The sequence below is a fragment of the Citrobacter sp. RHBSTW-00859 genome (assembly GCF_013729795.1).
In the GTDB taxonomy this organism is placed as follows: domain Bacteria; phylum Pseudomonadota; class Gammaproteobacteria; order Enterobacterales; family Enterobacteriaceae; genus Citrobacter; species Citrobacter braakii.
The window spans coordinates 1895496-1953166 of the sequence record NZ_CP056284.1 but is presented as its reverse complement, the minus strand read 5'-3'; the positions used below and the strand labels follow the sequence as shown (position 1 = coordinate 1953166).

60 protein-coding genes, 2 pseudogenes and 1 other annotated feature (2 of these 63 cut by a window edge) are annotated in these 57671 nt (G+C 51.9%); of the genes and pseudogenes, 29 read left to right on the top strand and 33 right to left on the bottom strand.

Annotated features, from left to right (window positions below):
* From pduD to HV302_RS09490, 18 genes are all read left to right on the top strand, one after another.
* On the top strand, positions 1–495 hold the 3' portion of the coding sequence (gene pduD / locus HV302_RS09575) for a propanediol dehydratase medium subunit PduD (RefSeq protein WP_003844241.1). Its footprint begins 180 nt before the window's first position; only the last 495 of its 675 coding nucleotides appear in the window; its start codon lies beyond the left edge, outside the window; it ends in the stop codon at positions 493–495.
* Between the two features lie 14 nt (positions 496–509).
* Positions 510–1028, top strand: coding sequence for a propanediol dehydratase small subunit PduE (pduE, locus tag HV302_RS09570; RefSeq protein ID WP_016153529.1), 519 nt, complete (start codon positions 510–512; stop codon positions 1026–1028).
* Positions 1029–1043: 15 nt separating this feature from the next.
* Complete coding sequence (locus HV302_RS09565; RefSeq protein WP_019077098.1) at positions 1044–2876, top strand: diol dehydratase reactivase subunit alpha; 1833 nt, start codon at positions 1044–1046, stop codon at positions 2874–2876.
* The gene (locus HV302_RS09560; protein ID WP_181627255.1) at positions 2866–3216 is read left to right on the top strand and encodes a glycerol dehydratase reactivase beta/small subunit family protein; all 351 of its coding nucleotides are present in this window, start codon (positions 2866–2868) and stop codon (positions 3214–3216) included. The genes HV302_RS09565 and HV302_RS09560 overlap by 11 nt, the downstream gene beginning before the upstream one ends.
* A gap of 19 nt (positions 3217–3235) precedes the next feature.
* Complete coding sequence (gene pduJ / locus HV302_RS09555) at positions 3236–3511, top strand: propanediol utilization microcompartment protein PduJ (protein WP_001057752.1); 276 nt, start codon at positions 3236–3238, stop codon at positions 3509–3511.
* Positions 3512–4006, top strand: coding sequence for a BMC domain-containing protein (locus tag HV302_RS09550; RefSeq protein ID WP_370461224.1), 495 nt, complete (start codon positions 3512–3514; stop codon positions 4004–4006).
* The gene (locus tag HV302_RS09545) at positions 4006–4638 is read left to right on the top strand and encodes a phosphate propanoyltransferase (RefSeq protein ID WP_016153533.1); all 633 of its coding nucleotides are present in this window, start codon (positions 4006–4008) and stop codon (positions 4636–4638) included. Before HV302_RS09550 ends, HV302_RS09545 begins: the two co-directional genes overlap by 1 nt.
* Positions 4635–5126, top strand: a complete 492-nt coding sequence (gene pduM / locus HV302_RS09540; RefSeq protein ID WP_049040282.1) for a microcompartment protein PduM — start codon at positions 4635–4637, stop codon at positions 5124–5126. The genes HV302_RS09545 and pduM overlap by 4 nt, the downstream gene beginning before the upstream one ends.
* A gap of 3 nt (positions 5127–5129) precedes the next feature.
* Entirely contained in the window at positions 5130–5405 is a 276-nt protein-coding gene (locus tag HV302_RS09535) for a EutN/CcmL family microcompartment protein (protein ID WP_003030211.1), read from the top strand.
* An 8-nt stretch (positions 5406–5413) separates the two neighbouring features.
* On the top strand, positions 5414–6421 hold the full coding sequence (gene pduO / locus HV302_RS09530; RefSeq protein WP_016153535.1) for a two-domain cob(I)yrinic acid a,c-diamide adenosyltransferase PduO: 1008 nt from the start codon (positions 5414–5416) through the stop codon (positions 6419–6421).
* On the top strand, positions 6418–7803 hold the full coding sequence (pduP, locus tag HV302_RS09525; protein WP_046275686.1) for a CoA-acylating propionaldehyde dehydrogenase PduP: 1386 nt from the start codon (positions 6418–6420) through the stop codon (positions 7801–7803). Before pduO ends, pduP begins: the two co-directional genes overlap by 4 nt.
* Before the next feature lie 10 nt (positions 7804–7813).
* Positions 7814–8926, top strand: coding sequence for a 1-propanol dehydrogenase PduQ (locus HV302_RS09520; protein ID WP_016156879.1), 1113 nt, complete (start codon positions 7814–7816; stop codon positions 8924–8926).
* Positions 8923–10278: a cobalamin reductase PduS gene (gene pduS / locus HV302_RS09515; protein ID WP_181599145.1), complete on the top strand. Its 1356-nt coding sequence runs from the start codon at positions 8923–8925 to the stop codon at positions 10276–10278. The genes HV302_RS09520 and pduS overlap by 4 nt, the downstream gene beginning before the upstream one ends.
* 2 nt (positions 10279–10280) lie before the next feature.
* Positions 10281–10835, top strand: coding sequence for a propanediol utilization microcompartment protein PduT (gene pduT, locus HV302_RS09510; protein WP_003030201.1), 555 nt, complete (start codon positions 10281–10283; stop codon positions 10833–10835).
* Complete coding sequence (gene pduU / locus HV302_RS09505; RefSeq protein ID WP_016156881.1) at positions 10835–11185, top strand: propanediol utilization microcompartment protein PduU; 351 nt, start codon at positions 10835–10837, stop codon at positions 11183–11185. Before pduT ends, pduU begins: the two co-directional genes overlap by 1 nt.
* Before the next feature lie 4 nt (positions 11186–11189).
* Positions 11190–11642 carry a propanediol utilization protein PduV gene (pduV, locus tag HV302_RS09500; RefSeq protein WP_075848385.1) on the top strand — a complete coding sequence of 151 codons (453 nt, stop codon included), beginning with the start codon at positions 11190–11192 and terminating at the stop codon, positions 11640–11642.
* Entirely contained in the window at positions 11627–12841 is a 1215-nt protein-coding gene (locus HV302_RS09495) for an acetate/propionate family kinase (protein WP_049270741.1), read from the top strand. Before pduV ends, HV302_RS09495 begins: the two co-directional genes overlap by 16 nt.
* A 92-nt stretch (positions 12842–12933) precedes the next feature.
* Positions 12934–13800 (top strand): GHMP family kinase ATP-binding protein, encoded by an 867-nt coding sequence (locus HV302_RS09490; protein WP_104651488.1) that lies wholly within the window; start codon positions 12934–12936, stop codon positions 13798–13800.
* Positions 13801–13840: 40 nt separating this feature from the next.
* Here HV302_RS09490 and HV302_RS09485 read toward each other — a convergent pair whose 3' ends face one another.
* The 7 genes from HV302_RS09485 to phsA form a co-directional block, all read right to left on the bottom strand.
* A complete protein-coding gene (locus tag HV302_RS09485) occupies positions 13841–14176 on the bottom strand; it encodes a DUF496 family protein (protein ID WP_003834176.1) in 336 nt (111 codons plus the stop codon).
* A gap of 238 nt (positions 14177–14414) precedes the next feature.
* Complete coding sequence (locus HV302_RS09480) at positions 14415–15473, bottom strand: FUSC family protein (protein ID WP_104651487.1); 1059 nt, start codon at positions 15471–15473, stop codon at positions 14415–14417.
* Between the two features lie 86 nt (positions 15474–15559).
* Complete coding sequence (sbmC, locus tag HV302_RS09475; RefSeq protein ID WP_016153545.1) at positions 15560–16027, bottom strand: DNA gyrase inhibitor SbmC; 468 nt, start codon at positions 16025–16027, stop codon at positions 15560–15562.
* Between the two features lie 123 nt (positions 16028–16150).
* Positions 16151–17323 carry a serine-type D-Ala-D-Ala carboxypeptidase DacD gene (gene dacD / locus HV302_RS09470; protein WP_047415460.1) on the bottom strand — a complete coding sequence of 391 codons (1173 nt, stop codon included), beginning with the start codon at positions 17321–17323 and terminating at the stop codon, positions 16151–16153.
* Between the two features lie 138 nt (positions 17324–17461).
* Entirely contained in the window at positions 17462–18229 is a 768-nt protein-coding gene (gene phsC / locus HV302_RS09465) for a thiosulfate reductase cytochrome B subunit (protein ID WP_032319018.1), read from the bottom strand.
* A complete protein-coding gene (gene phsB / locus HV302_RS09460) occupies positions 18226–18804 on the bottom strand; it encodes a thiosulfate reductase electron transport protein PhsB (RefSeq protein ID WP_181627254.1) in 579 nt (192 codons plus the stop codon). Before phsB ends, phsC begins: the two co-directional genes overlap by 4 nt.
* A 14-nt stretch (positions 18805–18818) precedes the next feature.
* Positions 18819–21092: a thiosulfate reductase PhsA gene (gene phsA, locus HV302_RS09455; RefSeq protein ID WP_181627253.1), complete on the bottom strand. Its 2274-nt coding sequence runs from the start codon at positions 21090–21092 to the stop codon at positions 18819–18821.
* 397 nt (positions 21093–21489) lie between these two features.
* Here phsA and sbcB point away from each other — a divergent pair, with 397 nt between their 5' ends.
* Complete coding sequence (gene sbcB / locus HV302_RS09450) at positions 21490–22914, top strand: exodeoxyribonuclease I (RefSeq protein WP_181627252.1); 1425 nt, start codon at positions 21490–21492, stop codon at positions 22912–22914.
* A 60-nt stretch (positions 22915–22974) separates the two neighbouring features.
* Here sbcB and plaP read toward each other — a convergent pair whose 3' ends face one another.
* The 4 genes and pseudogenes from plaP to HV302_RS09430 all read right to left on the bottom strand — a co-directional run bounded on the left by plaP (position 22975) and on the right by HV302_RS09430 (position 26400).
* Positions 22975–24336: a putrescine/proton symporter PlaP gene (plaP, locus tag HV302_RS09445; protein ID WP_016153551.1), complete on the bottom strand. Its 1362-nt coding sequence runs from the start codon at positions 24334–24336 to the stop codon at positions 22975–22977.
* A complete protein-coding gene (gene yoeI / locus HV302_RS28550) occupies positions 24326–24388 on the bottom strand; it encodes a membrane protein YoeI (RefSeq protein WP_099045591.1) in 63 nt (20 codons plus the stop codon). Before yoeI ends, plaP begins: the two co-directional genes overlap by 11 nt.
* Positions 24389–24550: 162 nt before the next feature.
* Positions 24551–25535 (bottom strand): annotated as a pseudogene (locus HV302_RS09435) (LysR substrate-binding domain-containing protein).
* A 40-nt stretch (positions 25536–25575) separates the two neighbouring features.
* Positions 25576–26400 carry an SDR family oxidoreductase gene (locus tag HV302_RS09430; RefSeq protein WP_016156891.1) on the bottom strand — a complete coding sequence of 275 codons (825 nt, stop codon included), beginning with the start codon at positions 26398–26400 and terminating at the stop codon, positions 25576–25578.
* A gap of 174 nt (positions 26401–26574) precedes the next feature.
* On the opposite strand from HV302_RS09430, the gene hisL reads away from it, so the two are divergent.
* The 9 genes from hisL to hisIE all read left to right on the top strand — a co-directional run bounded on the left by hisL (position 26575) and on the right by hisIE (position 33805).
* Complete coding sequence (hisL, locus tag HV302_RS09425; RefSeq protein ID WP_100250077.1) at positions 26575–26622, top strand: his operon leader peptide; 48 nt, start codon at positions 26575–26577, stop codon at positions 26620–26622.
* Positions 26598–26720, top strand: a sequence feature (His leader region). (Overlaps the previous gene by 25 nt.)
* Before the next feature lie 45 nt (positions 26721–26765).
* On the top strand, positions 26766–27665 hold the full coding sequence (gene hisG / locus HV302_RS09420) for an ATP phosphoribosyltransferase (RefSeq protein ID WP_003834191.1): 900 nt from the start codon (positions 26766–26768) through the stop codon (positions 27663–27665).
* Positions 27666–27670: 5 nt separating this feature from the next.
* Positions 27671–28975 carry a histidinol dehydrogenase gene (hisD, locus tag HV302_RS09415; protein ID WP_181627251.1) on the top strand — a complete coding sequence of 435 codons (1305 nt, stop codon included), beginning with the start codon at positions 27671–27673 and terminating at the stop codon, positions 28973–28975.
* The gene (gene hisC, locus HV302_RS09410; protein ID WP_181627250.1) at positions 28972–30051 is read left to right on the top strand and encodes a histidinol-phosphate transaminase; all 1080 of its coding nucleotides are present in this window, start codon (positions 28972–28974) and stop codon (positions 30049–30051) included. The genes hisD and hisC overlap by 4 nt, the downstream gene beginning before the upstream one ends.
* Positions 30048–31115 carry a bifunctional histidinol-phosphatase/imidazoleglycerol-phosphate dehydratase HisB gene (hisB, locus tag HV302_RS09405; protein ID WP_137380771.1) on the top strand — a complete coding sequence of 356 codons (1068 nt, stop codon included), beginning with the start codon at positions 30048–30050 and terminating at the stop codon, positions 31113–31115. The genes hisC and hisB overlap by 4 nt, the downstream gene beginning before the upstream one ends.
* A complete protein-coding gene (hisH, locus tag HV302_RS09400) occupies positions 31115–31705 on the top strand; it encodes an imidazole glycerol phosphate synthase subunit HisH (protein ID WP_181627249.1) in 591 nt (196 codons plus the stop codon). The genes hisB and hisH overlap by 1 nt, the downstream gene beginning before the upstream one ends.
* Positions 31705–32442, top strand: coding sequence for a 1-(5-phosphoribosyl)-5-[(5-phosphoribosylamino)methylideneamino]imidazole-4-carboxamide isomerase (gene hisA / locus HV302_RS09395; protein WP_046275331.1), 738 nt, complete (start codon positions 31705–31707; stop codon positions 32440–32442). Before hisH ends, hisA begins: the two co-directional genes overlap by 1 nt.
* Positions 32424–33200, top strand: a complete 777-nt coding sequence (hisF, locus tag HV302_RS09390; protein WP_019077116.1) for an imidazole glycerol phosphate synthase subunit HisF — start codon at positions 32424–32426, stop codon at positions 33198–33200. Before hisA ends, hisF begins: the two co-directional genes overlap by 19 nt.
* Positions 33194–33805, top strand: coding sequence for a bifunctional phosphoribosyl-AMP cyclohydrolase/phosphoribosyl-ATP diphosphatase HisIE (hisIE, locus tag HV302_RS09385; RefSeq protein WP_181627248.1), 612 nt, complete (start codon positions 33194–33196; stop codon positions 33803–33805). The genes hisF and hisIE overlap by 7 nt, the downstream gene beginning before the upstream one ends.
* Before the next feature lie 46 nt (positions 33806–33851).
* Here the strand turns inward: hisIE and ugd are convergent, their stop codons facing one another.
* The 6 genes from ugd to HV302_RS09360 form a co-directional block, all read right to left on the bottom strand.
* Complete coding sequence (gene ugd, locus HV302_RS09380) at positions 33852–35018, bottom strand: UDP-glucose 6-dehydrogenase (RefSeq protein ID WP_181627247.1); 1167 nt, start codon at positions 35016–35018, stop codon at positions 33852–33854.
* 235 nt (positions 35019–35253) lie between these two features.
* Positions 35254–36660, bottom strand: coding sequence for an NADP-dependent phosphogluconate dehydrogenase (gndA, locus tag HV302_RS09375; RefSeq protein ID WP_137379532.1), 1407 nt, complete (start codon positions 36658–36660; stop codon positions 35254–35256).
* Between the two features lie 190 nt (positions 36661–36850).
* Positions 36851–37633 carry a hypothetical protein gene (locus HV302_RS09370; RefSeq protein WP_326928703.1) on the bottom strand — a complete coding sequence of 261 codons (783 nt, stop codon included), beginning with the start codon at positions 37631–37633 and terminating at the stop codon, positions 36851–36853.
* Between the two features lie 4 nt (positions 37634–37637).
* Positions 37638–37817, bottom strand: a complete 180-nt coding sequence (locus HV302_RS28225) for a hypothetical protein (protein ID WP_326928702.1) — start codon at positions 37815–37817, stop codon at positions 37638–37640.
* Entirely contained in the window at positions 37799–38779 is a 981-nt protein-coding gene (locus HV302_RS09365; protein WP_000019450.1) for an IS5-like element ISKpn26 family transposase, read from the bottom strand. The genes HV302_RS28225 and HV302_RS09365 overlap by 19 nt, the downstream gene beginning before the upstream one ends.
* Positions 38780–38824: 45 nt before the next feature.
* Entirely contained in the window at positions 38825–39277 is a 453-nt protein-coding gene (locus tag HV302_RS09360; RefSeq protein WP_191212339.1) for a DUF2079 domain-containing protein, read from the bottom strand.
* A 55-nt stretch (positions 39278–39332) separates the two neighbouring features.
* Here HV302_RS09360 and HV302_RS09355 point away from each other — a divergent pair.
* Positions 39333–40030, top strand: a protein-coding gene (locus tag HV302_RS09355) for an IS1 family transposase (protein ID WP_223429336.1) whose coding sequence is annotated in 2 segments (ribosomal slippage) — positions 39333–39582 and positions 39582–40030 — 699 coding nt in all. Because the reading frame shifts where the segments join, the coding sequence is not laid out codon by codon here.
* Between the two features lie 14 nt (positions 40031–40044).
* Here the strand turns inward: HV302_RS09355 and rfbA are convergent.
* The 16 genes and pseudogenes from rfbA to wcaE form a co-directional block, all read right to left on the bottom strand.
* A pseudogene (gene rfbA, locus HV302_RS09350) lies at positions 40045–40689 on the bottom strand (glucose-1-phosphate thymidylyltransferase RfbA); the annotation flags it as partial.
* A 14-nt stretch (positions 40690–40703) separates the two neighbouring features.
* Positions 40704–41792, bottom strand: coding sequence for a dTDP-glucose 4,6-dehydratase (gene rfbB, locus HV302_RS09345; protein ID WP_200046973.1), 1089 nt, complete (start codon positions 41790–41792; stop codon positions 40704–40706).
* A gap of 403 nt (positions 41793–42195) precedes the next feature.
* The gene (gene galF / locus HV302_RS09340) at positions 42196–43086 is read right to left on the bottom strand and encodes a GalU regulator GalF (RefSeq protein ID WP_181627243.1); all 891 of its coding nucleotides are present in this window, start codon (positions 43084–43086) and stop codon (positions 42196–42198) included.
* A 164-nt stretch (positions 43087–43250) separates the two neighbouring features.
* Positions 43251–44645 carry a colanic acid biosynthesis protein WcaM gene (wcaM, locus tag HV302_RS09335; RefSeq protein ID WP_181627242.1) on the bottom strand — a complete coding sequence of 465 codons (1395 nt, stop codon included), beginning with the start codon at positions 44643–44645 and terminating at the stop codon, positions 43251–43253.
* 11 nt (positions 44646–44656) lie between these two features.
* The gene (gene wcaL, locus HV302_RS09330) at positions 44657–45877 is read right to left on the bottom strand and encodes a colanic acid biosynthesis glycosyltransferase WcaL (RefSeq protein ID WP_181627241.1); all 1221 of its coding nucleotides are present in this window, start codon (positions 45875–45877) and stop codon (positions 44657–44659) included.
* Positions 45874–47154, bottom strand: a complete 1281-nt coding sequence (gene wcaK / locus HV302_RS09325) for a colanic acid biosynthesis pyruvyl transferase WcaK (RefSeq protein WP_181627240.1) — start codon at positions 47152–47154, stop codon at positions 45874–45876. Before wcaK ends, wcaL begins: the two co-directional genes overlap by 4 nt.
* A gap of 23 nt (positions 47155–47177) precedes the next feature.
* A complete protein-coding gene (gene wzxC / locus HV302_RS09320) occupies positions 47178–48656 on the bottom strand; it encodes a colanic acid undecaprenyl disphosphate flippase WzxC (RefSeq protein ID WP_047500570.1) in 1479 nt (492 codons plus the stop codon).
* Position 48657: 1 nt separating this feature from the next.
* Positions 48658–50052 carry an undecaprenyl-phosphate glucose phosphotransferase gene (wcaJ, locus tag HV302_RS09315; RefSeq protein WP_016156914.1) on the bottom strand — a complete coding sequence of 465 codons (1395 nt, stop codon included), beginning with the start codon at positions 50050–50052 and terminating at the stop codon, positions 48658–48660.
* 54 nt (positions 50053–50106) lie between these two features.
* On the bottom strand, positions 50107–51477 hold the full coding sequence (cpsG, locus tag HV302_RS09310) for a colanic acid biosynthesis phosphomannomutase CpsG (RefSeq protein ID WP_181627239.1): 1371 nt from the start codon (positions 51475–51477) through the stop codon (positions 50107–50109).
* A 127-nt stretch (positions 51478–51604) separates the two neighbouring features.
* Entirely contained in the window at positions 51605–53041 is a 1437-nt protein-coding gene (gene cpsB / locus HV302_RS09305; protein WP_131346392.1) for a mannose-1-phosphate guanyltransferase, read from the bottom strand.
* Positions 53041–54267 (bottom strand): colanic acid biosynthesis fucosyltransferase WcaI, encoded by a 1227-nt coding sequence (gene wcaI / locus HV302_RS09300; protein WP_181627238.1) that lies wholly within the window; start codon positions 54265–54267, stop codon positions 53041–53043. Before wcaI ends, cpsB begins: the two co-directional genes overlap by 1 nt.
* A complete protein-coding gene (locus HV302_RS09295; protein WP_153690222.1) occupies positions 54264–54743 on the bottom strand; it encodes a GDP-mannose mannosyl hydrolase in 480 nt (159 codons plus the stop codon). The genes wcaI and HV302_RS09295 overlap by 4 nt, the downstream gene beginning before the upstream one ends.
* A gap of 2 nt (positions 54744–54745) precedes the next feature.
* On the bottom strand, positions 54746–55711 hold the full coding sequence (gene fcl, locus HV302_RS09290; protein ID WP_016156919.1) for a GDP-L-fucose synthase: 966 nt from the start codon (positions 55709–55711) through the stop codon (positions 54746–54748).
* A gap of 2 nt (positions 55712–55713) precedes the next feature.
* Positions 55714–56835: a GDP-mannose 4,6-dehydratase gene (gene gmd / locus HV302_RS09285; protein ID WP_016156920.1), complete on the bottom strand. Its 1122-nt coding sequence runs from the start codon at positions 56833–56835 to the stop codon at positions 55714–55716.
* Positions 56836–56859: 24 nt separating this feature from the next.
* Positions 56860–57414, bottom strand: coding sequence for a colanic acid biosynthesis acetyltransferase WcaF (wcaF, locus tag HV302_RS09280; RefSeq protein ID WP_016153587.1), 555 nt, complete (start codon positions 57412–57414; stop codon positions 56860–56862).
* A gap of 9 nt (positions 57415–57423) precedes the next feature.
* A protein-coding gene (wcaE, locus tag HV302_RS09275; protein WP_019077134.1) for a colanic acid biosynthesis glycosyltransferase WcaE crosses the window boundary here: on the bottom strand, positions 57424–57671 show its final stretch. It continues 499 nt past the right edge of the window; the window shows 248 of its 747 coding nt (coding positions 500–747); the start codon falls outside the window, past its right edge; it ends in the stop codon at positions 57424–57426.

Genomic DNA, 57671 nt, shown 5'->3' with positions numbered 1-57671 from the left:
GACGAAGTGATTATTGCCGTAGGTCCCGCGTTTGGACTGTCGCAAACCGTCAATATCGTAGGGATCCCGCATAAGAACATCTTGCGCGAAGTGATTGCGGGTATTGAAGAAGAAGGCATTAAAGCGCGCGTTATCCGCTGCTTTAAATCCTCCGATGTGGCATTTGTCGCCGTGGAAGGTAACCGTCTGAGCGGTTCCGGGATCTCTATCGGCATCCAGTCAAAAGGCACCACGGTTATCCACCAGCAGGGGTTACCGCCGCTTTCTAACCTGGAGCTGTTCCCTCAGGCACCACTTCTGACGCTGGAAACCTATCGTCAGATCGGTAAAAACGCCGCGCGTTATGCCAAGCGTGAATCTCCGCAACCGGTCCCTACTCTGAATGACCAGATGGCTCGTCCTAAGTACCAGGCGAAATCGGCCATTCTGCACATTAAAGAGACCAAATACGTCGTGACGGGCAAAAACCCGCAGGAACTGCGCGTGGCGCTTTGATAAAGGATAACTCCATGAATACCGACGCAATTGAATCGATGGTTCGGGATGTGCTAAGCCGGATGAACAGCCTGCAAGGCGAGTCCGCGACGCCGGTCGCGGCGAGTTCATCAGCACATACCGCGAAAGTCACGGATTACCCTCTCGCGAATAAACATCCTGAGTGGGTAAAAACCGCAACCAACAAAACTCTGGATGACTTCACGCTCGAAAATGTTCTGAGCAACAAAGTGACGGCGCAGGACATGCGCATCACCCCTGAAACGCTGCGCCTTCAGGCGGAAATCGCCAAAGATGCCGGACGTGACAGACTGGCGATGAACTTCGAGCGTGCAGCTGAGCTAACCGCTGTACCTGACGATCGCATTCTTGAGATCTACAACGCGCTGCGCCCATACCGCTCAACGAAAGACGAGCTGATGGCTATCGCTGACGATCTCGAAAATCGTTATCAGGCAAAGATCTGTGCAGCTTTCGTTCGTGAAGCGGCAGCGCTGTACGTTGAGCGTAAAAAACTCAAAGGCGACGACTAACTCAGGGACAGGATCATGCGATATATAGCTGGCATTGACATAGGCAACTCATCAACGGAAGTCGCTCTGGCTACCCTCGATGAGTCTGGCGCACTGAGCATCACCGGCAGCGCGCTGGCAGAAACCACCGGAATTAAAGGCACATTACGTAATGTGTTTGGTATTCAGGAGGCACTTTCGCTGGCAGCAAAAAATGCCGGTATCAATGTCAGCGATATTTCGCTCATCCGTATTAACGAAGCCACCCCGGTCATTGGTGACGTCGCGATGGAAACGATAACCGAAACCATCATCACTGAATCCACCATGATCGGCCATAACCCTAAAACGCCGGGCGGCGTCGGATTAGGCGTTGGCGTCACTATTACGCCGGAAGACCTGCTCAGCCGTCCGGCGGATACGCCCTATATTCTGGTGGTGTCATCGGCCTTTGATTTCGCCGATGTCGCCACGATGATTAATGCCTCCGTCCGCGCCGGATACCAGTTAACTGGCGTTATTTTGCAGCAGGACGATGGCGTGTTGGTCAGTAATCGTCTGACTCACCCCTTGCCTATCGTCGATGAAGTCCTTCATATCGACCGCATCCCGTTAGGTATGCTGGCAGCCATTGAGGTCGCGATTCCAGGAAAAGTCATTGAAACGCTTTCTAACCCTTACGGGATTGCGACCGTTTTTGGCCTCAACGCCGACGAGACTAAAAACATTGTCCCGATGGCGCGGGCGCTGATTGGCAACCGTTCTGCCGTGGTTGTGAAAACACCGTCAGGTGATGTGAAAGCACGAGCCATTCCTGCCGGAAATCTGGAGCTACAGTCACAGGGTCGTACCGTACGGGTCGACGTTGCAGCGGGCGCTGAAGCGATTATGAAAGCGGTTGGTGAATGCCCGAAACTGGATAACGTCACCGGAGAGGCTGGCACCAATATTGGCGGCATGCTGGAGCATGTGCGCCAGACAATGGCTGAATTAACTAACAAACCCAGCCACGAAATTTTTATTCAGGACCTGCTGGCAGTCGATACCTCGGTTCCCGTCAGCGTGACCGGCGGGCTAGCCGGTGAGTTCTCGCTGGAACAAGCTGTCGGCATTGCTTCCATGGTGAAATCAGACCGCCTGCAAATGGCGATGATTGCTCAGGAAATCACGCAAAAGCTCAACATTGACGTCCAGGTTGGCGGCGCCGAAGCCGAAGCGGCCATTCTGGGGGCCTTAACCACCCCCGGCACGACGCGGCCACTGGCTATTCTGGACCTCGGTGCAGGATCGACCGATGCCTCCATCATCAACCCGAAAGGCGAAATTATTGCCACGCACCTGGCGGGTGCGGGCGATATGGTCACGATGATTATTGCCCGTGAACTGGGGCTGGAAGACCGTTATCTCGCTGAAGAGATCAAAAAGTACCCGCTGGCGAAAGTCGAGAGCTTGTTCCATCTTCGCCACGAAGATGGCAGCGTCCAGTTCTTCCCTACACCTCTCCCGCCAACGGTTTTTGCCCGCGTATGCGTAGTAAAACCCGATGAACTGGTGCCACTGCCAGGCGAACTGGCGCTGGAGAAAGTCCGGGCCATTCGCCGCAGCGCTAAGGAACGCGTTTTCGTCACCAACGCACTCAGAGCGCTACGTCAGGTGAGTCCGACCGGGAACATTCGGGATATTCCCTTTGTGGTGCTGGTTGGCGGCTCATCCCTGGACTTTGAAGTTCCGCAACTGGTCACCGATGCGCTGGCACACTATCGCCTGGTTGCCGGGCGCGGCAACATTCGTGGCACCGAAGGTCCGCGCAACGCGGTCGCGACAGGGCTGATTCTCTCCTGGTACAAGGCATTCGCTCATGGAAAGTAATCTCACCACGCCAGCCATCGTTATCTTCGCCACTGCTGACTGCATTGACGTCTGGAGTGATGTGCTGCTGGGTATTGAAGAAGAAGGGATCCCCTTTGTGATTCAGGAGAGCTCGTCAACTGACGTTATCCACAACGCATGGCTGGCAGCTTGCCAATCGCCACTGCTGGTTGGCATTGGCTGTAGTCGCGAAAAACTGGTCGTGCACTATAAAAACTTACCCACATCAGCGCCACTATTTACGCTGACGTATCAACAAGATAACCATGCCCGACGCAGCATTGGTAATAACGCTGCGCGGCTGGTTAAAGGCATTCCATTTCGGGAATGCCACTCATAACCCACAGGAGAAAAGCAGTATGAATAACGCACTGGGACTGGTTGAAACAAAAGGGCTCGTCGGCGCTATTGAAGCCGCTGATGCCATGGTGAAATCCGCAAACGTGCAGTTGGTTGGTTACGAAAAAATCGGCTCAGGCCTTATCACCGTTATGGTTCGCGGCGATGTCGGCGCAGTGAAAGCTGCCGTAGATGCAGGAAGCGCCGCAGCAAGCGCCGTTGGCGAGGTGAAATCCTGCCACGTTATCCCGCGTCCGCACAGCGACGTTGAAGCCATTTTACCTAAATCCGCATAAATCGTTGCAACCAAGGAGCACAGCGTGAAGCAATCACTGGGATTACTTGAAGTTAGTGGTCTGGCATTAGCCATCAGTTGCGCGGACGTCATGGCGAAAGCCGCCTCCATCACGCTGGTGGGCCTCGAAAAAACCAACGGTTCAGGCTGGATGGTGATCAAGATAATCGGGGATGTGGCCTCCGTCCAGGCGGCCATTTCCACCGGTGTCAGTTTCGCTGATCAGCGAGATGGACTGGTGGCTCATAAAGTCATATCCAGACCAGGGGATGGCATTCTGTCACATAGCGTCACCCCGGAGTCTGAGTCTGAGCCAGCGCCCGCCCCGACACCGGTCGTACCACATGAAGAGATCCCTGAGGACCATGCAGCGCCCGAAGCGCCACAAGATGCAGAGTTGATTAGCTGCAATCTGTGTCTTGACCCTGCCTGCCCCCGTCAAAAGGGCGAGCCGCGCTCTCTTTGTCTGCACTCAGGCAAACGAGGTGAAGCGTGATGGATAAACAGCAACTGGAGACAACGGTCACCAAAGTTCTGGATGAAATGCGTGAGCGCCCTATTCCGCTAGGGATCTCTAATCGTCATATTCATCTATGCGCTGAAGATTACGACCGCTTGTTTCCCAATCACCCTATTAGTGAGAAAAAAGAGCTGCTGCAGCCCGGACAATATGCAGCAGACCAGACCGTCACACTGGTGGGACCAAAAGGTCAGTTAAAAAATGTGCGCTTACTCGGCCCACTGCGTAGCACCAGTCAGGTCGAAATTTCTCGTACCGACGCTCGTACGTTGGGAATTGCTGCTCCACTACGGATGTCAGGCAGTATCGAGGGCACGCCAGGCGTTCGCCTTATCAGTCCATTTGCTGAACTGGACTTAGCATCCGGGGTAATCGTCGCCCAACGCCATATCCATATGTCGCCGCTCGATGCCCTAATCCTGCGCGTTTCCCATGGCGATAAAGTCTCTGTTGCCATTAATGGCGATGAACGTCGACTGATTTTCGATAACGTCGCCGTACGCGTTTCGCCGGATATGCGCCTTGAGATGCATATCGATACCGACGAAGCCAATGCTGCGGGCGCAGATAATCCGCAGGCATTTGCCACACTGGTGAGCCCACGATGAACAACGAACTGCTGCAACGCATTATCGAGGAGGTTGTTTCCCGATTAAAAAAACGCGCGGAAAGCACGCTCTCGCTTAGCGTCGCGCAGTTACGGGAAATCGAACCACGGACATTGTGCTGCCAGTACTCGTCGCTCCACCTCCTGCAGGCGGACCTGCCATTGCTGGAGCAAATTGCCGAGGGCTGCGCGGACAACATGTCGGTGGTAACGATCCACGAAGCGCTGGCATGCGGAGTCCGCGTGAAAATTTCACTACAACACCGATTGTTACCCGCAATCCCCGTTAGAAAACTTGCGCGTCTGCCTCTGGAGTTCAGTGACGAGCTGGGACGAATCATCGTTTTGCATCCTGACAAACTTCTCAGCTATGCCGACGTCGCCCAACTGAAGGGGGGCGTTCTGGTGCTACGTCGTCGATGTGTCGTGACGGCTCTGGCTCAGGACGCCGTCGGTACGCGAAATGTCCAATTAATTAAGCAGGAGTGAGCTATGCATCTGGCACGGGTTACAGGCGTTGTGGTTTCCACGCAAAAATCTCCATCACTGGTGGGGAAGAAACTGTTGCTGGTACGTCGGGTGAGTGCGGACGGAGAACTTCCCGCGTCCCCTGTGAGTGGAGATGAAGTCGCGGTTGATTCTGTCGGCGCTGGAACTGGAGAACTGGTTTTACTCAGCAGTGGCTCCAGCGCCAGACACGTTTTTTCCGGCCCTAATGAGGCCATCGATCTGGCTATCGTCGGCATTGTCGACACGCTTTCTCGTTAGGAGGAACTATGGCGATTTATACCCGCACTGGCGATGCCGGCACAACGGCCCTCTTTACCGGGCAACGCGTGAGCAAAACGCACCCGCGCGTCGAGGCTTACGGTACGCTGGACGAACTTAATGCGGCGCTTAGCCTGTGTGTTTGCGCAGCGAAAAACCCACAGCACCGCCAGTTACTCGAAAACATTCAACTGCAGCTTTTTTGGTTCAGCGCCGAGCTGGCAAGCGAAAGCGAACAGCCAGCGCCAGAGCAGCGCTACATCAGCTCAGAAGAAATTGCCGCGCTGGAGGCCGCCATTGATACCGCGATGGGGAGAGTGCCCCCCCTACGCAGCTTTATTTTACCTGGCCGCAGCGAAGCCGCCAGCCGTCTGCACTTTGCCCGCACGCTGGCCCGCCGCGCAGAGAGGCGACTGGTCGAACTCTCCACCGAGATTTCCGTCAGACACGTGCTGATGCGTTATATCAATCGCCTCTCCGACTGCTTATATGCGCTTGCACGAGCAGAAGATCATGACGCCCATCAAAACAACATTATTCAGAAAGTGGCGGAGCGTTATCTCGCAGCCATCCGTACATCAGCCACCAGGGAGCCGGCTATGTCTCTGTCTTTTCAGGAACTCCACCAACTCACTCGCGCTGCGGTAACGAGAGCAGAAGAACTTCAGGTTCCGGTCGTCATCAGCATTGTTGATGCGAATGGGACCCAAACGGTGACCTGGCGCATGCCTGACGCATTACTCGTCAGTAGCGAACTGGCACCGAAAAAAGCCTGGACCGCCGTGGCAATGAAAACCGCCACGCATGAGCTGACATCGGCAGTGCAGCCAGGCGCCGCGCTTTACGGTCTGGAAAGCCATATGCAGGGAAAAGTCGTCACCTTCGGTGGCGGGTACGCATTATGGCGTGAGGGGTTACTCCTTGGGGGTCTTGGCATCAGCGGGGGAAGCGTTGAGCAGGATATGGACATTGCAGAAACGGCCATTGCGGCAATTAACGTGAGAACACATCAATGAACACTTCAGAACTTGAAACCCTTATTCGTAACATTTTGAGTGAGCAACTTGCCCCGGCAAAAGCAGAAGTTAAGGGTAATGGAATTTTTCCGTCCGTTAGCGAAGCGATCGATGCCGCTCATCAGGCTTTTCTGCGTTATCAGCAATGTCCATTGAAAACCCGCAGCGCCATCATTAACGCCCTGCGAGAAGAGCTGACGCCTCACCTTGCTTCACTGGCTGCTGAAAGCGCTGCCGAAACGGGAATGGGCAACAAAGAGGATAAGTTCCTTAAAAATAAAGCTGCGTTGGACAATACCCCGGGCATCGAAGATCTCACCACCACGGCGCTTACCGGCGACGGCGGCATGGTGTTATTCGAGTATTCACCCTTTGGCGTGATTGGTTCCGTCGCCCCCAGTACCAACCCGACTGAAACCATTATTAACAACAGCATCAGTATGCTGGCTGCGGGAAATAGCGTTTATTTTAGCCCACATCCAGGTGCAAAAGCGGTCTCACTGAAGCTGATTACCATGATTGAAGATATTGCTTTTCGCTGCTGCGGGATTCGGAATCTTGTCGTCACGGTCACAGAACCCACTTTTGAGGCTACCCAGCAGATGATGGCGCACCCTAAAATCGCAGTTCTGGCGATTACCGGTGGTCCAGGCATTGTTGCTATGGGCATGAAAAGCGGGAAAAAAGTCATTGGCGCAGGCGCAGGCAATCCTCCCTGCATTGTTGATGAAACAGCCGACCTGGTTAAGGCGGCGGAAGATATCATCAATGGCGCATCCTTTGATTACAACCTCCCCTGCATTGCTGAGAAGAGCCTGATTGTTGTTGATGCCGTTGCCGAACGACTGGTTCAACAAATGCAGTCTTTTGGCGCGATGCGACTCAATAGCGAAGAGACAGACAAACTGCGCGCAGTTTGTCTGCCAGAAGGAATAGCCAATAAACAACTGGTAGGGAAAAGCCCGGCAACCTTACTGGAAGCCGCGGGAATACCGGTTCCGGCAAAAGCACCTCGATTACTGATAGGTATCGTCAAGGCTGACGACCCATGGGTTACCAGCGAGCAACTGATGCCAATGCTCCCCATCGTAACGGTGAGCGATTTTGACAGCGCGTTAACGTTGGCCCTGAAGGTTGAAGAGGGGTTGCATCACACCGCCATTATGCATTCGCAAAATGTGTCACGTCTGAACCTTGCCGCGCGCACGCTTCAGACCTCCATTTTTGTGAAAAATGGCCCCTCTTATGCTGGGATTGGCGTTGGTGGTGAAGGCTTTACCACCTTCACCATCGCAACGCCGACCGGTGAAGGAACGACATCTGCGCGCACTTTCGCACGCTCTCGTCGTTGCGTGCTGACAAACGGTTTTTCTATTCGCTAATGGGGCCGTTATGAAAAGCTTTTCACTGCAAACTCGATTGTACAGCGGCCAGGGAAGCCTGGATGTGCTTAAGCGCTTCACGAATAAGCATATCTGGATTATCTGCGATGGTTTTCTCGCGCGTTCTCCCCTGATTGAAAAGCTGCGCGACGCGCTGCCAGCGGATAACCGCATCAGCATTTTCAGCGATATCACCCCCGATCCCACCATTAGCACGGTAGTACAAGGGATTGCGCAAATGCAGTCCCTACGACCGGACGTCGTCATTGGTTTTGGCGGTGGCTCTGCACTGGACGCCGCAAAAGCCATCGTCTGGTTCAGCCGACAGTTCGGTATTGAGATTGAAACCTGCGTTGCAATTCCCACCACCAGCGGCACGGGATCGGAGGTGACCAGCGCCTGCGTGATTAGCGATCCGGATAAAGGCATTAAGTATCCATTATTTAATAATGCGCTTTATCCGGACATGGCCATCCTTGATCCGACGCTGGTCGTCAGCGTTCCGCCAGCCATAACCGCGAATACCGGCATGGACGTATTAACGCATGCGCTGGAGGCTTACGTGTCCACGAAAGCCAGCGACTTCACCGATGCACTGGCTGAAAAAGCGGCACAAATTGTCTTCCAGTACCTGCCTGTCGCCGTCAGCAAAGGCGACTGCCTGGCAACCAGAGGAAAAATGCACAACGCGTCAACGCTCGCGGGAATGGCATTCAGTCAGGCTGGTCTGGGTATCAATCATGCGATTGCCCATCAGTTGGGCGGCCAGTTTCATCTGCCCCACGGACTTGCCAATGCGCTGCTGCTGACCCATGTCATTCATTTTAATGCCCGTGATCCGCGGGCTGCGAAGCGCTATGCCCGTTTCGCTAAAGCCTGCCACCTATGCCCGGATAACGCGAACGATACGGCGGCACTGAATGCGCTAATTCGTCATATAGAGCTACTCAAAAAACAGTGTGCGTTACCTTCTTTTGCTGACGCGCTTAAAGACGGAAAGCAAGCCTGGTCACAACGTATACCGTCGATGGTTCAGGCCGCGCTGGCTGATGTCACGCTGCAAACCAATCCTCGTGTTGCCGACGCCAGCGCCATGCAGGAACTGCTTGAGGAATTATTATGAAGACAGCCATGACGGCAGAGTCCACGCTTTATGATGCGCAGACAATTCGCGAACGCGTTCGCGCAGCGGGTGTTGTCGGGGCCGGAGGCGCAGGCTTTCCTGCTCACGTAAAATTACAGGCGCAGGTCGATACGTTTCTGGTCAATGCGGCAGAATGTGAACCGATGCTGAAAGTTGACCAGCAATTGATGGCCGTTCAGGCAGAGCGACTTATCCGTGGCGTTCAATATGCCATGACGGCTACCGGGGCCAGGGCCGGTATTATTGCGCTCAAAGAGAAATATCAAAAGGCTATCAATGCGTTAACGCCCCTTCTGCCTGCCGGGATCCGCTTACATATTTTGCCTGATGTCTACCCGGCTGGTGACGAGGTTTTGACCATCTGGATGGCAACGGGCCGGCGAGTTCCGCCTGCCGCGCTGCCGGTCAGCGTCGGCGTGGTGGTCAATAACGTCCAGACGGTGCTCAACATCGCCAGAGCCGTTGAGCAGCAGTATCCGGTTACGCGCCGTACCCTGACCGTTAACGGCGCGGTCGCCAGACCAATCACTCTTACCGTCCCTATCGGAATGTCTTTACGTGAGGTTCTGGCGTTGGCCGGTGGTGTTACCGTTGACGATCCCGGTTTTATTAACGGTGGTCCGATGATGGGCGGCCTGATTACCTCACTGGATACCCCAGTCAGCAAGACCACCGGGGGACTGCTGGTTTTACCAAAGTCTCATGCGTTGATTCAGCGGCGGATGCAGGATGAACGCACCGTGCTTTCCGTCGCAAAAACCGTTTGCGAGCAGTGTCGGTTGTGTACGGATTTGTGCCCAAGGCATTTGATCGGCCATGAATTATCGCCGCACCTGCTGGTTCGCGCGGTTAATTATCAGCAGGCGGCCACACCGCAGTTACTGCTCACGGCCCTGACCTGTTCAGAATGCAATGTATGTGAAAGCGTAGCCTGTCCGGTTGGGATTTCACCGATGCGAATTAACCGCATGCTTAAACGCGAGCTACGGGCGCTCAACCATCGTTATGAAGGGCCGTTAAATCCTGAGGATGAAATGGCGAAGTATCGGCTTATTCCGGTGAAGCGCCTTATTACCAAACTGGGCCTTAGCGACTGGTATCACGATGCGCCACTGACTGAGACTGATTATCCCACGGATAAAACGACGCTGTTGCTACGCCAGCATATTGGTGCCAGCGCCATCCCATGTGTACAGCAGGGCGAACACGTTGTTCGCGGTCAATGCGTTGCCGATGTGCCGTCCGGTGCATTAGGCGCACCTGTCCACGCCAGTATTGACGGTATTGTCAGCGAAATTACTGAGCAATCCATCACGGTAATAAGAGGTTAATCATGTCTCAGGCTATAGGGATTTTAGAACTCACCAGCATTGCCAAAGGAATGGAAGCTGGCGATGCCATGTTAAAAAGCGCGAATGTGAATTTACTGGTCAGCAAGACCATCTGCCCGGGTAAATTTCTGCTCATGCTCGGTGGTGACGTAGGCGCAGTACAACAGGCGATCGCCACCGGAACTTCTCTTGCTGGCGATATGCTCGTTGATAGTCTGGTATTACCCAACATTCACGCCAGCGTACTTCCTGCGATCAGTGGACTTAACAGCGTGGATAAGCGTCAGGCCGTGGGCATTGTTGAAACATGGAGCGTTGCGGCCTGCATCTGCGCCGCCGACCGTGCGGTTAAAGCCTCCAATGTCACGCTGGTACGCGTCCATATGGCATTTGGTATTGGCGGCAAGTGCTACATGGTTGTCGCTGGCGATGTGTCTGATGTGAATAACGCAGTGACAGTTGCCAGTGAAAGTGCGGGTGAAAAAGGTCTGTTGGTTTACCGTTCGGTCATCCCTCGTCCGCATGAAAGCATGTGGCGACAGATGGTGGAGGGATAATGGAAAGACAACCCACCACGGATCGTATGATTCAGGAATATGTTCCTGGCAAGCAGGTTACGCTGGCACATCTTATCGCTAATCCGGGTAAAGATTTGTTCAAGAAACTGGGATTACCAGAGTCGGTTTCTGCAATCGGTATTCTGACGATTACCCCCAGCGAAGCCTCAATCATCGCCTGTGATATCGCCACGAAATCCGGGGCGGTAGAGATTGGTTTTCTCGACCGTTTTACCGGCGCTGTGGTACTGACGGGCGATGTTTCCGCCGTTGAGTACGCGCTGAAACAGGTAACCCGGACGCTGGGCGAAATGATGCGTTTTACCGCCTGTCCTATCACCCGGACATAATCTCATGAAACGCATAATGCTAATTGGCCCCAGCCAGTGCGGTAAAACATCACTCACGCAGTGCATGCGGGGAGAGGCGCTTCACTATCAGAAGACCCAGGCCATTGTCTGGTCTCCCACAACGATAGACACGCCGGGTGAATATCTCGAAAACCGCTGCCTGTACAGCGCGCTGCTGGCCAGCGCCTGTGAAGCAGACATCATCGTGCTGGTTCTCAATGCTGACGCGCCGTGGTCACCTTTTTCTCCAGGTTTTACTGGCCCGATGAACCGACCCGTTATCGGCCTCGTCACCAAAGCCGATTTAGCCAGCCCGCAGCGTATTTCTCTCGTGGAGAGTTGGCTAGTTCAGGCTGGCGCGCAAAAAGTATTTGTCACCAGCGCGCTGGAGAATACCGGGGTCGATGAGATGTTCATTTTTCTGAATGCAAAGGAACCTTCATGTCTCACAAAATAATGGCCATTAATGCAGGTAGTTCCTCGCTTAAGTTTCAGCTCCTGGCGATGCCGCAGGGTGAAATGATTTGCCAGGGACTGATCGAGCGTATCGGTATGTCTGATGCGCAAGTCACCCTAAAAACACCAGCGCAAAAATGGCAGGAGACGTTGCCCGTAGCCGATCACCGTGAAGCAGTAACGCTGCTACTGGAAAAACTGCTCAGTCACAATATTATCAGCAGTCTTGAAGAGATCGACGGCGTAGGCCATCGCGTCGCACACGGTGGAGAATCCTTCAAAGATTCCGCACGGGTAACCGATGAAACACTGGCGGAAATCGAACGCCTTGCGGAACTGGCACCGCTTCATAACCCGGTTAATGCGTTGGGGATTGCGGTATTTCGCCAGCTACTGCCGAAAACGCCGGCTGTTGCGGTTTTTGACACGGCTTTTCATCAGACCCTTGATGAGCCTTCTTTCATCTATCCCCTGCCCTGGCGCTACTACTCAGAGCTGGGTATTCGTCGTTATGGTTTTCATGGTACCAGCCACAAGTATGTCAGCGCTCAGCTTGCTGAAAAGCTGGGCGTGCCGCTCAGCGCCCTGCGGGTTGTTTGTTGTCATCTGGGCAACGGCAGCAGCATCTGCGCTATCAAAGGCGGACACTCGGTAAATACCTCCATGGGTTTTACGCCGCAGTCTGGCGTAATGATGGGCACGCGAAGTGGCGATATTGATCCATCCATTCTGCCGTGGATTGCCCTGCGTGAAGGCAAAACCCCGCAGCAGCTCAACCAATTGCTCAACAATGAGTCCGGATTACTCGGAGTTTCTGGTGTTTCACCCGACTACCGGGACGTTGAACATGCCGCAGATACGGGCAATCACCAGGCAGCACTGGCGTTGACGCTTTTTGCCGAGCGGATTCGCGCCACTATTGGCAGCTATATTATGCAGATGGGCGGTCTGGATGCGCTGGTGTTTACCGGGGGAATTGGTGAAAATTCAGCGCGTGCTCGCGCCGCGATTTGCCACAACCTGAATTTCTTAGGCCTGGCCGTTGATGAAGAAAAAAATCAGCGTAACGCCACCTTTATTCAGACGGAAAATGCGGTGGTTAAAGTGGCGGTGATTAATACCAATGAAGAGCTGATGATAGCCCAGGACGTTATGCGTTTAGCGATATCAGAAACTGTGACATTGGGCATTCCCGCCTGATATTGCCGAACCGCAAATTGCGGCAAATCATGGTAATAGCGCGATCGCCATGACACTATGCCCCGAGGATTGCTGAACACAAAGGTGAAGACGTGGCTGTTGCGCAATGTCCCGCATCGTGCGGAGAACTTATCCAGGGCTGGATTCTGGGGAGTGAGAAACTGGTCTCCTGCCCGGTCGAATGGTATAGCACCGTTGAGGTCACTTCAGGCTCACCGCTGACAGATGAACGTCCACTTTCTCGGGCAATGGTTAACAGGTTATTACAGCACTGGCAGTACCCGGCGCATCTCAGTCAGGATATCCGGATAGATGTTCAGTCAACCATTCCTATCGCGAAAGGAATGGCCAGCAGCACTGCGGATATTGCCGCCACGGCCATCGCCGCAGCGCATTATCTGGGCCATCAACTGGACGAGCCAACACTGGCACAGCTTTGCGTTTCTCTGGAGCCAACCGACAGCACCGTTTTTCGTAAGCTAACCCTTTTCGATCATAACAACGCTTCCACGCAAATAGGTTGTGAAGCTCAGCCTCAACTCGATCTGCTGGTTCTCGAAAGCCCTGAAACATTGCGTACCGCGGATTATCACCGTATTCCACGTCATTCCGGCTTGCAGGCGGGAGCTGCGGCCCTCCAACGGGCATGGGAAAAAGTACAGGAAGCCTGTATTAGCCAAAATCCTTACCGGTTGGGAGAAGCGGCTACGCTTAGCGCAATCGCCAGCCAACTGCTGTTACCAAAACCGGATTTTGATTCACTATTAGCACTGGTGGAAGAATGTGATTTATACGGCGTCAACGTCGCGCACAGCGGCAGCGTAGTCGGACTGATGCTGGACAGAAATCGTCATGATGTGGATTACATTAAATGGATGCTGACGCAGAAAAAACTTACGATTCACTGGCCGGAACAGCATTTGTTACGCATGGTGACGGGCGGGGTCGAACTGCAATAAGGGTCGCCGCACGGCAGCGACCCGGACAAGCATAAAATCGTTACTCGGCTTTCGCTTCGCCGTTTTTCACTTCGCCCATGGCTTTCAGCTTTTTAGAGATATCGCGGCGTTCTTTAGAGATCTCGGCGTTTTTGATGATGTAGTCATCAACACGATCTTCATAATCGCTTTTCATGCTGGCAATGATGCCCTGAATCGCTTCCACGCTCATACCAGGCTTGATGTAATCGCTCAGGTTGTCCAACAGCAGAACGCGTTTCTGGTTGTCACGGATCTTTTTCTCAACGTCCTGGATTTCACGTTGCAGTTTGTTTTTACGACGGAACAGACGAACAAATTCCAGCACGTCCTGGAAAGAAGGCTTGGTAGTTTCCATTTTTACACCCCTGATAATGTGAGATTCGGATTCGTTAAAACAACGGCTAAAGTGGGTCAACATTACTTTCATGCCCGCCATACTTCAAGTTGCATCTGCATCGACAATGCATGGTTGAAACCTGAGTTATCGAGGGTAAAGCCATTGCAGTTACCAATGGTTTTAGCCTTTTTCAGTATCATACCTCTAATCTTTGCTGAATCGAAGCAGCAGTAGAACCAATCCCCTCATCTGCTCTTTATTTGCGCAGTGCGCGACAGATTAAATGTGACAGTAACTCCAGCTGTCGAGCCATCTCCATGTTCAACCAAACGTAGCCGTGAATGGGCGTTTCTGCGACATTATCGCCTTTATGCTCAGCAATAAGCTGACGCAGCTCTGCTACGGTGTCATTGAGCTTTTCCGTATTGGCAAGCACCGGCTGCGGATTACCTTCATACAAGGCGTGGGTTATTGTCAGTAGTGCATGCTGGGTCCTGAGCTGAGTTTCACGCAGAGTATGCGCATTCAACATGACAAAGTGGCTGGTACGGCTGGCCCACAGCGCATTAATTTGCAGCTCGAGCATGCAGACCAGATTGCGATTCACCGTCTGAATAGCCTCAAAGATCGATTTTTGAATGCGGGTTTCCTTGCTGGCAGGAGCGATGAGCCCACGCATTTTGACAACGTCGCTCAACAGTTGTTGTAAATGTTTTTCCAGCCGCGGTTGCTCGAGCAGATTGGGGGATAGCGCGGCCTGATACACCCGATTGTACCCCGTGACACAATGCGCCAGTTGGATACGCCAGTGTATAAATGCCCGCTGCGGCCAGATGCCGGTAAACAGCATCGCCAGTAACGACCCCAGAATAACATCACCACCGCGCCATAACGCGGTGTTCATATCTCCGGCAGGCGCACCCACGACCACGGCAAGCGTTATGCCAATCAGCAGCGCCTGATACGGCCTTTTACCCAGCGCCAACCAGCCGCAGAGAAACATCGCTACCGCGCACCATATCAGCATTAACGGCAGCGAGAAGAGTTCCAGACGCAGGGCAACCAGTCCCAGGACCGAGCCCAGGATCGTGCCACCTATACGTTCAAAGGCCCTGGGAACAACGTTACCCCAAAAAGATATTGGCCCCATAATCACCACCAGCGTGATCAGAGGCCATGTACCTTCGGGAATGTTTAACAGGCGCACCAACAGAAAAGTAAGGAGAAACGCCAGCGCAATGCGAATACCATGCACCACACGATAATGACGATACAAACGAATTTCAAAAGGACTCAGCGATTTGTCTGCACGCACTCATGCACTCCGTCAGGGAATAGCAAAGAAGCGAATTGTACCTGTTTTTAGCGTGAAAAGATCATCCTGATTTACACCCCAAACAGTTACTTCGTCTGCACTGGCACGTACATTTCAATGTCCCAGTAACCGTCCTCCATGCCATTGTTCATATAAACTTCAAAGCAGGGTTTAGCGGCTATCGCATAAGTCGTATCCTGCAACAGGCGCTCAAAGAACTGATACCAAGGCGTCGCAAAATCGTGATTCTCAACGCGCGCAACGGCGACAGCATAGTCGCCACCCGCCAGTTCGGTGAGGATCACCCCTTCGCTATTTTCCGGGATTTCAAAACCTTCAGGCACAGAAACCACGGTATCACAGCGCAGTTTTTCCGCAGGAACAACATCAGGGTTGTCGTAATAAACAGCAATCCATTCCAACGGCACAATCTGTTTACCGTCGACCCACTTCATTAATTGCTCAAACCCCTGCTTCACCGTTTGTTCCCACGGTCCAACCATATGGAAACCGGCAATCATGCGTTTTTCGACCAGCTTTATCTCGTACTCCATACAACCTCCACGGTTACACTGTATTTATATACAGTGTAATTTCTGGCTATGTCGGCCACAAGGAAATAGTGATTATTATGTGAGCAGATTCGCACTCTTGCCAGTCAGACGCATCAGGAAAAACTACGCCTTGTGGTGGAAATAGTCGCTCAGGCGCGAGAAAACGCCGCCTTCGCCGACGGATTCCAGCGTAACCAGAGGCCAATGTGCCACCAGCTTATCCCGATCGTAGAGTTCAATTTCCCCCACACGTTGATGCGCAGCGATGGGAGCAACCAGCTCTTTCTTATCAAGGATATATTTTGCTTTGATGTTAGGGACTTCTGCTTTAGGCAGGGCCATCCAGAAATCCTGCTCGGTTCCGAGGCTGATTTTTTCTTTATCGCCATACCAGATCCGTTCAGTGCCAACCTGCTTACCGCTACGCAAAACCTGTACTGTATCGAAGTTGTGTTGCCCCCATTGCAGCAGTTTACGCGCCTGATCTTCGCGCCCTTTCGCACTCTCCGCGCCCATCACCACCGCAATCAGGCGGCGCTGACCATCGACGGCGGAAGCAATCAGGTTAAATCCGGCACCGGACGTATGCCCTGTCTTCAGGCCATCTACGTTCATGGTTTTATCCCACAACAAACCGTTACGGTTTTGCTGTGTGATGCCGTTCCAGGTAAGGCTTTTCTCACTGTACATATGGTAGAAATCCGGTTCTCCGTGGATGATAGCGCGGGACAGCACGGCCAGGTCGTACGCCGAGCTATGCTGACCCGGCGCATCCAGACCATGTACCGTTTCAAAATGGGTGTCCTGCAGGTTCAGCTTTTGCGCATAGTTGTTCATCATCGCGACAAACTGCGGCTGCCCTCCGGCGATGTAATCCGCCAGTGCCACGCAGGCATCATTACCGGAATCAACAATTAACCCACGGCTGAGGTCGCGTACCGAAACGCGATCCCCTTCTTTCAGGAACATCAAGGATGAACCGACAAATACCGGATTATCTTTTGCCCATGCATCGCGCCCGACGGTCACAATATCTGTCGGACTAATACGCTTGCTGTCAATTGCGCGATCGACAACATAGCCAGTCATCAGTTTCGTCAGGCTGGCAGGATTGCGCTGCTGGTGTTCATTACCGGCTGTCAGGATTTGGCCCGTGGTGTAATCCATTAACACCCATGCCCCGGCAGTAATCGCAGGAGGTTGTGGGGCGAAGCTCACGGCATCGCTCGCCCAGGCGGGCGAAAAACTCATCGTTAATAGTGAAGCGGCAATAAACAAACGGCGTTTCAACAGCATGTCCTCAGGAAAGGGAGAAATAGCCGTTCTTTTTACGGAAGTTCTGTCGAACAAACATGGATAAATTGCAAGAAAATGTGACATAAGGCACATTTTCTTGCTATCAGGAAAGGGTTTCAGAGACAAACCTCGCCGGAGCTACCCTTTACGCGGCGCGGTCTCTGCATGATGACTGCGATGGCGGTGATAACCATCGATCATACTGCGAAAAATTTGCCCCGGTGTGTCACCCAGCGTGCACAGGTAAATATGCGCGCAGATGAACAGTAAGCCCACAATCGCTAACGCCATATGCAGCACCAGCATCACCGGCCCCGCCCCTACCACCTGCGGGTAGAGACATAGCAACCCGGTGATGATCAGTAGTGGAACCAGTGCGTACATGATGGCCAGGTAGGCCAGCTGTTGCAGCGGGTTAAATTTGTCCTCTGCTGTTGCGGCAAACGGGTGCGGCTCACCTTTCATAATGCCATACAGATAAAAGCGTGTTTGCAGCAGGCAGCGTGATATCAACCCGCTAAATTTCACGCGATAATGGCAGCCGTTGCCGCTGGTTGCGTTTATTAACACAAAGCCAATCCAGAAGGCCAGCAATGCGAAGCCACACCAGGTATGTACCTGCACCATTAAGGCCACCGGTCCGACAGAAAAGTGGCCAAACAGGCCGCTCAGCAGAAGCAGGATAAAGAGCAGCGCATTACCCCAGTGCCAGCGGCGGACCGCCAGCGAATAAAGGTAGTCCCGATGCTCTTCGCCGGTTGCCGTTTTGGGCGCCAGCATCCGACGTAACAGCGCGTGCGTGACCAGGCCCGCAATCATCAGCACAATAATAACGCCTGCATAAATGAGCCACAGCGGCCAGTAGTCCGGCGCATAGTTAAGCTCTGCTCCCCAGATAGAATTCATACATTACCCTCCTGATGGATCTCTTTACGCCGATAGACACTTACCGGGCCGCTACGCGTATCCTGCTGGCGATAAACCTCTTTTTGATTAATCCAGTGCTGAATTTCCGGGTCATCGCGACGTCCAAACTTCAGCGCATCCGTCGGACAAACGGAAACGCAGGCTGGCGATTGTCCGACCTCCAGGCGAGTATCGGCGCAGAAGTTACATTTGTCGGCAATCCCCGTTTGTGGGTTGAGGTAGCGGACATGGAACGGGCAAGCGGCAACGCAGTAGTCACAACCAATACAGCGAGACTTATCCACTTGCACAATGCCATTTTCGTCACGAAATGAAGCGCCGGTAGGACAGACGCTGACGCACGGCGCATCTTCACAATGCTGACAGGAAACGCGAACAAACTGGAAGTGGGACAGCACCTCGGGTTCATGTTCGGGTGAACGGTTCTGCACTTGTAGGCGACTAAATCCCTCCGGCACGTCATTCAGTACCTTGCAGGCAACCGTAAACGCCTGACAGCCAATACAGCGTTTCTCGTCATGCAGCATGACATAAGGGTTTGTTGATTGATTCATGATGTTCTCCTTTCTCATGCCCGACGAAGCGTGACGCCAGCGGTGTGCACCACCGTACCGGAAACCGGACTGGTAACATGCGGAAGCAAATTACCGCAGTGAATACCGTGCGTCGTCGCCGCGGTTTTAGCTCCCGCCTTGGCGCCAAATCCCATATAAACGAACAGCGTATCGGGTCGTATTCCGGCAGTAACCAGCGCTTTGCCTTTTTCCTTACCGGTCGCATTTTCCAGCCAAATCTCATCGCCGTTTTTGATGCCTTTTTCACGGGCCGTTTGCGGGTGGATCCACACCGCGTTATCCCACATCAGCTCACTCAGCAGTGGTACATATTGCGTCGCGCCGTTGGTATGCACCGCCACTTTTCCCTGAATAAAATAGAGTTCATTGTCGCCTTTGAGGGCAAAATTGCGGGCGCGCGGAATACCGTAGCCAGGCAAAAGTGCTTCCAGCTCTTCAGAGTAGAGTTCAATTTTTCCAGACGGGGATTTAAAGCGCAGTTGCTCGCCATAGGTACCATCGCCGTCAACCGCCACTGCGCCCGGATAACGCGCCACAAACTGACGCACTACTTCAGGTTCCCGCAGCAGCAGCGGAATCCCCCACTCCAGATATCCTTTCTGACGCAGTTCAGCGGACAGCGCATGATCGCCATTAAGCTGGTACAGCTGCCGTGTCTGCATATCCTGCCAGGGGTAGAACTGCCCAAGGCCTAACTGCACGGCCAGCTCTTTCCAGATTTGCCAGCTCGGACGCGCATCCCCAATCGGCTCTACAACCTGCTGGCGCAGGGCATAGGCCGGATTCAGGCCCGACATGTCAGAGACTTCTTCATCACGTTCAAGGTAGGTGCATTCGGGTAACAGATAATCGGCATATGCCGCGCTTTCGCTTAAATAGACATCGCAACTGACCACCAGATCGAGTTGTTCGACGGTTTTGACCAGATCAGGCCGACAGGTCACTGTTTGGAAAGTATTGTGGCGGGACATAATCCATCCCTTCACCGGATACGGCGTCTGGTTTAACACGGCATCGATGATGCTTTGCACCACGCCGCCGCCCGCCGCGATGTACTTGAATTGTGGGGCAACCAAATCGATGCGCTGCGCCGTTGGCTTGGGCAATTTGGCATCAGGTTTTGCCAGCACCGGAGCGACCTTCTCTCCGGCCAGCTTATTGTAGGTTGCCGCGGCTTTTTTCTGGTACAAGCCCCCTTCACGCTCAATATTTCCCAGCAGCGCATTGAGGGTGAAAATCATACGCCGCATATCAATTTCTTCTTGCGAAAACGTCGCGCGATGGCCAGGGCTGACGATAGCATGAGGCGCACAGGCGGCCATTTCGCGGGTGACCCGAACAATAACATCAGCAGGCACGTCAGCCTGCTTTTGCGCCCATTCCGGCGTGGTCTCTTGTACCGCTTCGGCCAGTTGGTCAAACCCTGTGGTGTAGCGTGCAACGAAGTCCGCGTCATACAGATGTTCATTAATCATGACGTGACACATGGCCATTAACACCGGCAAGTCGCCGCCCGGCTTGAGCGCATGCCATTCATCCGCCTTGCTGGAGAAAACTGACAAACGGGGATCGAAGCTGACCATTTTTGCGCCCTTTTCCTGCGCGGTCATCAGTTCATGCGTTTCGGCAACCTCAATACCTTCATAGAGATTGTGGCCAAAAGAGACCATATAACGGGTATTGGCGATATCCATAGCCAAATCGCCGCCCATCATCACTTTGGCGGCAATCGATTTTCCGGCAGGGCATGTCGACGCATGCGTAAAGGTGTTTGGCGATCCAAACGCCGTTGCCAACTGAAATAAATGACCCGAAAGCGAACCGGATTTGGAAGAGAATACGACCCCCTGAGGACCATGCTGCGCTTTTATTGCCGTCATTTTTTCGGCAATTTCTTTGTAAGCCTGTTCCCAACTAATAACCTGCCATTCTCCGCTGCCGCGAGGCCCTGTGCGTTTCATGGGTTTGACAATACGGTGCGGGTCGTTGACCAGGCTAACACCACTGCCTCCGCGCGCGCAGACACGCGTGCCTTGTTGAGGCGCATTAGGGTTCCCCTGAATAAAAACCGTCTTGTTATTAATTACCTGTGCCTGTATTGGGCAACGATAAGAACACATTTCGCACAAGCTTGGCGTCAGGGATGTTTTCCCCTTAATGCTCTCTGGAGAATTTCGCGCCAGTGCGCCAGGCGGAAAACTGCCTATCGCGCAGGCCGAGCAACCGATACCCACTCCTCGCAAAAAATTACGCCGACTAATGCTCATATAACCTCCTGTTATTAGATATATCCAATTATTATATGGTGTTTAAATTATTAATTTTTAACCTCACTCACATTTCATTAGAATATAGAGCAGCTAACCGCCAAAATAAAAACCCATTGTTTATAAAAGAATTTTAAAATTTCCAGAACACAACAAATCAGCACTAAATAACAATAATGGTTCTCATTTATATTATTTATCAGCTCATAGATTTCAGAAAATTTATTCCAGTAATTTCCCTTAACAGTGCAAAATTTATTAATCAATTCTATTAAAGCCTGTTCATCTCAATTTTATTGCGTACATCATTCAGCATTGATAATCGCTTTGCTGATTACCTCGCTATTTTTTGGTATTCTTGGACGAGCGCTAAATTGATCCCGGACATAACTGAACAATGAATGACGGCAAGCAGCAACCTGGTTTTCTCTTTCACGATTACGAGACCTTTGGTACCCATCCGGCGCTGGACAGACCCGCGCAATTTGCGGCTATCCGCACAGATAGCGATTTCAACATTATCGGTGAACCTGAAGTCTTTTATTGCAAACCCGCAGACGACTATCTGCCGCAGCCTGAGGCGGTGCTGATAACCGGTATCACACCGCAGGAAGCGCGTGAAAAAGGAGAAAATGAAGCCGCCTTTGCTGCGCGCATCCACGCCCTGTTCACCGTGCCGAAAACCTGTATCCTGGGCTATAACAACGTGCGCTTCGATGATGAAGTGACGCGCAACATCCTGTATCGCAATTTCTACGATCCCTACGCCTGGAGCTGGCAGAACGATAATTCACGCTGGGATCTGCTGGATGTGATGCGCGCCTGTTATGCCCTGCGTCCCGAAGGAATTAACTGGCCGGAAAACGACGACGGCTTACCCAGCTTTCGCCTGGAGCATTTGACCAAAGCCAACGGTATTGAACATGCCAATGCCCACGATGCGATGGCCGATGTATACGCCACAATTGCCATGGCGCAATTAGTGAAGTCGCGCCAGCCGCGCCTGTTTGATTATCTCTACAGCCATCGCAATAAGCACAAGCTGGCCGCACTGATTGATGTCCCGCAAATGAAGCCGCTGGTCCATGTTTCGGGGATGTTCGGCGCATGGCGCGGCAACACCAGTTGGGTGGCGCCATTAGCCTGGCATCCTGAGAATCGCAACGCGGTGATTATGGTCGACTTAGCCGGTGATATTTCACCGCTGCTCGAACTGGACAGCGACGCGCTGCGTGAGCGGCTCTACACTGCTAAGGCTGATCTGGGAGATAACCCAGTCGTGCCGGTCAAACTGGTGCACATCAACAAATGCCCGGTACTGGCACAGGCAAATACCTTGCGCCCGGAAGATGCCGATCGCCTTGGCATTAACCGCCAGCATTGTTTGGATAATCTCAAAATACTGCGCGAAAACCCGCAGGTTCGCGACAAAGTGGTGGCCATCTTCGCCGATGCGGAACCCTTTACGCCATCAGATAACGTAGACGCACAGTTGTACAATGGTTTTTTCAGCGATGCCGACCGTGCCGCAATGAAAATCGTCCTGGAAACTGAGCCGCGCAATTTACCGGCGCTGGATATCTCCTTTGTCGATAAGCGCATTGAAAAGCTGCTGTTTAACTACCGCGCACGTAACTTCCCTGGAACGCTGGATGAAGCCGAACAGCAGCGCTGGCTGGACCATCGTCGTCAAATATTCACACCAGAGTTTTTGCAAAATTACGCCAATGAATTGCAGATGCTGAGCCAGCAATATGCAGATAACAAAGAGAAACTGATGCTGCTGAAGTCACTCTGGCAGTATGCGCAAGAGATTGTATAACTCCCACGTATAAAAAAACCGGAGAACATGTCTCCGGTTTTTTTTATCTAAATACAGCTATTACGCGATATCTTCGTCGTACTGTGGCACCGGGTTACGGAAGCTTTTGGTCACGCAAGCCAGGTAAATCAGACCAATAGCGGCCCAGATCAGACCCAGAACCATTGAGCTCTCTTCCAGGTTCACCCACAGCGCACCAACGGTCAGCGCACCGCACATTGGCAGGAACAGATACTGGAAGTGGTCTTTCAGCGTCTTGTTACGCTTCTCACGGATCCAGAACTGGGAGATCACCGACAGGTTAACGAAGGTAAACGCCACCAGCGCACCGAAGTTAATCAGCGCCGTCGCCATCACCAGGTCGAAGTTAATTGCCAGCAGAGCAATCGCACCAACCAGAATGATGTTCATGGACGGAGTACGCCATTTCGGGTGGACATAACCGAAGAAACTTTTCGGGAACACACCGTCACGTCCCATCACATACATCAGACGCGCTACGCCTGCATGCGCCGCCATACCTGAAGCCAGTACGGTAATGGTAGAGAAAATCAGCGCGCCAACCTGGAAGAACTTACCAGCGACATACAGCATGATTTCCGGCTGCGAAGCGTCCGGATCCTTGAAGCGTGAGATATCCGGGAAGTACAGCTGCAACAGATAGGTGGAGACGATAAAGATCAGGCCACCAATCAGCGCGGTCAGGAAAATCGCCCGCGGGATCACACGTTCAGCGTCTTTGGTCTCTTCAGACAGGTTGCTGATACCGTCAAAACCGGTGAACGAGAAGCACAGGATAGTAGCTCCCGTGATCATCGGGATCACATGCGCATCACCTGACCAGAACGGACGGCTGCTCGCCAGCGTACCGGCACCTTCCCCTTCGAACACGCCATAAACGACCATGCCGAGGATCACTGCAATCAGCACCACCTGCAACAACACGATGACGGTGTTGAAATTCGCAACAGATTTCAGGCTGCGCAGGTTAAAGGCGGTCATAAAGGCCACCAGCGCCACCACGAATATCCATGACGGTATCGACGGCACCAGAGCTTCAAAATAAATTTTCGCCAACAGAATGTTGATCATCGGTGCGAACAGGTAGTCCAGCAGTGATGACCAACCCACCATAAAGCCAACGGTCGGGCTAATGGATTTCTGGGCGTAAGTGTAGGCAGAGCCTGCAGACGGATAGCGACGCACCAGTTTACCGTAGCTCAGTGCGGTAAAGAGGATGGCGATCAGTGCAAAGGCGTAAGCTGTCGGGACGTGACCATCGGTCATTCCTGATACGATACCGAATGTATCGAACAGCGTCATCGGCTGCATATAGGCAAGGCCCATCATGACAACCGGAACCAGCGTAAGCGTTTTACGTAATTCCACGCGAGAGGTGTTTGGAGTAGCGTTATGCGACATGGTTATCCCCCATTACGGCGAAAACCGTCGCGTAAGCAAAAAATTGCCCCATTTTTTGTTAATCCTCAGCGACAACAACTGTCGATTTTTAAGTAAGTATCTATCCGGTACGAAGCCCGGCCTCTTTTATGAATGATTGGTTTGATGCAAAAAAATAACCGACGCGTATTAAAACGTCGGTTAATGTCATTTTTTGCAAGCGGCGTATTTTGCACTAATTTGGAGAGAAATAACAAGAGATTGAAGCTACTACAAAAGAATATTTTTTCTTAACTGATTGATTTATCAGCAGCCGTTTTAACATACACCCCCGCAATAGCACTATTTGCTAAAATCTCATCCCGCCACCAGGCACTGGCCAACCCGGCAGTCTGTTCATTCCAACCTATCCACACGGGTTCAAAGATAATTTGTGCGACCACCTTTTTCTCAATCAGAGCGCCACTCTCCAGAAATCGCTGCGCCAGATAGCGCGGAATATAGCCGCATCCCAGACCACTGATTTGCAGTTCCAGCTTGGTTTTGAAGTCAAAAACGGTGATGGCTTCCTGATCGTCAAGCACCTGGGAGCCGGAGACGTTGGCATGCTGTGCATTGTCGCCCACCACAATCGCGCGAAAACGCCGAATAGTGCGACGATTCAACGGCTCCTGTTCCTGCGCCAGCGGATGATGCGACGCAACCACAAACACCTGCTCCAGAACCCCTAGCTGCGCAAAGCCAAATTCGCTCGCGGCAGGCGGCTCATGCGTGGCGCCAACAATAATATCCGCCCGCCCCTGAGTGAGGGCATCCCAGGAGCCGCCCAGCACGCCATTGATAAATTTCAGGCGCGTCACACTGTGGTGTTGATAGAAAGATTCGATGAGTGGGGCCAGCAGCGAAAAGGGAAACGTATCATCTACGCCAATAACCAGTTCATTCTCCCAGCCTTCGTGAAGTTTAATCGCCTGCTTTTCGAGTTCGCGGACGGTGTGCAACACCTCCCGCCCCTTTTCCAGCAGCATCTGCCCGGTACGGGTAAACTTAGCCCGATGTCCGCTGCGATCGAGTAGCTGAATATTAAGATCGCTTTCCAGCTTATGGACGGTGTAGCTAAGCGCAGACGGCGTCTTAAACAATTTTGCCGACGCCGCTGCGAAACTGCCCTCTTTTTCCAACGCATCGAGGATGATAAGAACGTCCAGCAGTGGTTTCATACTCGCCCCCTGGCGGTATCAGCGGCACTCTGCTGGTCTGTCACTCCATCGGCATCACCAGCGGGTCAGGATACTGGTACTCAAACCCAAGCTCGTTACAAATACGGTTGCCATCAATGACTTTACCTTTACCGTTATCCTCATTGCCACGAAATTCCGGCGGCTCCATCCCCAACTGGCGGGCCATCTGTGGATAGAACACATTGCGCGCCGGATGCATAGGCGCACATATATTATAGATGTGTCCCCCTTTTGGCGCTTGCAGCAGCAAAGAGATGGCGGAAACCACATCATCCAGATGCACCAGATTGACGCCATGGTGTCCATCTGGCGCCGTCTTGCCAGCGAAAAAACGACCAGGATGTCTTCCCGGGCCGACAAGTCCGGCCAGGCGCAAAATATCCACCGAAGTGCCGGGTAAATTGTGCAACCAGTCTTCAAGTTCTTTCAAAACGCGACCACTTGCCGTGACCGGGTTACGCGGAGTCCCTTCTTTCACGATGCCTTGTGCATCGCCATAGACCGACGTCGAACTGGTAAAAATAATCCGCGGGATACGGTACGCCAGCGCACTGTCGACCAGCTCCTGCATAGCCTGCAGGTAAAATGTCTCCCCCGGACCGCTACGGCGCGCAGGTAGCGTAATAACCAGCGCGTCGGCGTCCATCAGTGCGTCAAGATCGTCTGTCTCACAGACCAGTTCAGGCTCCAGGCGCAGCGAGTAGCTCTCTATACCACTCATGCGGGCCGCTTCCACCCCATCCAATGTGGTTTTGCTGCCGGTAACCTGCCAGCCTCTCGCCGCCAGCGACATAGCTAACGGCATGCCTAACCAACCTAAACCGACAATTGCGACCTTTTTCATGCCTTCTCTCCTGACTTTTGGCCTATAACGCAAGGCTACGCTAGCCCACAGTGGCTGACAATTCATAGTATCAATATGAAATGAATTAATGATCAAAAAAAGCCCTTGCTTTCCGTAGCTAAAGTGGTTTAGGTTAAAAGACATCAAATGAATAAACATTCATCGAGAAAATTTATGACACGCGCTCAATTTAAACACCATCATCACCATCATCCTGACTAGTCTTTCAGGCGATGTGTGCTGGGAGACATTTAAATCTTCCAGCGGTGCATGAGCGTATGAGAAAGCCCCCGGAAGATTTCTTCCGGGGGCTTTTTTTTGTGCGTGACCCAAACTGATTCAGACAGGATAACGAGGAATAAAGAATGTTAGATAACACCCGTTTACGCATAGCTATGCAGAAATCAGGTCGTTTAAGCGATGATTCACGCGAATTGCTGGCTCGTTGCGGCATTAAAATTAATCTTCACACCCAGCGCCTGATCGCGATGGCTGAGAATATGCCGATCGATATTCTGCGCGTGCGTGATGATGATATCCCGGGTCTGGTGATGGACGGCGTCGTAGATCTCGGCATCATCGGGGAAAACGTTCTCGAAGAGGAACTGCTCAACCGCCGGGCCCAGGGTGAAGATCCGCGCTATTTTACCCTGCGTCGTCTGGACTTCGGCGGCTGCCGTCTTTCGCTGGCTACCCCGGTTGATGAAGCCTGGGATGGCCCGGCAGCGCTGAACGGTAAGCGTATCGCTACCTCTTACCCACACCTGCTTAAACGTTATCTTGATCAAAAAGGGGTGTCGTTTAAATCCTGTCTGTTAAACGGCTCTGTAGAAGTCGCTCCCCGCGCAGGTCTGGCTGATGCGATTTGCGATCTGGTGTCAACCGGAGCCACGCTTGAAGCCAACGGTCTGCGTGAAGTAGAAGTGATTTACCGCTCTAAAGCCTGCCTGATTCAGCGCGACGGCGAAATGGCCGAAGCCAAGCAACAACTGATCGACAAACTGCTGACCCGTATTCAGGGGGTTATTCAGGCACGTGAATCAAAATACATCATGATGCACGCACCGAGCGAACGTCTGGACGAAGTCATCGCCCTGCTGCCAGGCGCTGAGCGCCCTACCATTCTGCCACTGGCAGGTGACCAACAGCGCGTAGCCATGCACATGGTCAGCAGCGAAACCCTGTTCTGGGAAACGATGGAAAAACTGAAAGCACTCGGCGCCAGCTCCATTCTGGTGCTGCCGATTGAGAAGATGATGGAGTAATAGCCATGAGCTTCAATACCCTGATCGACTGGAATAGCTGTAGCCCCGAGCAGCAGCGCGAACTGCTGATGCGCCCGGCGATATCCGCCTCTGAAAGCATCAGCCGCACGGTGGCTGAGATTCTTGAGAACGTCAAAAATAACGGCGACTGGGCGCTGCGTGAATACAGTGCTAAGTTTGACAAAACCGAGGTCGGCGCGCTGCGCGTCACCGAAGAAGAAATTCAGCAAGCCAGTAGCCGCCTGAGCGACGAGCTGAAACAAGCCATGCAGGCGGCGGTGCGTAATATTGATGCGTTTCACACCGCGCAAATTCTGCCGCCGGTGGATATTGAAACTCAGCCTGGCGTGCGCTGCCAGCAGATTACTCGCCCTATCGCCTCCGTAGGGCTGTATATTCCTGGGGGATCGGCACCGCTCTTCTCGACCGTATTAATGCTGGCGACCCCGGCGCGTATCGCTGGCTGCAAAAAAGTGGTGCTCTGCTCACCGCCGCCGATTGCCGATGAAATCCTCTACGCCGCGCAACTGTGTGGCGTAAAAGAGGTGTTCAACGTGGGCGGCGCGCAGGCCATTGCCGCGCTGGCGCTGGGTACCGAGTCTATTCCTAAGGTCGATAAAATTTTCGGGCCAGGCAATGCGTATGTGACCGAAGCCAAACGTCAGGTCAGCCAACGTCTTGACGGCGCGGCTATCGACATGCCTGCGGGCCCGTCTGAAGTGCTGGTTATTGCCGACAGCGGCGCGACGCCTGACTTTGTTGCTTCCGACCTGCTCTCTCAGGCCGAACACGGCCCCGACTCGCAGGTTATCCTGCTGACGCCAGACGCTACGCTGGCCGAAGGCGTGGCTAAAGCCGTTGAACGCCAGCTTGCCGAGCTTTCCCGCGCCGACACCGCACGTCAGGCGCTCGCCGCCAGTCGACTGATCGTCGCCAGAGACCTTGAGCAATGCGTGGCCATCTCTAACGCCTACGGCCCGGAGCACCTGATTATTCAGACCCGTAACGCGCGTGAACTGGTTGACGATATCACCAGCGCTGGTTCGGTCTTCCTGGGTGACTGGTCTCCTGAGTCGGCTGGCGACTATGCTTCCGGCACCAACCACGTTCTTCCGACCTACGGCTATACCGCAACCTGCTCAAGCCTTGGGCTGGCTGATTTCCAGAAACGGATGACGGTACAGGAATTAACTCCCCAAGGTTTCTCTACCCTGGCCTCCACCATTGAAACACTGGCCGCGGCTGAACGACTGACTGCCCACAAAAATGCCGTCACCCTGCGCGTTAACGCCCTGAAGGAGCAAGCATGAGCACTGACAACTTTCTCAGCGTCACTGATTTAGCCCGTAAGAATGTTCGCGAGTTAACGCCCTATCAGTCTGCCCGTCGTCTTGGCGGTAACGGGGACGTCTGGCTCAACGCGAATGAGTACCCAACCGCCGTTGAGTTCCAGCTACGCCAGCAGACGCTGAACCGCTATCCAGAGTGTCAGCCGAAAACCGTAATTGAGAATTACGCGCAGTATGCTGGCGTCAAACCAGAGCAGGTGCTGGTCAGCCGCGGTGCAGATGAAGGGATCGAACTGCTGGTGCGCGCTTTTTGCGAACCCGGTAAAGATGCCATTCTCTACTGTCCGCCGACTTACGGCATGTACAGCGTCAGCGCCGAAACGATTGGCGTTGAATGCCGCACCGTCCCGACCCTGGATAACTGGCAGCTGGATTTACAAGGCATCGCGGACAAGCTTGATGGCGTGAAAGTGGTCTACGTATGCAGCCCCAATAACCCAACCGGCCAGCTGATAAATCCGCAGGACCTACGTTCACTGCTCGAAATGACGCAGGGTAAAGCCATCGTGGTCGCTGATGAGGCCTATATTGAGTTTTGTCCGCAGGCTACGCTGGCAGGCTGGCTGTCTGAGTATCCGCATCTGGCAGTATTACGCACGCTGTCCAAAGCGTTTGCTCTCGCCGGTTTACGCTGCGGATTTACGCTGGCGAATGAAGAGGTTATCAATCTGCTGTTAAAGGTGATTGCTCCCTACCCGCTTTCTACCCCGGTAGCGGATATTGCCGCCCAGGCGCTGACGCCACAAGGGATTTCCGCCATGCGCCAACGCGTAGAGCAGATCCTGCAAGAGCGTCAGTATCTGGTGGAGAATCTGAAAACCATTCGCAGTGTAGAGCAGGTTTTCGACTCCGAAACCAACTATATTCTGGCGCGCTTCACCGCATCAAGCAGCGTATTTAAATCTTTGTGGGATCAGGGCATTATCTTACGAGATCAGAATAAACAACCTTCGTTAAGCGGCTGCCTGCGAATTACTGTCGGAACCCGCGAAGAGAGCCAGCGCGTCATTGACGCCTTACGTGCGGAGCAAGTATGAGCCAGAAGTATCTTTTTATTGACCGTGATGGAACCCTGATTTCAGAACCGCCAAGTGACTTTCAGGTCGATCGCTTTGACAAACTCGCCTTCGAGCCGGACGTCGTTCCCGTTTTGCTGAAGCTGCAAAAAGCCGGCTTTAAGCTGGTGATGATTACTAACCAGGATGGACTCGGTACGCAGAGCTTCCCGCAGGCCGATTTTGACGGTCCGCATAACCTGATGATGCAAATATTCACCTCTCAGGGCGTAGCATTCGATGAGGTGCTGATCTGCCCGCACCTGCCAGCGGACGCGTGTGATTGCCGTAAGCCAAAAGTGAAACTGGTTGAGCAGTATCTGGTTGAACAGGCCATGGATGTGGCAAACAGCTACGTCATTGGTGATCGGGCGACCGATATTCAGCTCGCAGAAAACATGGGCATTAGCGGATTATGCTACCACCGTGACACCCTGAACTGGGCGATGATCGGCGAGCAGTTGACCAAGCGAGATCGCTACGCGCACGTTGAGCGCAATACCAAAGAGACGCAGATTGACGTCAAAGTCTGGCTGGACCGCGAAGGCCGTAGCAAAATCAATACCGGCGTTGGCTTCTTTGACCACATGCTGGATCAAATCGCCACCCACGGCGGTTTTCGCATGGAGATTGCCGTCAAAGGCGATCTGTATATTGACGATCACCACACCGTTGAAGATACCGGTCTGGCGCTGGGTGAAGCCTTAAAGCTGGCATTAGGCGATAAACGCGGTATCAACCGTTTTGGTTTTGTGCTGCCGATGGACGAGTGCCTGGCACGTTGCGCGCTGGATATCTCGGGGCGTCCGCACCTGGAATACCGCGCGGAGTTTACCTACCAGCGCGTTGGCGATCTGAGCACAGAGATGATTGAACACTTCTTCCGTTCACTCTCTTACACCATGGGTGTCACCTTGCACCTGAAAACCAAAGGGAAAAATGACCACCACCGTGTGGAGAGCCTGTTTAAAGCCTTTGGTCGTACGCTGCGTCAGGCTATTCGCGTAGAAGGCGATACGCTGCCCTCCTCAAAAGGAGTGCTGTAATGAACGTGGTGATCCTTGATACCGGCTGCGCCAATCTGCACTCGGTGAAATCCGCCGTCGCGCGCCATGGATACTACCCGGTTGTCAGCCGTGACCCGGACGTGGTGCTGCGTGCCGATAAACTGTTTCTGCCGGGCGTCGGTACCGCCCAGGCGGCTATGGACCAGTTGCACGAGCGTGAACTGATTGAACTGATTAAAGCTTGTACGCAACCGGTACTGGGGATCTGTTTAGGCATGCAACTGCTTGGCCGCCGCAGCGAAGAGAGTAACGGTGTCTCTCTGCTGGGCATTATTGAGCAGGACGTTCCGAAGATGACCGATTTCGGTCTGCCGCTGCCGCATATGGGCTGGAATCGCGTCTATCCGCAGGCGGGAAATCGTCTGTTCCAGGGCATTGAAGATGGCGCGTATTTCTACTTTGTACACAGCTATGCTATGCCGGTGAACCCGTGGACCATCGCCCAGTGCCATTACGGCGAACCATTAACCGCGGCAGTACAAAAGGACAATTTCTTTGGCGTGCAGTTTCACCCTGAACGCTCGGGCGCGGCTGGGGCGCAGTTGCTGAAAAACTTTCTGGAGATGTAATGATTATTCCGGCATTAGATTTAATCGACGGCACGGTGGTGCGTCTTCATCAGGGCGATTACGCAACGCAACGTGATTATGGCAACGATCCTCTCCCCCGTTTACAGGATTACGCAGCTCAGGGTGCCGAAGTACTGCACCTGGTTGATTTAACTGGCGCGAAAGACCCGGCGCAGCGGCAGATCCCGCTGATTAAAACGCTGGTCGCTGGTGTCAATGTTCCGGTACAGGTTGGCGGTGGCGTGCGTACTGAAGCGGACGTTGCGGCGCTGCTTGACGCAGGCGTGGCGCGCGTGGTGGTAGGTTCGACGGCAGTAAAATCCCCCGAGGTAGTCAAGGGCTGGTTTGCCCGTTTTGGCGCCGACGCGCTGGTGCTGGCGCTGGACGTTCGTATTGACGAGCGCGGTAATAAACAGGTAGCGGTTAGCGGCTGGCAGGAAGATTCCGGGGTTTCTCTGGAAGAACTGGTTGAGACCTATTTACCCGTCGGCCTGAAGCACGTGCTGTGCACCGATATCTCCCGCGACGGCACGCTGGCTGGCTCAAACGTCGCGCTTTATGAAGAAGTGTGCGCCAAATATCCGCAGGTAGCATTCCAGTCATCTGGCGGCATTGGCGGGATCGAGGACGTAGCAGCCCTGCGTGGAACCGGCGTACGCGGCGTGATCGTCGGACGCGCCCTGCTGGAAGGTAAGTTCACCGTTGAGGAGGCCATTCAATGCTGGCAAAACGCATAATTCCTTGTCTGGACGTTCGTGATGGGCAGGTGGTAAAAGGCGTCCAGTTTCGCAATCACGAGATTATTGGCGACATTGTCCCGCTGGCAAAACGCTATGCCGATGAAGGCGCAGATGAACTGGTGTTCTACGATATCACCGCCTCCAGCGATGGCCGCGTAGTGGATAAAAGCTGGGTATCTCGCGTGGCAGAAGTGATCGATATTCCGTTCTGCGTTGCCGGTGGCATTAAATCCATCGACGATGCGGCGCGCATCCTCTCCTTCGGGGCGGATAAAATCTCTATCAACTCCCCGGCGCTGGCCGAACCGGAGCTTATCACTCGTCTGGCTGACCGCTTTGGCGTGCAGTGTATCGTGGTGGGTATTGATACCTGGTATGACGCCGAAACCGGCAAATATCATGTTAATCAATATACCGGGGATGAAAGCCGTACCCGCGTCACGCAGTGGGAAACGCTGGACTGGGTGCAGGAAGTACAAAAACGCGGCGCAGGCGAAATCGTCCTGAACATGATGAACCAGGACGGCGTGCGTAACGGCTACGATCTGGAGCAACTGAAAAAAGTGCGCGACGTTTGCCATGTACCGCTGATTGCCTCCGGCGGCGCGGGCACCATGGAACACTTCCTTGAAGCATTCCGGGACGCAGACGTTGACGGCGCGCTTGCCGCCTCCGTCTTTCACAAGCAAATTATTAATATTGGCGAATTAAAAGCGTACCTGGCAACACAGGGCGTGGAGATCAGGATATGTTAACGAAGCAACAATGCCGCGAGCTGGACTGGGAAAAAACCGACGGACTGATGCCAGTCATCGTGCAGCATGCGGTTTCCGGTGAGGTACTAATGCTGGGTTATATGAGCCCGGAAGCACTGGATAAAACGCTTGAAAGCGGCAAAGTGACCTTTTTCTCGCGGACCAAACAGCGCCTGTGGACCAAGGGTGAAACCTCCGGTCACTTCCTGAACGTGGTGAGCATCGCGCCCGACTGCGACAACGACACCCTGCTGGTGCTGGTTAACCCGATTGGCCCGACCTGCCATAAAGGCACCTCAAGCTGCTTTGGCGATGCCAGCCACCAGTGGCTGTTCCTGTATCAACTGGAGCAACTACTGGCCGAACGTAAAACCGCTGACCCGGCAAGCTCCTACACCGCGAAGCTGTATGCCAGCGGCACTAAACGTATTGCCCAGAAGGTAGGCGAAGAAGGCGTAGAGACCGCGCTGGCCGCAACCGTGAACGATCGTTTCGAACTGACCAATGAAGCCTCTGATCTGATGTATCACCTGCTGGTTCTGCTGCAGGATCAGGACCTCGACCTGACGACGGTGATTGATAATTTACGCAAAAGACATCAGTAATAGACAGATACCGGCACGATGCCGGTATCTTTATTTAACTGAGTGTTTAATCATTTCCGAATAAATCTCTGGTATAGACTTTATCGGCTACATCCAACAGTTCTTCGGCCATCCGGTTAGAGATTATAACATCGGACTCGCTTTTAAATTTAGTCAGATCACGCTCAACCCGCGAATTGAAAAAACTATCATCTGGCAATACAGGCTCATAGATTATGACCGGGATACCTTTCGCTTTAATACGCTTCATAATACCCTGGATAGACGATGCCCGGAAATTATCTGAGCCACTTTTCATAATCAATCGGTAAATACCGACGACCTTTGGCTTTCGTGAAATAATTGCATCAGCAATAAAGTCTTTTCGCGTCCGGTTAGCATCAACGATTGCTGAAATAATATTATTTGGTACAGATTTATAGTTAGCGAGTAATTGCTTAGTGTCTTTTGGCAGACAGTATCCACCGTAACCGAATGAGGGATTGTTGTAATGGTTACCAATACGCGGGTCCAGACAAACCCCTTCGATGATCTGTCGAGCATTAAGCCCCAGAGTTTCTGCATAGCTATCAAGTTCGTTAAAATAGGCAACACGCATCGCCAGATAGGTATTTGCAAAGAGCTTGATAGCTTCGGCTTCGGTTGAGTCGGTAAATAGGGTCGGAATATCTTTCTTCAGAGCCCCTTCCTGTAGCAGTGCAGCAAACGTTTCTGCACGGGAAGATCGTTCACCAATTACAATGCGTGAAGGGTACAAATTGTCATATAGCGCTTTACCCTCTCGCAGGAATTCTGGGGAAAAGATGATATTGTCTGAGCTATACTTTTGACGCATCGATTGAGTAAAACCGACAGGAACCGTCGATTTTATTACCATTACTGCATCTGGATTTATTTTAATAACATCCTGTATAACTGACTCGACGCTGCTAGTATCGAAATAATTAGTTTTGGGATCGTAATCTGTTGGGGTAGCAATAATGACAAATTCTGCGTTCTGATAAGCTTCGTTCTTATCCAGCGTAGCTTTGAATGTTATATCTTTTGATTGCAGATACTGTTCAATTTCTTGATCAACTATCGGAGATATCCGATTATTTAGCATCTCGACACGGGAAGGAACTATGTCCAGAGCAATGACCTGATGATGTTGGGCGATAAGAAGACCATTTGACAGGCCAACATATCCGGTACCAGAAATGGTGATTTTCATTTCATGCTCTCAGTATTATCTTAATATTTAATCATGATGTCGTACATCCTGATAAGAGAATAATGTTTTAACGTTTTGTTGAATGTTGTGTCAACGAAGGTTAAAACAATTCAGATTTTCTTTATCAGAGTACGCTAGAAATATTAAGTAAAGATTAAGCAATCAACTTAAATCAATAAGATTTGGGATAAAAAAAAGCCCGGTCAAAAAACCGGGCCAGTGAACGTCAGAAGACTTATTCCATCCATTCAGTATGGAAGACACCTTCTTTATCAGTACGTTTATAAGTATGCGCACCGAAGTAGTCACGCTGGGCCTGAATCAGGTTTGCAGGGAGCACCTCTGCACGATAGCTGTCGTAATAAGCGACAGCAGCAGAGAATGTCGGTACCGGGATACCATTCTGCACAGCATACGCAACAACATCACGTAGCGCCTGTTGGTATTCATCGGCAATGTTCTTGAAGTACGGGTCGAGCAGCAGGTTTGCGATACCAGGGTTTTTAGCATAGGCATCGGTGATTTTCTGCAGGAACTGCGCGCGGATGATGCAGCCCGCACGGAAGATTTTTGCAATCTCGCCGTAGTTCAGATCCCAATTATGCTCGTCAGATGCGGCACGCAGCTGTGAGAAGCCCTGAGCATAAGACACGATCTTACCGAGGTACAGCGCACGACGTACTTTCTCAATAAATTCTGCCTTATCACCCGCAAGCTGAGTTTTAGGACCGGACAGGACTTTAGAGGCAGCAACACGCTGATCTTTCAGTGAAGAGATGTAACGTGCAAACACAGACTCAGTAATCAGAGACAGTGGTTCACCGAGATCCAGGGAGCTCTGGCTGGTCCATTTACCCGTACCTTTGTTCGCCGCTTCATCCAGGATAAAATCCACCAAAAATTTACCATCTTCATCTTTTTTAGTGAAGATATCTTTGGTGATATCGATCAGGTAGCTACTCAGTTCGCCGTTATTCCACTCGGTGAAGGTGCTAGCCAGTTCTTCGTTGCTTAGGCTCAAACCACCTTTCAACAATGAGTAGGCTTCAGCAATCAGTTGCATATCACCGTACTCAATACCGTTGTGTACCATCTTCACATAGTGACCAGCACCGTCGGCACCGATATACGTCACACACGGTTCACCATCTTCTGCAACAGCGGCGATTTTGGTCAGGATTGGGGCAACCAGCTCGTAAGCTTCTTTCTGGCCACCAGGCATAATAGATGGTCCCTTCAGCGCACCTTCTTCGCCACCGGAGACGCCGGTACCGATGAAGTTAAATCCTTCAGCTGAGAGCTCACGGTTACGACGGATAGTGTCCTGGAAGAACGTATTACCGCCATCAATAATGATGTCACCTTTATCCAGATATGGCTTCAGGGAGTCGATAGCAGCATCAGTGCCAGCGCCTGCTTTCACCATTAACAGGATACGACGAGGCGTTTCAAGGGATTCAACAAACTCTTTTACCGTATAGTAAGGAACCAGTTTTTTCCCCGGATTCTCGGCGATAACCTCTTCCGTTTTTTCACGCGAGCGGTTGAAAACGGACACGGTATAACCACGGCTTTCGATGTTGAGCGCCAGATTGCGCCCCATCACAGCCATACCAACGACGCCGATTTGTTGCTTAGACATTATGTACTCCTGTCAGGTGCGGTTCGCCCTGTAGACTCTTACTGCAGGACTTTAGTGAACAATATGTTAACCCAGAAGAATCGCTTACGATAGTAGCATTAAATACTGAAGATACTTACCTTTGAAAACAGTACAATATTTACGTATTCAGTAAATTGCTATTATTATTTGGTATCGAAAACGGCTCACTTTAATGGACGACTTTTAATGTGAGCGTTTTTAATCTTCCAACCCACAACTTATTTAAACGAGTTAAACCTTGGGCCGCAACAATGAAAACAAAGGGCATGACAAAATACTTATAGCGCGGTTGAACTTCAATAAGAAGATAAATCATGAAATTAACCAAACACACCATCATAAAAAAATATAACTCTCTTGAAGGTTGAACACCTCTAATCATTGAGAGAAATACATCAGCTACACTGATTAAAAACAAACCAAGTATAAATGTGTAGTAAATCTTGTCAACAGAAATGAAAATATTAACTAAATCGTTCATGTAATGTTCTTTTCCGAATAACTTCACCGTCCTGGTAAGTTCACCATCATTAAATGTAAAATAAACTGGGCTTGGTGAGGACCACATGAAAGATTGCTTATCAAACACAAAACTCGCCACATCCTGAGGGGTTTTGTACGTTGCCTTAACATAATCAATAATTTCTTTTTTTCGTTCTGAGGCATCTTCCATCGCTAAAATATTAACATGAGAAGTATTCCACGCGCCAAGATGTTCTTTATCAAGACCAACCATAAATTTCCATTCAGGGTTTCTGTTATCAATTCCATATTGATTAACACCGGATAATTTGATTACGGAACTGGTCAGTAAATGAATGATGATATAAATAAAAAGAACTATACTAAATTTTGAAAATTCCCTTATCACATTGTTTCGGTCATAACGAACACATCCAACAATCAAACAAAAAAAAGCTGCAACTAAGACAATAATGATTTCTGGTCGCATTAGATCAGCCAACGCTAAGGAAGGTGCGAATAAGCAGGTCATTTCTTCCCAAGCTGACTCGCTGATTAAAATTTCGCGGATCTGGGCCGATTTTTTTCCCGCAAACACATCGAATCAGCCTATTTAGGCTATTTTTTCCACCATTTCTGGCGTTATTTCCGGTTTTTACTGAGATCTCTCCCACTGACGTATCATTTGGTCCACCCGAAACAGGTTGGCCAGGGTGAATAACATCGCCAGTTGGTTATCGTTTTTCAGCAGCCCCTTGTATCTGGCTTTCACGAAGCCGAACTGCCGCTTGATGATGCGAAACGGGTGCTCCACCCTGGCACGGATGCTGGCTTTCATGTATTCGATGTTGATGGCCGTTTTGTTCTTGCGCGGATGCTGCTTCAAGGTTTTTACCCTGCCGGGACGCTCGGCGATCAGCCAGTCCACATCCACCTCGGCCAGCTCCTCGCGCTGTGGCGCTCCTTGGTAGCCGGCATCGGCTGAGACAAATTGCTCCTCTCCATGAAGCAGATTACCCAGCTGATTGAGGTCATGCTCGTTGGCCGCGGTGGTGACCAGGCTGTGGGTCAGGCCACTCTTGGCATCGACACCAATGTGGGCCTTCATGCCAAAGTGCCACTGATTGCCTTTCTTGGTCTGATGCATCTCCGGATCGCGTTGCTGCTCTTTGTTCTTGGTAGAGCTGGGTGCCTCAATGATGGTGGCATCCACCAAAGTGCCTTGGGTCATCATGACGCCTGCTTCGGCCAGCCAGCGATTGATGGTCTTGAACAATTGACGGGCCAGTTGATGCTGCTCGAGCAGGTGGCGGAAATTCATGATGGTGGTGCGATCCGGCAGGGCGCTATCCAGGGATAATCGGGCAAACAGGCGCATGGAGGCGATTTCGTACAGGGCATCTTCCATGGCACCGTCGCTCAGGTTGTACCAATGCTGCATGCAGTGAATACGCAGCATGGTCTCCAGCGGATAGGGCCGTCGGCCATTGCCCGCCTTGGGATAAAACGGCTCGATGACAGCGGTCATATTCTGCCATGGCAGAATCTGCTCCATGCGGGAGAGGAAAATCTCTTTTCGGGTCTGACGGCGCTTAGTGCTGAATTCACTATCGGCGAAGGTGAGTTGATGGCTCATGATGTCCCTCTGGGATGCGCTCCGGATGAATATGATGATCTCATATCAGGAACTTGTTCGCACCTTCCCTAAAAAAATACCTGAGAAAACTAACGAGATGTAATTATTTTTAAGGAGGAAATAAATGCCAAGTAAAACAAAAAAAGTAGATAAGTGCTGATTTGATAGCAACGGAGAATAAAAAATCATTTCCGGATATAGTGAGTACAAACATGCAGTAACAAAGGCGATTTTATGAGAAAAGATCGTGCTGCATATTTTGTATATCATCACAGAAGAACCTGCCATGAAAAAAACATTCAAAAGCTTCAAAGCATCAATCGAGTGGTATAGATAAAGAACTAATGCTTGGTATAAAGTATATACCGATTGATATGCCCATATATCATAATAACCGCCAGGTCCAACATTAAAGGTGTTAATCGTACCATCAGCATACATACCTGCAGTCTGAAAAATTGTTTCAAAGTCGCTTTCTGGCTTGCTATTCACAAGCATGGTGATGCTGCCAACTTACTGATTTAGTGTATGATGGTGTTTTTGAGGTGCTCCAGTGGCTTCTGTTTCTATCAGCTGTCCCTCCTGTTCAGCTACTGACGGGGTGGTGCGTAACGGCAAAAGCACTGCCGGACATCAGCGCTATCTCTGCTCTCACTGCCGTAAAACATGGCAACTGCAGTTCACTTACACCGCTTCTCAACCCGGTACGCACCAGAAAATCATTGATATGGCCATGAATGGCGTTGGATGCCGGGCAACCGCCCGCATTATGGGCGTTGGCCTCAACACGATTTTACGTCACTTAAAAAACTCAGGCCGCAGTCGGTAACCTCGCGCATACAGCCGGGCAGTGACGTCATCGTCTGCGCGGAAATGGACGAACAGTGGGGCTACGTCGGTGCTAAATCACGTCAGCGCTGGCTGTTTTACGCGTATGACAGGATACGGAGGACGGTTGTGGCGCACGTCTTCGGTGAACGCACTCTGGCCACACTGGAGCGTCTTCTGAGCCTGCTGTCGGCCTTTGAGGTCGTGGTATGGATGACGGATGGCTGGCCGCTGTATGAATCCCGCCTGAAGGGAAAGCTGCACGTAATCAGCAAGCGTTACACTCAGCGCATTGAGCGACATAACCTGAATCTGAGACAACATCTGGCAAGGCTGGGACGGAAGTCACTGTCGTTCTCAAAATCGGTGGAGCTGCATGACAAGGTCATCGGGCATTATCTGAACATAAAACACTATCAGTAAGTTGGAGTCATTACCAACAATTCTACCTGGAGATTTCCTTTCTCCAGATACATTTTATTCAGGGTTGTAATTTCAAGTTCACCACGTCTGGAAGGCTTAACCTGCTTTGCCATTTCCACCACATGGCTGTCATAGAAATAGAGTCCGGTCACCGCCCAGTTTGATTTTGGTTTTAGTGGCTTCTCTTCAATCGATAATGCCGTGTAGTTTTCATCAAATTCAACAACGCCAAAACGTTCAGGATCCAAGACCTGATAACCAAATACCATCGCGCCGCTCGTAAGCTGTGCTGCAGTTTCAAGTTTTTTACCAAAGCTTTGACCGAAGTAAATATTATCTCCTAGCACAAGCGCGCATGGCTCATTATTGATAAATTCTTCACCAATAATAAAGGCCTGTGCCAAACCATCTGGAGAAGGCTGAACTTCGTAGGATAAACTGATTCCAAACTGTGAACCATCGCCTAACAAACGTTTGAATGATGGCATATCATCGGGTGTAGTAATTACTAAAATCTCACGAATACCCGCCAACATCAGTACGGAAATAGGGTAAAAAATCATTGGCTTATCATAAACAGGCAACAGTTGTTTTGATACGCCTTGGGTTATTGGATAAAGGCGAGTTCCGGAACCACCTGCAAGTACAATACCTTTCATCATTCTTTCCTTTCTTATTCTACCGATCCCAGGCGCTCGCCTGTATAAGAGCCATCCATTATTCTCTGCCACCAATCTCTATTATTTAAATACCAGTGTACCGTTTTACGAATGCCTGATTCGAATGTTTCTTGCGGTATCCAGCCGAGATCATTTTGAATTTTGCTGGCATCAATCGCATAGCGCAGATCATGCCCTGGGCGATCGGTTACATAGGTAATGAGATCTGCATAGTGATTAATTCCCGCAGGTTTATCCGTAATAATTTCATCGAGAATACTACAAATAGTCTTTACAACGTCTATATTTTTACGTTCGTTGTGGCCACCAATATTGTAAGTCTCGCCAACCTTCCCTTCAGACACTACTTTATATAAGGCACGTGCATGATCTTCTACAAACAACCAGTCGCGAATTTGTTCACCATTCCCATAAACTGGCAACGACTTACCCGCCAATGCATTCAATATAGTAAGAGGGATCAATTTTTCGGGGAAATGATATGGACCATAGTTGTTTGAACAGTTCGTCACCAGAGTAGGTAAACCGTAGGTTCGACGCCAGGCGCGAACTAAATGATCACTGGATGCTTTCGAGGAGGAATAAGGGCTACTTGGGGAATAAGGCGTTTTTTCAGTAAACAGTGGTAAATCGCTTCCGCTCGCTACTTCCTCAGGATGTGGCAAATCACCGTATACCTCATCGGTCGATATATGATGGAACCGAAATGCGGTCTTACGTGAGTCGTCCAGTTCTGACCAATACTGACGGGCCGATTCCAGAAGAACATAGGTACCGATAATGTTTGTTTCGATAAATGCCGCTGGACCTGTGATAGAGCGATCAACATGGCTTTCTGCCGCAAGATGCATGACCGCATCAGGTTGGTGCACAGCGAAAATTCGTGCCATGGCATTTCTATCGCAAATGTCTGCTCGCTCGAACGCATAACGCGGATCACTAGCAATGTCTACTAACGATTCTAGATTACCAGCATAGGTCAATTTATCTACATTTACCACATAATCATTAGTATTATTAATAATATAACGAACAACTGCAGATCCAATAAAACCTGCACCACCAGTGACGAGTATTTTCACAAGACTATTCCGTATTACGTCGCAATGTTTAAATTCAAACTTCATCCTGCAGAGCCAAACTGTGTTGCGTAAAATTATAAGCAAGCTACCGCCCCAGGCTCTACAGCTACCAGTATACTGAAAAGAATTACAACGTTATCAACTCTCCAGCCGAAACTGGTGAGCAATTTAATATAGGAGTTGGCACAAAATGCTAATCCTATATTCTCCCCTTAAACGCCCTTGAAAACAAGAAAAAATATCACCTTCAGACAAGTGCTAACGGGAAGTACTACTAACATTAACTGTTGATTCAAATATAAAAAAAAGGTAGCAATGAGAACTTACTAAGCTCTGAACAGCTCAGAATCCTTCTCTGCTACCTACTTGCAACTATCAGTCAAATCTTCGGATTATGAATTTATCACGTAAGCAACTTCTCAATGCTCTTACGGAACTTCGTTCCTTCTTTCAGGTTACGCAGGCCGTACTTAACAAACGCCTGCATATACCCCATTTTCTTCCCGCAGTCGTAGCTGTCGCCCGTCATCAGCATCGCATCTACCGACTGTTTTTTAGCCAGCTCAGCAATAGCATCCGTCAACTGAATACGCCCCCAGGCACCAGGCTGGGTATGCTCCAGTTCTGCCCAGATATCAGCAGAAAGCACGTAGCGCCCTACTGCCATCAGATCGGAATCCAGAGTCTGCGGCTGGTCTGGTTTTTCAATGAATTCAACGATACGGCTGACTTTACCTTCGTTATCTAAAGGCTCTTTGGTCTGAATAACAGAGTACTCAGACAGATCGCCTTCCATACGCTTAGCCAGCACCTGACTACGCCCAGTTTCATTAAAACGAGCAACCATGGCAGCCAGGTTGTAGCGCAGCGGATCCGCGCTCGCTGTATCAAGAATGACGTCAGGTAATACGACGACAAACGGGTTATCCCCAACAATTGGGCGAGCACAAAGAATTGAATGACCCAGGCCCAGTAACTGAGCCTGACGAACGTTCATAATAGTCACGCCTGGAGGACAGATAGACTGCACCTCGGCTAATAGCTGGCGCTTAACACGCTGCTCAAGCAGCGATTCGAGTTCGTAAGAGGTGTCGAAGTGGTTCTCAACCGCGTTCTTAGACGCATGAGTCACCAGCACGATTTCTTTGATACCTGCAGCTACAATTTCGTCGACAATGTATTGAATCATCGGCTTGTCTACGATCGGTAGCATCTCTTTAGGGATTGCCTTCGTGGCAGGCAACATGTGCATCCCCAGACCTGCTACCGGAATAACTGCTTTCAAATTAATCATTAAGTCATTCACCTATTCAATTGTTGCTGAATTATAGCTTTTTAGCTTGTTTTAGCCAGTATGAATTACATTACTCCGATGCAGCGTATGTTACGCCGCTTAACTTCGCAATGCAGTAATCTTAATCCCAGGGAGTGTCACTTTAGCCAGGAATGGTCGCAAAGTTACCTCCCCTGCCCCGGGAGTCGAAAATTCACCGCTTCGACATTCACCACCTGATGGTTTACCCGGTCGATGTCAACTGAGCTTTGCCCGCTTTCGTTTACCGCATGGACATTCGCCAGCGAGAGTAATGTGTCCTGTTTAGCCATAAACTTGCCGCGCACATCCTGACGGAGATCGAAGTGCATCTTAAGCGCGGGTCCCGTCGCGGATTGCTGCATCACCTTGATGTTACGTAAAAAAAGGTGCTGTGGTTGGTTATGCAACTCAAGCGTGGCACGTTTCATCTCCACATTGGTAATCGCCACAAATGAAGTCGCATTACCAGAGGAGATCTGAATACCGCGCAATTTGTATTCACGTTTCGTATTATCCAGATGGATATTATTTAACTTAAAGTTTTGTGGAATGGATAAATAACGCCCTTTGATTACGCCGTAACCAATGAGCATACCTGCGCTATTCTCCATATTGATATTATCAATTACGAAATTATCACATCCGTAAATAGCGACCGTCGCATTATCAATGCCCGCTTTCTTGCTATAATCCGGGGTGATATTTCGCGCGGTAATATTACGAATAATAAAGTGTTTGCCGTTCTCCACATGGACTAACTGTCGGCAGTCGCTACCGGTGATGTTCGCTACCACAAAGTTTTTTACCGCCAGTTCATCGGGATAGGTATTGTCATAGGTACTCCCCGCCAGACCGATGCCAATGCCCCAGTTCACGTTACCGTTGGTACAGTTGATACGTTCAATGACATGGTCAGAAATGAGGATGTTGCTGTCGTTTATCGCTACATTCCACTCGATAGCATCACCCTGTAAATCGCTAAAACGGCTGTTCGTGATCTTTACGCCGTCCATTCGATTATGAAAACCCTGACGCAAAATGCCATAGTTAGCACGCGTGACGGTAATATCATCGATAGTCAGATTACGCATCAGCCTCGAGGTTTTACCGCCGATATAGATTTGCGTCACCGGACCGAAACCGCTCATGGCAATCCCTTTTATCACACAGTCCGACCCCCGCACATCGAGAGTAACGTTCCTCAGGCTCCCGCCCTGCTCGCCCATCACCTTGCATCCATCCTGCAGAACAAAGCGCCCACGGCCATTGCCACTTATTCGTCCTTGCAGGAATAGCGTTTTGCCTGGTGGGATAACGATGGCGGTATTGATATCCTTACATTCCAGGCCTGTTGGTACGACGACCGTTTGTCCTTCTTTGAACGCCTGCCTGAAAGAGGCCACCCAATCCTGTGGGTTGTAATCCTGAATGTTGACGCTGCCTAGTGATTCTAGCGCCCGAACAACGGGAGAATGCAGCACGACAAGCGCAGAGCCTGCCGTCAGAAAAGTACGGCGTGAGAGTTTTTTCTCTGACATACAACCTCGATTTACATCGTTTGCAGCAGTCTGGCTAACTGTTTATTGATCGCTAACTGATTAAATTCAGTTGCAATTTTTTCTCGCGCGCACTGCACAATCGGCTGCACCTGCTCACTGTCGAGCAGGCTAAATGCCGCTAATCGCTCGGCCAGCGCTTGCGCATCGTTTTCCGGTGCCAGCCAGCCAGACTTGCCCGACTCGACCAGTTCAGGGATCCCACTATGGACGGTGGAAATCACCGGGATGCCCACCGCCATCGCCTCCATCAGCGCCACCGGGATCCCCTCCATATCGCCATCCATTCCGGTAATTGAGGGCAGCAAAAAGACATCGGCCTGCTCAAGCATTTCCTTCACCTGATGACTGGGTTTAAAGCCAGGCATCTCAATCACATCATCAAGTTGATATTGCTCAATTAGCGTACGCAGACGACGCTCCCAGGGGCCAATGCCAAGGATGCGATAACGGAATGCGACGCCCTGCTCTTTCAACTGACGACAGGCTTCGATGGCAACGTGCAGTCCTTTTTTCTCAGTTAACCGGGCTACAGAGATAATCTCCAGCGGTGCGGCTGGCGATTTCAACTGGCGGGGCGTAAAGCGCGTCATATCGATTCCCATGCGCGAGACCGCGATTTTCTGCGGCGGGCACCCCATATTTTTTAAACGTCCGGCCCAGAGGTTGCTGATAGGTAACATCAAATCCCCACGTTCAAACAGTTGCTGATATTCAGGAGTGTAGTGGGCAAGCACATCCCGATGCGAAACATCAATACCGTGAAATACCGTGGCAATTTTGCCGCGGATCATCCCAAGCTCACGCAGCTTGGCGGCCGTTACGCCTGCGGGTCCAAAATGAGCGATAAAGACATCCGCTTCAAACGCCCGCGGGTTCGCGCCACAAATGGCCGCCAAAATCAGATTGCGCGCCTCATCGCCATAGCGTGAAACATTCAGCGCTTTCCAGGTGGCTGCGCGGGTAATACCGCGCAGGGCCGCTACTGCCCTATACTTAAGCTTCGCCAGTTTGCTGTTCGGCTCATTCAGTAACCAGCGCGTTTTTTCACCCAGACGGTAGGTATTAAATGAAGCATGGGTATTTTCAAGATCGCCCTTGTGCAACGCGACAATTTCCACGTCGTAGCCCATGTCGATAAATGCGGTAATCTGATTGAGTACAAAGGTCTCGGAGGAGAGCGGAAATTTAAGCAGGAAAAAGCCAACCTTCATTTTTCCCCCTCAATACGCGTTAAAACCGATTGCACCATGTTCACCCCACGTTCACGCTCACGCCTAACCGCGTCGCCGAGACGTATGTTCAGCTCAGGTAGCTGTCCGAGAGCATCGGCGACCTTCCCTTCCAGGCTGCCATCGAGCAGATGGCGAATATCGACGGCCATCTCTGCTAACCCCAGTTGTTGCATGATCCCTGCCGATTTATGCTCATAATTAATGGCGATGGCTGGCGTCATAAAATTCATCGAGATGATGGCCGAGTGTAAACGAGTCCCCACCGTCAGATCGCATGCAGCCAAAATTTTCCCCATCTCCAGGTCGTTGAGTTCATCCATCACCACGTGATAACGGCCCGGGTCGTTAATATACTGGCGCAGGTTCAACGCCACCATGCGGTCATCTTTGTTGTAACTATCAATACCGGTACAGGTTGACAGCGCTATCACCTGGTAACCTTCATCAAGGATGCGGTTCACTACCCCGGCAAAGGCTTGCTCATAGGCCTGCTGCGTTGTCCCCAGACGCTTATCAAAAGGAGCCAGCTCACGCAGAGTAATGGCAACGGTCTTCTGTTTTGCCGCCATGTGTAACCAGTGCTGTACGGCATAACCAGGCTCATAATCCTCATCATGATTATTTACCAGCCAGGCGGTATCTACCCCGGTTTCGACTTTATCCGTGTTTATTGCACTGCGCTTCATCAGATCCAGACTGACGGATTCACGCAAAATCAACGCATTACAGTGTCCAAAAACGTAGTTCGCCAGTTGATTAAACTGTTCATCCTGGAATGGCCCCACGCTGTGGCCAATCATGTACAGCGGTTTTTTCGCCATAAACGTACACAGGGCATGTTCAAACTGCGGTACGCCATACAGATCGACAAAAAACGATCCGCCGACCTGGATAATGGCGTCGTAGCGCGACAGCAGACGAACAAAATCGGTAAACCCCTGGGCGATCGCGATATTGCGCAGATTACCGGAATCGGTGACACGCGAGAGCAGCACCTGATGCTGATAGCGACGACGCAGCACTTTCTTCACGCGTCCCATAACGCCCGCAGCATTATTGTGTTGCTTCATCTGCGAATACAGCGGATCGCCCATCACCGGGCGGTCCAGCAACCACGAAGAACTCACCGGATAACGGCTCATAACATCCACTTCAGTCTCAGGACGCAACGCGTTAATGGCATCCAGCAAACCGCGCAGAATCGCGCTATCCCCACGGTTCCCACAGGTATGGTTGCCTAAAATTAATAGTTTCATTATGACCTCTTAAAGCGTTGTTCTTATCCTGCACGAAGCAAGGTTTTCATTTTTTCACTGCGGCAAAGCTGGCGTTTTATTTCCACCACTAACGGATGGCGCGACACCACAATCATCGCCGCAAACGCCAGCGCTCCTGCCGCTACCTGGATCCCCAGTAACGCACCTGGCGACAGTTGGCTGCGCAGCATTACGTCCAGCGCATAGCTCACCACAAGGGTAGGTAAAGAGAGATATAACGGCAGCCACAGACTGAGCATGTACTGGCGGTAGCTGGAGCCAAGAACAGGTTTGATCATCACGAAGTAACTGAGGATCGTGTTAATCACCTGGACCAGCAAAAAGCCCAGCGTCACGCCAATCGCCCCGGCCTGATGACCACCGATGAAAATGGCGGGAATAAACAGAAAGGTTTTGAACACATTGAATTTGAAGCTGATGTCGACCCGTGCTTTCGCCATCAGCAGTGAACCGATCGGATTCCCCACAGATCGCAGCAGTCCAACAATGCACAGCAGTTGCAAGACGGGAATAATACCGTTCCACTTCTCGCCAAATACCAGCGGCACCACATTGTTCGACACCACCATCAATCCCAGGAGTACCGGGAAGTTAATGATCCCGACCACCGACAGCAGCTTGTAAAAATTCACCCGGAGCTTTTCACTGTCGTCCTGAATTTTGGCAAACGCCGGAAACAGGACACGGGTAATAATCGGGTTCAGTTTGATCGGGGGAACAACCGCCACGTTCCAGGCAAGATTGAATCCGCCCGCCACGCCAGCGCCCAACGTTCTGGCTAAAACCAGCGTGGAAAGGTTGGTATTGAGGTAATTGATAATGCTGTCTGCCGTCAGCCACGCGCCAAAACGCAGGTTCGACGAAACGGATGCCAGCGAAAAATGCAGCCCCGGACGGTAAATCCGGCGACCAAAATAGCCGAACAGCAGCGTTCGTAGCATACTGTTCACCAGATACCCGAGAATGGCCGTCAGCGCGAGCGGCCAGAAATGGGCGCTGACCACGGTAAAGGTAAAACCGGCCAACACCGAACTGGTTTCAATCATGCCAATTTTGTTGAAGGCCAGCTCTTTTTGCATCAGCGCGCGAAACTGCTGCCCGTGCGGTATCACCACAAACGCCAGCGATAAGGTTTTGATGAGTGGCGCCAGTTCGGGATTATTGAGCACGCTGGCAATCGTCCCGCTAAGCAGAAACATCACCACACATACCACCATACCCAGCCCAACGTTGAGCCAGTACAGCGTTGTCAGCTCAAGATAACCGATGTCTTTGCGCTGAATAATTGAATTGGCGATACCGAAATCCGACAGCGTATCGGCCAGCGCAATGATCACCAGCGACACGGTTAACAACCCAAACTGGTGGTTATCAATAATCCGCGCCAGGACGGTCATCTGGATAAGTCCCAGACCAATAATGATCACCGTAGCAATCGCCGACCACTTTGCGCCATTAAGCGTTTTTTCTCGTAAGCTCATGTTAATACGCCGCTTTGTTCACAAAGCCTTTGAATACCGTCAGAAAAACAATTTTGATATCGAACCACACGCTCCACTCGCGAATGTATTCGAGGTCAAACTCCACACGTTTTTCCATTTTTTCCAGCGTATCGGTTTCACCGCGCCAGCCGTTGATTTGCGCCCAGCCGGTAATGCCCGGTTTCACCTTATGGCGTAACATGTACCCCTCGATCAGTTGGCGGTACTGTTCGTTGTGCGCTACCGCATGCGGACGTGGCCCGACGATAGACATCCCCCCGGTCAGGACGTTAATAAACTGCGGCAGTTCATCGAGCGACGTCCGGCGCAGGAAATTTCCCACAGGGGTAACGCGCGGATCGTTTTGCGTCGCCTGCGTCACCACCGCGTCGTTCTCCATCACTTTCATCGAGCGAAACTTCCAGACTTTGATCGGCTTCCCGTCCATGCCATAGCGGGTCTGGCGGAAAATCACCGGACCTTTGGAGGTCAGTTTTACCAGCAGCGCAATACCACACAGCACCGGGGAAATAAGCAGCAGGATCAGTGAAGCCAGCACGATATCTTCCGCGCGCTTTAACAGGCGATTAATCCCCGAGAGCGGCGTGTCATACAGCGGCACTACCGGAACGCCGTTCATCTCTTCAATCCGTGAATGCAGGATGTTGAAGGTAAAGACATCAGGAATGAGGATCACCGAGCAGGTGGTGTCGGCCAACTCACGCACCAGTTTTTTTACGCTGGCGCCATCGCTCATCGACATGGCGATATAAACGTTATGAATGCGTGAAGCTTTGGCGTCGTCCACCAGTTGTTGCAGATTACCGGCCCAGTCGCGGGAGTTTTTTCCAGGGATTGGGTCGTGATAGACCCCCGCCACTTCAAATCCCAGCCACGGTTCATGGCGAAAACTGTCCAGCAGCATTTGTCCGGCGGGCAGGTCGCCAGCCACCGCCACCCGGCGGGTGTTGTAACCACGATTACGCAGCCACCCCGCACCGTAGCGAATAAACGAACGACTCAACACCAGGCCGACGCTTGAAAGCAGATACCATGCCAGCCAGACGGCGAGACGGTTATCGAAATCGTTATTAAAGGCGATCAGACCTGCGCTAAAAATCAGACTCAGCGTCCAGTTTTGTAGTAACAGCACCAGCTCAGTGGAAATTTTGACGCCGCGCCAGGAGCGATAAAAATCCGTTATGCCACCGAGCATCTGAAAAACGACCAGCGTGATCAGCGCCACCAGCAGGTGCATATACAGGAAAGGCAAACCGCTTAATTCGCAGATCACCCACAACCCGCCAAACATGATGGTGATATCTGAAAAGCGTTGCACCATCGAAATTAACGACGCATTGGTTTTGGCGCGTTCGCGCTTTTTTAGATGTGTCATCGTGGTTCCTGTTAGTCACCCTTTGCCCATAAGCGGGCAAAGGAAGCACCGGCATTACTGATTCAGTAACGCCAGAAGAGTGCGCGTTCGCGCTTCCATCAACGGAATATTTCCGCGCGATTCCACGTTCAGGCGCACCACCGGTTCGGTATTGGAAGAGCGTAAATTGAAGCGCCAGTCGACAAACGCCATGCTGATACCGTCCGTTCTGTCCACCGTCAGCGCCTCACGGGAAAAGTGCCGCTCCACACGCGCAATCGCTGCCGCCGGCTCTGCCAGCGTGCTGTTGATTTCCCCACTCGCCGGATAGGCCACCATCCGGTCACGGACCAGTTCACCCAGCGACTGTCCTTTCAGACTCAGCAGTTCCGCCACCAGCAGCCACGGGATCATTCCGCTGTCGCAGTAAGCAAAATCACGGAAATAGTGATGCGCGCTCATTTCACCGCCATAAATGGCATCTTCATGGCGCATCCGCTCTTTGATAAACGCGTGCCCGGTTTTTGACATCACCGGTTTACCGCCTGCCGCCGTCACCACGTCCACGGTATTCCAGGACAGGCGCGGGTCGTGGATAATTTTCGCCCCCGGATTCTTCTCCAGAAACGCTTCTGCCAGCAGGCCGACAATGTAGTAGCCCTCAATGAACTGACCTTTTTCATCGAACAGGAAGCAGCGGTCAAAATCACCGTCGAAGGCAATCCCCATATCCGCACCGTGTTCAATCACCGCATTGCGCGTGTCGGCCCGGCATTCCGGCAGCAGAGGATTAGGAATACCGTTGGGGAAGTTGCCATCCGGCGTATTGTGAATTTTGATGAACTCGACCGGCACACCCAGCGCCTTAAAACGGGCTTCAATGGCGTCAACCACCGGACCTGCCGCACCGTTGCCGGAGTTAAGCACCAGCTTCATCGGTCTCAGGCTGCCGGGATTGATGTAACCCAGCAGGTGGTCGATGTAGGCATCGCGGGTAGTAATACGCTGGTAGTGGCCACGTTTTGTCACATCAACCGCCGGGAAGTCGTTGGCTTCCGCCAGGCGCTGCACGTCGCGCAGACCGGTATCACCGCTGATGGGCCGCGCCCCTTCCCGCACCAGCTTCATGCCGTTGTAATCCATCGGATTATGGCTGGCGGTCACTTCAATACCGCCGTCAATGCCAAGGTGGAAGGTGGCGAAGTAAATCTCTTCGGTGCCCGACATACCAATATCCAGCACATTCACCCCCGCATCCTGCAACCCTTTCGCCAGCGCCAGTTTTAGCGTCTCGCTGGTCTGGCGCACATCGCCGCCCAGAACGATAGATTTTGGCTTCAGGAACTCGCCGTAAGCGCGGCCAATGCGCCACGCAATCTCTTCATTCAGCTCTTCGCCCAGCCTGCCGCGAATATCGTAGGCTTTGAAACAGGTTAATTTCGTCATGATTTCCCCTTCTTCAGGCAACAGTTAGCCCTCTCCTGACTGGAGATATTTTTCACAAAATGACTAGCCGTTAGTTTTTAGGCCGGATAAGGTGTTCACGCCGCCATCCAGCAACGATGATGTTGTGTTACGCGCGCCCGTAGCGATCCGCAAACCGCACCACATCATCCTCATCGAGGTAAGATCCGGAGCGCACTTCAATCAGATCGAGCGGGATTTTCCCGGGGTTCTCCAGACAATGGGTCGCCCCCAGCGGAATATAGACAGACTCGTTTTCAGCAAGCAGTTTGATATCATCATTGATTGTCACCTTCGCGGTACCAGCAACCACAACCCAGTGTTCAGCCCGGTGATGATGCATCTGCACAGACAATCCCTCACCAGGCTTGACGGTAATTCGCTTCACCTGGTAACGCTCTCCGGCATCAATTGAGTCGTACTTGCCCCACGGACGATAAACTTCGCGGTGAATATGATGCTCATGACGCCCGTCAGCCTTAATTTGCTCTACCACTTTTTTGACGTCCTGCACCGCGTTGCGATCGGCTATCAGCACCGCGTCTTTGGTCTGCACCACCACCAGATCTTTCACCCCGACGGTCGTCACCAGGCCGGATTCGGCATACACGTAACTGTTTTCCGTTTTGTGGCTAATGACGTCGCCGTGATGCACATTGCCTTCAGCGGTATGGGCACTAATTTCCCACAGCGATGACCAGGAGCCAACATCGCTCCAGCCTGCGTTCATTGGCATCACCACCGCATCGGCTGTACGTTCCATTACCGCATAGTCCACAGACTCTTCCGGGCAGGCGAGAAACGCCTGTTCATCAACGCGGATAAAATCGAGATCGGGGTCGACCGTGCTCATGGCGTTCTCACAGGCTTCAAGAATGTCGGGACGATACTTTTTCAGTTCTTCCAGGTAACGTCCGGCCCGGAACAAGAACATGCCGCTGTTCCAGTAGTAGTCGCCGCTCGTCACGTAAGCCTGCGCGGTTTCCAGATTGGGCTTTTCAACAAACTGTGCCACCTCAAAAGCCACGGCGTCGGTATTCGTCGGCGAGACTTCCCCCCGGCGGATATAGCCATAGCCGGTTTCCGCCTGGTCCGGCACGATACCAAACGTCACCAGCTTACCCGCTCCGGCATATGGCATCGCATTGCGAACCGCCTCGCGGAATGCCTCTTCGTCGGCAATCATGTGATCGGCCGCCAAGACCAGCAGCAGCGGATCCTCACCCGGACTTTGACGTTTTGCCGCCAGCGCGGCCAGCGCTATCGCCGGTGCCGTGTTACGCCCGGCAGGTTCGAGAATGATGTTCTCAGTCAGCTTGTGCAGCTGTCGTAACTGTTCCGCTACGATAAAACGGTGTTGTTCATTACAGATAACCACCGGGCTTTCGCACTCCACGCCGTTCAGACGGCAAATCGTCGTCTGCAGCATGGTGAGATCGCCTTTCAGGCACAGGAACTGCTTTGGGTACAGCACGCGGGACAGTGGCCATAAACGGCTACCCGAGCCACCGGCCATCACCACCGGAAAGAGTTTGCTTTGACTCATCATGTACCCCGTATATCTGCAAGAAATTGACTCAGCACGTTTTCTTTATCCAGCGTGCGTTCGGCATAATCACGTGCCACCGTGTTTACTTTTGGCATCATCAATGCCCGTTTAATACCGCAAACCAGCGCGTTTACCGACTCCGGCTCCACGCACACCGCAATGCCAGGGTGAGCGTCACAAAGCTGACACAGCTCGGTTTCAGGTTCGGCAGTAATAACTGCGTTACCACCAACAGCGAGGATATTGGTCAATTTGGAGGGCAGTACGGCATCAGCCGCACCACGCTTTTGCACGACCAGATGACAATCCGCCATCTTGAGCAGCGCAGGCAGCGCGTCATATGATTGCAGCGGAAAGAACATCACGTTGTTCAGGCCGCGTTCGCTGACCATACTCTCCAGCCGCGCTTTACCACCGCCCTGCCCGACAATCACAAACAGCCAGGGGTGTTCGCTCAACTCGAGCGCTGCGTCTATCACGCTCTCCAGCCCCTGCTTTTCACCGATATTGCCTGAGTAAAGAACGATCTTTTGATCGGCAGGCAATCCCAGTTGCTGGGACAACGCCAGGGCATCGGCGTCGCTCACATCACGAAAGCGCGTCACTTCTGACCAGTTCGGAAAGAAAATAACCTTGTGCGGCGCAACGCCTTTTTCCATGGCTTTGTGCATCATGGAACGGGAAATCGTCGAAATATGGTCCATATTCAACAGCCCACTGCGCTCAAAGGCGCTGGCCAGTTTTGCCACCATACCGCGCGTGCCTTTGCCCGCCATTCCTAGCCCCAACATGGCATCGACTTCGTAATCCTGAACGTGCAATAGCGTACGTGCGCCACAAAGCTTTGCCAGCAGGCGCATGCCCGGCGTGCAAAACAGCGTCGGCACTACGCCGATAATGCGATCCGGCTTCCAGCGACGTTGCGCCAGTAGCGGGAAAAAACTGCTCAGGGCGAAACTGCCCAAATGCAGCAGGCGCTTGAGCGTTGAGGGTTGCTCAGGCACATACAGCGGACAACGCCAGACGAGGGCGTCGCCCTCTTCGCGACGGTAGCGCCAGGATGAATAACTGCCGTTTACCTTCCACTGGGGATAATAAGGCGGCGCGGTGATCACCCGAACGTCATGCCCCTGCTGCGCCATCCACTCCACCATTTCACCGGTGTATTTGCCGATACCGGTCAACTCCGGCGAATAGTTGATGCCATACACGAGGATCTTCATAGCCCGGGTACTCCGGCCTGACTTGTTTTACAGAAGTAAGCCCGACTGTTGTCGTGCACGTGGTCACTGACCAGAATCTGTGTAGCCGCCATCCATCGGTACGCATCATGTTGGACATTGGGCAGTTGCAAGTCGTTTTCCGACACCCGCAGACGAAATCCCAGCACGATGTAATGCGTTGAGAAATCATCCCCAGAAAAGTTGTCGTCATAGAAGTGCTGCCAGACACCGTAAAACTCCGCAGCAGACAGCGGTAAACGTAACCCCAGCTCCGTTTCGGTAAGCCGCTCAAAGGCCACGTGCAGCGGTTCATCTTTTTGCACCCGACCGCCGGGCACAAACCAGTAACCCTGCGCCGGACGATTGAGACGCTTACCGAGCAGAAATTCACCGTGGGTGTTTTCCACGATCAAATCGATGGAAATCAGCGGAGTTGAACGTACTACGGTGGCAAAATCCTCATGACGTAAAAACATGCTTACCCCCGGTAGCGCTGCTGGTTTTCAAGGAACCACTGCCAGGTACTGGCAAGCCCCGCTTCCAGTGATATCTCGTGATACCAGCCCAACTGATGCAGACGCGTAACATCGAGCAATTTGCGCGGCGTTCCATCCGGTTTGCTGGCGTCGAACACCACGCGCCCCTTGTAACCCACGACCTGCGCGATGGTTTGCGCCAGTTCGCGGATGGTGCAGTCCACGCCGGTGCCCACGTTGATATGCGACAGCATCGGCTGGGTATATTCCTGCAAGACTTCCTGAGCCAGCTCCATCACGTGGATACTGGCCGCTGCCATATCGTCAACATGCAGAAATTCACGCATTGGCGTCCCGCTTCCCCACACCACCACATCCGGCGTATTGTGCTCGCGAGCGTCATGAAAGCGGCGCAGCAGCGCCGGGATCACATGCGAATTACTCGGGTGGAAGTTGTCATGCGGCCCATACAGATTGGTCGGCATCACCGAGCGATAATCGCGGCCATACTGGCGGTTATACGATTCGCACAGCTTGATCCCGGCAATTTTGGCAATCGCATACGGCTCATTGGTCGGTTCCAGCTGCCCCTGCAACAGCTCGCTTTCGGCTATTGGCTGGGTGGCTTGCTTTGGATAAATACAGGATGATCCGAGGAACAGCAGTTTATTCACGTTATGCAAATGCGCAGCATGAATAATGTTGCTCTCAATCATCATGTTTTCATAAATAAAATCAGCAGGATAAGTATTATTCGCCACGATCCCGCCGACTTTAGCCGCCGCCAGATAAACCTGGTCAATACGTTCAGTGGCAAAGAACGCCTGCACCGCACTTGCGTCCAGCAGGTTAAGTTGGTCGCGGGTACGCAGCACCAGCTCGACATTATCTCGCTGCGACAATTGTCTGACGATGGCGGACCCCACCATCCCGCGATGGCCCGCCACAAAAATACGTTGTGTCTTCATCCTCAGTACTCCAGCGCGATGGCGACCTCGTAACCGTGCGACTTCAGCAGGGAATGCTTCTTCGCTGCTTCAAGATCGTTGGCAACCATTTCCGAGATCATCTGGCGCAACGTGATTTCCGGCTTCCAGCCCAGTTTTTCATGCGCTTTGGCCGGATCGCCCAATAGCGTTTCCACCTCTGCCGGACGGAAATAGCGCGGATCGACGGCAATCATGACATCCCCAGGTTTCACACCCGGCGCGTCGTGTCCGGTTACGGAAACCACAATGCCTTTCTCATTCACGCCCTCACCTTCAAAGCGCAATTTAATCCCCAGCTGAGCAGCCGCCATTTCCACAAACTGGCGCACGGAATACTGCACGCCGGTGGCAATCACGAAATCTTCCGGCTTGTCCTGCTGTAGCATCATCCACTGCATCCTGACGTAATCTTTGGCATGCCCCCAGTCACGCAGCGAATCCATATTGCCCAGGTACAGGCAAGACTCCAGCCCCTGCGCGATGTTGGCGATCGCACGCGTAATTTTGCGCGTGACAAAGGTTTCGCCGCGGCGCGGAGATTCGTGGTTAAACAGAATGCCGTTACAGGCATACATACCGTAAGATTCGCGGTAGTTGACGGTTATCCAGTAGGCGTACAGCTTGGCAACGGCATACGGCGAGCGCGGGTAGAACGGCGTGCTCTCTTTCTGCGGAATTTCCTGTACCAGGCCGTACAGTTCAGAGGTGGAGGCCTGATAAAAACGGGTCTTCTTTTCCAGGCCGAGGAAGCGGATAGCTTCCAGCAAACGCAAGGTGCCGATTGCATCGACATCCGCGGTGTATTCCGGTGAATCAAACGACACCGCGACATGACTCATGGCGCCGAGGTTATAGACCTCATCCGGTTGCACTTCCTGTAAAATACGGGTCAGGTTGGAGGAGTCCGTCAAATCGCCATAGTGCAGATGGAATTTGGGATTGCCCGAATGCGGATCCTGATAGATGTGGTCCACTCGTTCGGTGTTGAATGATGAAGCGCGGCGCTTAATACCGTGTACTTCATACCCTTTTTCCAGCAGGAACTCTGCCAGGTAAGAACCATCCTGCCCGGTTACGCCAGTGATGAGAGCGACTTTTGACATGTTATTACCTCTTAAATGATCCCCTCAGGGAGTAACTTTCTCGACGCGTTCGCGTGTGACTATTGCGGGATTTCCCCGACAAACGACATTGGCTGGCAGCGATTTAAATACACTGCTGCGTGCTCCGACGACGGTGCCATCGCCAATCGTCACGCCAGGCGCGACAAAGACATCTGTCGCCAGCCAGCATTTATCACCAACTACAATTGGTGTGGCGTTAATATCAAAATGTTGACTGGCATAATCATGACTCCCGGTGCATAAATAACTTTTTTGCGAAATAACCGCGTGCGCACCAATCGTAATATCACCCAGCGTATATAAAACCGCGTCATCACCCACCCAGGAATAATCTCCCAGGGTTAATTTCCACGGATAAGTAATTTTTACTGAAGGTCGAATAACTACGTTTTTTCCTATTTTTGCGCCAAACATTCGCAATAAAAACGCACGCCAGCGATACATTACCTGTGGGGACCAGCGAAATAATGTGGCTTGCACTGCCCACCATAATTGCACTTTAATGGCACCGCCGCCGCGAAAACCTCCCGGCACGTTGAAGCCGCTTAAATCCTGCATAATGTACCCTTACGCTTTTCCATATAAGGTTTTTGTTTTACCGGTTGTGCGCAGACGTAAATATTCTGACAACCCGGTCCAAAAACCTGGCATGTGTAATATCTGGCGCTGTACCTTTTTTGCATCCCGGCACAATTCCAGATTATTCGTCGTTGACACCCCACCCATGGAAAACTCTGACACCAGCCCGCTCAGCTTTTTAAACGCGTAACCTGACTTGTATAATTTGGCTGCCAGCGCGTAATCAGACGATATCT

Bases quoted from the DNA above. Each gene is read 5' to 3' on its own strand.
- plaP (WP_016153551.1), bottom strand. From the start codon at position 24,336: ATGTCGCATAACGCTACTCCAAACACCTCTCGCGTGGAATTACGTAAA.
- phsA (WP_181627253.1), bottom strand. From the start codon at position 21,092: ATGAGCATTAGTCGGCGTAATTTTTTGCGAGGAGTGGGTATCGGTTGC.
- pduO (WP_016153535.1), top strand. From the start codon at position 5,414: ATGGCGATTTATACCCGCACTGGCGATGCCGGCACAACGGCCCTCTTT.
- HV302_RS09360 (WP_191212339.1), bottom strand. From the start codon at position 39,277: ATGCTTGTGAATAGCAAGCCAGAAAGCGACTTTGAAACAATTTTTCAG.
- hisIE (WP_181627248.1), top strand. From the start codon at position 33,194: ATGTTAACGAAGCAACAATGCCGCGAGCTGGACTGGGAAAAAACCGAC.
- wcaF (WP_016153587.1), bottom strand. From the start codon at position 57,414: ATGCAGGATTTAAGCGGCTTCAACGTGCCGGGAGGTTTTCGCGGCGGC.
- wcaL (WP_181627241.1), bottom strand. From the start codon at position 45,877: ATGAAGGTTGGCTTTTTCCTGCTTAAATTTCCGCTCTCCTCCGAGACC.
- HV302_RS09370 (WP_326928703.1), bottom strand. From the start codon at position 37,633: ATGCGACCAGAAATCATTATTGTCTTAGTTGCAGCTTTTTTTTGTTTG.
- wcaI (WP_181627238.1), bottom strand. From the start codon at position 54,267: ATGAAGATCCTCGTGTATGGCATCAACTATTCGCCGGAGTTGACCGGT.
- HV302_RS09560 (WP_181627255.1), top strand. From the start codon at position 2,866: ATGGAAAGTAATCTCACCACGCCAGCCATCGTTATCTTCGCCACTGCT.
- sbmC (WP_016153545.1), bottom strand. From the start codon at position 16,027: ATGGAGTACGAGATAAAGCTGGTCGAAAAACGCATGATTGCCGGTTTC.
- HV302_RS09495 (WP_049270741.1), top strand. From the start codon at position 11,627: ATGTCTCACAAAATAATGGCCATTAATGCAGGTAGTTCCTCGCTTAAG.
- galF (WP_181627243.1), bottom strand. From the start codon at position 43,086: ATGATTAATTTGAAAGCAGTTATTCCGGTAGCAGGTCTGGGGATGCAC.
- fcl (WP_016156919.1), bottom strand. From the start codon at position 55,711: ATGAAGACACAACGTATTTTTGTGGCGGGCCATCGCGGGATGGTGGGG.
- hisD (WP_181627251.1), top strand. From the start codon at position 27,671: ATGAGCTTCAATACCCTGATCGACTGGAATAGCTGTAGCCCCGAGCAG.
- hisG (WP_003834191.1), top strand. From the start codon at position 26,766: ATGTTAGATAACACCCGTTTACGCATAGCTATGCAGAAATCAGGTCGT.
- wcaM (WP_181627242.1), bottom strand. From the start codon at position 44,645: ATGTCAGAGAAAAAACTCTCACGCCGTACTTTTCTGACGGCAGGCTCT.
- wcaJ (WP_016156914.1), bottom strand. From the start codon at position 50,052: ATGACACATCTAAAAAAGCGCGAACGCGCCAAAACCAATGCGTCGTTA.
- HV302_RS09545 (WP_016153533.1), top strand. From the start codon at position 4,006: ATGGATAAACAGCAACTGGAGACAACGGTCACCAAAGTTCTGGATGAA.
- cpsG (WP_181627239.1), bottom strand. From the start codon at position 51,477: ATGACGAAATTAACCTGTTTCAAAGCCTACGATATTCGCGGCAGGCTG.
- HV302_RS09565 (WP_019077098.1), top strand. From the start codon at position 1,044: ATGCGATATATAGCTGGCATTGACATAGGCAACTCATCAACGGAAGTC.
- hisA (WP_046275331.1), top strand. From the start codon at position 31,705: ATGATTATTCCGGCATTAGATTTAATCGACGGCACGGTGGTGCGTCTT.
- wzxC (WP_047500570.1), bottom strand. From the start codon at position 48,656: ATGAGCTTACGAGAAAAAACGCTTAATGGCGCAAAGTGGTCGGCGATT.
- ugd (WP_181627247.1), bottom strand. From the start codon at position 35,018: ATGAAAATCACCATTTCTGGTACCGGATATGTTGGCCTGTCAAATGGT.
- phsB (WP_181627254.1), bottom strand. From the start codon at position 18,804: ATGAATCAATCAACAAACCCTTATGTCATGCTGCATGACGAGAAACGC.
- HV302_RS09295 (WP_153690222.1), bottom strand. From the start codon at position 54,743: ATGTTTTTACGTCATGAGGATTTTGCCACCGTAGTACGTTCAACTCCG.
- phsC (WP_032319018.1), bottom strand. From the start codon at position 18,229: ATGAATTCTATCTGGGGAGCAGAGCTTAACTATGCGCCGGACTACTGG.
- gmd (WP_016156920.1), bottom strand. From the start codon at position 56,835: ATGTCAAAAGTCGCTCTCATCACTGGCGTAACCGGGCAGGATGGTTCT.
- HV302_RS09430 (WP_016156891.1), bottom strand. From the start codon at position 26,400: ATGAAAAAGGTCGCAATTGTCGGTTTAGGTTGGTTAGGCATGCCGTTA.
- pduP (WP_046275686.1), top strand. From the start codon at position 6,418: ATGAACACTTCAGAACTTGAAACCCTTATTCGTAACATTTTGAGTGAG.
- pduS (WP_181599145.1), top strand. From the start codon at position 8,923: ATGAAGACAGCCATGACGGCAGAGTCCACGCTTTATGATGCGCAGACA.
- cpsB (WP_131346392.1), bottom strand. From the start codon at position 53,041: ATGAGTCAAAGCAAACTCTTTCCGGTGGTGATGGCCGGTGGCTCGGGT.
- hisF (WP_019077116.1), top strand. From the start codon at position 32,424: ATGCTGGCAAAACGCATAATTCCTTGTCTGGACGTTCGTGATGGGCAG.
- HV302_RS09485 (WP_003834176.1), bottom strand. From the start codon at position 14,176: ATGGAAACTACCAAGCCTTCTTTCCAGGACGTGCTGGAATTTGTTCGT.
- sbcB (WP_181627252.1), top strand. From the start codon at position 21,490: ATGAATGACGGCAAGCAGCAACCTGGTTTTCTCTTTCACGATTACGAG.
- pduT (WP_003030201.1), top strand. From the start codon at position 10,281: ATGTCTCAGGCTATAGGGATTTTAGAACTCACCAGCATTGCCAAAGGA.
- pduJ (WP_001057752.1), top strand. From the start codon at position 3,236: ATGAATAACGCACTGGGACTGGTTGAAACAAAAGGGCTCGTCGGCGCT.
- wcaK (WP_181627240.1), bottom strand. From the start codon at position 47,154: ATGAAACTATTAATTTTAGGCAACCATACCTGTGGGAACCGTGGGGAT.
- hisC (WP_181627250.1), top strand. From the start codon at position 28,972: ATGAGCACTGACAACTTTCTCAGCGTCACTGATTTAGCCCGTAAGAAT.
- gndA (WP_137379532.1), bottom strand. From the start codon at position 36,660: ATGTCTAAGCAACAAATCGGCGTCGTTGGTATGGCTGTGATGGGGCGC.
- hisB (WP_137380771.1), top strand. From the start codon at position 30,048: ATGAGCCAGAAGTATCTTTTTATTGACCGTGATGGAACCCTGATTTCA.
- pduE (WP_016153529.1), top strand. From the start codon at position 510: ATGAATACCGACGCAATTGAATCGATGGTTCGGGATGTGCTAAGCCGG.
- HV302_RS09520 (WP_016156879.1), top strand. From the start codon at position 7,814: ATGAAAAGCTTTTCACTGCAAACTCGATTGTACAGCGGCCAGGGAAGC.
- hisH (WP_181627249.1), top strand. From the start codon at position 31,115: ATGAACGTGGTGATCCTTGATACCGGCTGCGCCAATCTGCACTCGGTG.
- pduU (WP_016156881.1), top strand. From the start codon at position 10,835: ATGGAAAGACAACCCACCACGGATCGTATGATTCAGGAATATGTTCCT.
- HV302_RS09535 (WP_003030211.1), top strand. From the start codon at position 5,130: ATGCATCTGGCACGGGTTACAGGCGTTGTGGTTTCCACGCAAAAATCT.
- pduV (WP_075848385.1), top strand. From the start codon at position 11,190: ATGAAACGCATAATGCTAATTGGCCCCAGCCAGTGCGGTAAAACATCA.
- pduM (WP_049040282.1), top strand. From the start codon at position 4,635: ATGAACAACGAACTGCTGCAACGCATTATCGAGGAGGTTGTTTCCCGA.
- HV302_RS09365 (WP_000019450.1), bottom strand. From the start codon at position 38,779: ATGAGCCATCAACTCACCTTCGCCGATAGTGAATTCAGCACTAAGCGC.
- dacD (WP_047415460.1), bottom strand. From the start codon at position 17,323: ATGCTGTTGAAACGCCGTTTGTTTATTGCCGCTTCACTATTAACGATG.